Origin of the sequence: Marinagarivorans algicola, from assembly GCF_001292705.1 — a bacterium.
In the GTDB taxonomy this organism is placed as follows: Bacteria; Pseudomonadota; Gammaproteobacteria; order Pseudomonadales; family Cellvibrionaceae; genus Marinagarivorans; species Marinagarivorans algicola.
Genome location: NZ_LGAK01000003.1, coordinates 57672 through 115342 on the forward strand (window position 1 = coordinate 57672; position 57671 = coordinate 115342).

At 45.6% G+C, this 57671-nt stretch carries 51 protein-coding genes and 2 tRNA genes (1 of these 53 only partly in view); 20 read left to right on the plus strand and 33 right to left on the minus strand.

Annotated elements, in window-relative coordinates:
* The 3 genes from AC438_RS01370 to AC438_RS16730 form a co-directional block, all read right to left on the minus strand.
* Positions 1-816 carry the beginning of an ankyrin repeat domain-containing protein gene (locus tag AC438_RS01370; RefSeq protein ID WP_053979488.1) on the minus strand. The gene continues 1203 nt to the left of window position 1, outside the view, so the window shows 816 of its 2019 coding nt (coding positions 1-816); the start codon lies at positions 814-816; its stop codon lies beyond the left edge, outside the window.
* Positions 817-818: 2 nt separating this feature from the next.
* Positions 819-2123 carry an NAD(P)-binding domain-containing protein gene (locus AC438_RS01375; RefSeq protein WP_053979489.1) on the minus strand — a complete coding sequence of 435 codons (1305 nt, stop codon included), beginning with the start codon at positions 2121-2123 and terminating at the stop codon, positions 819-821.
* A 132-nt stretch (positions 2124-2255) separates the two neighbouring features.
* Positions 2256-2408: a hypothetical protein gene (locus tag AC438_RS16730; protein ID WP_156316960.1), complete on the minus strand. Its 153-nt coding sequence runs from the start codon at positions 2406-2408 to the stop codon at positions 2256-2258.
* Between the two features lie 307 nt (positions 2409-2715).
* Between AC438_RS16730 and AC438_RS01380 the strand changes: the two genes are divergently transcribed.
* The 5 genes from AC438_RS01380 to AC438_RS01400 all read left to right on the plus strand — a co-directional run bounded on the left by AC438_RS01380 (position 2716) and on the right by AC438_RS01400 (position 9568).
* Complete coding sequence (locus tag AC438_RS01380; protein ID WP_053979490.1) at positions 2716-3138, plus strand: tetratricopeptide repeat protein; 423 nt, start codon at positions 2716-2718, stop codon at positions 3136-3138.
* A 43-nt stretch (positions 3139-3181) separates the two neighbouring features.
* The gene (locus AC438_RS01385; protein ID WP_053979491.1) at positions 3182-4078 is read left to right on the plus strand and encodes a hypothetical protein; all 897 of its coding nucleotides are present in this window, start codon (positions 3182-3184) and stop codon (positions 4076-4078) included.
* 108 nt (positions 4079-4186) lie between these two features.
* On the plus strand, positions 4187-5809 hold the full coding sequence (locus AC438_RS01390; RefSeq protein ID WP_156316961.1) for a cytochrome c3 family protein: 1623 nt from the start codon (positions 4187-4189) through the stop codon (positions 5807-5809).
* 2 nt (positions 5810-5811) lie between these two features.
* Complete coding sequence (locus AC438_RS01395) at positions 5812-7323, plus strand: cytochrome c3 family protein (RefSeq protein WP_053979493.1); 1512 nt, start codon at positions 5812-5814, stop codon at positions 7321-7323.
* A 154-nt stretch (positions 7324-7477) separates the two neighbouring features.
* On the plus strand, positions 7478-9568 hold the full coding sequence (locus AC438_RS01400; RefSeq protein ID WP_156316962.1) for a hypothetical protein: 2091 nt from the start codon (positions 7478-7480) through the stop codon (positions 9566-9568).
* 192 nt (positions 9569-9760) lie between these two features.
* Here the strand turns inward: AC438_RS01400 and AC438_RS01405 are convergent, their stop codons facing one another.
* Positions 9761-10510 (minus strand): hypothetical protein, encoded by a 750-nt coding sequence (locus AC438_RS01405; RefSeq protein WP_053979495.1) that lies wholly within the window; start codon positions 10508-10510, stop codon positions 9761-9763.
* Positions 10511-10724: 214 nt separating this feature from the next.
* Here AC438_RS01405 and AC438_RS01410 point away from each other — a divergent pair, with 214 nt between their 5' ends.
* The 5 genes from AC438_RS01410 (at position 10725) to AC438_RS01430 (ending at position 16963) form a co-directional block, all read left to right on the plus strand.
* Positions 10725-12083, plus strand: coding sequence for an imelysin family protein (locus AC438_RS01410; protein WP_053979496.1), 1359 nt, complete (start codon positions 10725-10727; stop codon positions 12081-12083).
* A 74-nt stretch (positions 12084-12157) separates the two neighbouring features.
* Positions 12158-13837 carry a di-heme oxidoreductase family protein gene (locus tag AC438_RS17050; RefSeq protein WP_053979497.1) on the plus strand — a complete coding sequence of 560 codons (1680 nt, stop codon included), beginning with the start codon at positions 12158-12160 and terminating at the stop codon, positions 13835-13837.
* Between the two features lie 45 nt (positions 13838-13882).
* Positions 13883-15247, plus strand: a complete 1365-nt coding sequence (locus AC438_RS01420) for a di-heme oxidoredictase family protein (RefSeq protein WP_053979498.1) — start codon at positions 13883-13885, stop codon at positions 15245-15247.
* Between the two features lie 25 nt (positions 15248-15272).
* Positions 15273-16490: an imelysin family protein gene (locus tag AC438_RS01425; protein WP_053979499.1), complete on the plus strand. Its 1218-nt coding sequence runs from the start codon at positions 15273-15275 to the stop codon at positions 16488-16490.
* A 107-nt stretch (positions 16491-16597) separates the two neighbouring features.
* Entirely contained in the window at positions 16598-16963 is a 366-nt protein-coding gene (locus AC438_RS01430; protein WP_053979500.1) for a YajD family HNH nuclease, read from the plus strand.
* A 289-nt stretch (positions 16964-17252) separates the two neighbouring features.
* On the opposite strand, the gene AC438_RS01435 is transcribed toward AC438_RS01430, so the two are convergent.
* The 6 genes from AC438_RS01435 to AC438_RS01460 all read right to left on the minus strand — a co-directional run bounded on the left by AC438_RS01435 (position 17253) and on the right by AC438_RS01460 (position 24093).
* Entirely contained in the window at positions 17253-17666 is a 414-nt protein-coding gene (locus AC438_RS01435; RefSeq protein WP_053979501.1) for a type 2 periplasmic-binding domain-containing protein, read from the minus strand.
* Positions 17667-17678: 12 nt separating this feature from the next.
* A complete protein-coding gene (locus AC438_RS01440) occupies positions 17679-19022 on the minus strand; it encodes a porin family protein (protein WP_053979502.1) in 1344 nt (447 codons plus the stop codon).
* A complete protein-coding gene (locus AC438_RS01445; RefSeq protein WP_238376298.1) occupies positions 19019-20581 on the minus strand; it encodes a methyl-accepting chemotaxis protein in 1563 nt (520 codons plus the stop codon). Before AC438_RS01445 ends, AC438_RS01440 begins: the two co-directional genes overlap by 4 nt.
* A gap of 215 nt (positions 20582-20796) precedes the next feature.
* The gene (locus AC438_RS01450) at positions 20797-22044 is read right to left on the minus strand and encodes a lipoprotein-releasing ABC transporter permease subunit (RefSeq protein WP_053979504.1); all 1248 of its coding nucleotides are present in this window, start codon (positions 22042-22044) and stop codon (positions 20797-20799) included.
* Positions 22045-22061: 17 nt separating this feature from the next.
* Positions 22062-22763 carry a lipoprotein-releasing ABC transporter ATP-binding protein LolD gene (gene lolD / locus AC438_RS01455; protein ID WP_053979505.1) on the minus strand — a complete coding sequence of 234 codons (702 nt, stop codon included), beginning with the start codon at positions 22761-22763 and terminating at the stop codon, positions 22062-22064.
* Between the two features lie 88 nt (positions 22764-22851).
* Positions 22852-24093 carry a lipoprotein-releasing ABC transporter permease subunit gene (locus AC438_RS01460; protein ID WP_053979592.1) on the minus strand — a complete coding sequence of 414 codons (1242 nt, stop codon included), beginning with the start codon at positions 24091-24093 and terminating at the stop codon, positions 22852-22854.
* Between the two features lie 145 nt (positions 24094-24238).
* Here AC438_RS01460 and AC438_RS01465 point away from each other — a divergent pair, with 145 nt between their 5' ends.
* From AC438_RS01465 to AC438_RS01475, 3 genes are all read left to right on the plus strand, one after another.
* Positions 24239-24832 carry a PilZ domain-containing protein gene (locus AC438_RS01465; protein WP_053979506.1) on the plus strand — a complete coding sequence of 198 codons (594 nt, stop codon included), beginning with the start codon at positions 24239-24241 and terminating at the stop codon, positions 24830-24832.
* Positions 24833-24946: 114 nt separating this feature from the next.
* Positions 24947-25246, plus strand: a complete 300-nt coding sequence (locus tag AC438_RS01470) for a hypothetical protein (RefSeq protein ID WP_238376296.1) — start codon at positions 24947-24949, stop codon at positions 25244-25246.
* 258 nt (positions 25247-25504) lie between these two features.
* Positions 25505-26614 (plus strand): mechanosensitive ion channel family protein, encoded by a 1110-nt coding sequence (locus AC438_RS01475; protein WP_053979507.1) that lies wholly within the window; start codon positions 25505-25507, stop codon positions 26612-26614.
* A gap of 78 nt (positions 26615-26692) precedes the next feature.
* On the opposite strand, the gene AC438_RS01480 is transcribed toward AC438_RS01475, so the two are convergent.
* The 10 genes from AC438_RS01480 to AC438_RS01525 form a co-directional block, all read right to left on the minus strand.
* Positions 26693-28495 (minus strand): acyl-CoA dehydrogenase C-terminal domain-containing protein, encoded by a 1803-nt coding sequence (locus AC438_RS01480; protein WP_053979508.1) that lies wholly within the window; start codon positions 28493-28495, stop codon positions 26693-26695.
* A 213-nt stretch (positions 28496-28708) separates the two neighbouring features.
* Positions 28709-29743 carry an AraC family transcriptional regulator gene (locus AC438_RS01485; protein ID WP_053979509.1) on the minus strand — a complete coding sequence of 345 codons (1035 nt, stop codon included), beginning with the start codon at positions 29741-29743 and terminating at the stop codon, positions 28709-28711.
* Position 29744: 1 nt separating this feature from the next.
* A complete protein-coding gene (locus AC438_RS01490; protein WP_053979510.1) occupies positions 29745-29951 on the minus strand; it encodes a hypothetical protein in 207 nt (68 codons plus the stop codon).
* Between the two features lie 100 nt (positions 29952-30051).
* Complete coding sequence (locus AC438_RS01495) at positions 30052-30906, minus strand: HAD family hydrolase (RefSeq protein ID WP_162230676.1); 855 nt, start codon at positions 30904-30906, stop codon at positions 30052-30054.
* Between the two features lie 100 nt (positions 30907-31006).
* Complete coding sequence (locus AC438_RS01500) at positions 31007-31606, minus strand: transglycosylase SLT domain-containing protein (RefSeq protein ID WP_053979512.1); 600 nt, start codon at positions 31604-31606, stop codon at positions 31007-31009.
* A gap of 20 nt (positions 31607-31626) precedes the next feature.
* Positions 31627-33669 carry an NAD-dependent DNA ligase LigA gene (ligA, locus tag AC438_RS01505; protein ID WP_082353866.1) on the minus strand — a complete coding sequence of 681 codons (2043 nt, stop codon included), beginning with the start codon at positions 33667-33669 and terminating at the stop codon, positions 31627-31629.
* 235 nt (positions 33670-33904) lie between these two features.
* Positions 33905-34831 (minus strand): cell division protein ZipA, encoded by a 927-nt coding sequence (gene zipA / locus AC438_RS01510; protein WP_053979513.1) that lies wholly within the window; start codon positions 34829-34831, stop codon positions 33905-33907.
* Between the two features lie 10 nt (positions 34832-34841).
* The gene (gene smc / locus AC438_RS01515; RefSeq protein ID WP_053979514.1) at positions 34842-38360 is read right to left on the minus strand and encodes a chromosome segregation protein SMC; all 3519 of its coding nucleotides are present in this window, start codon (positions 38358-38360) and stop codon (positions 34842-34844) included.
* A gap of 232 nt (positions 38361-38592) precedes the next feature.
* Entirely contained in the window at positions 38593-39870 is a 1278-nt protein-coding gene (ccmI, locus tag AC438_RS01520; RefSeq protein WP_053979515.1) for a c-type cytochrome biogenesis protein CcmI, read from the minus strand.
* Positions 39871-39876: 6 nt separating this feature from the next.
* Positions 39877-40431, minus strand: coding sequence for a cytochrome c-type biogenesis protein (locus tag AC438_RS01525; protein ID WP_082353868.1), 555 nt, complete (start codon positions 40429-40431; stop codon positions 39877-39879).
* 272 nt (positions 40432-40703) lie between these two features.
* Here AC438_RS01525 and AC438_RS01530 point away from each other — a divergent pair.
* Positions 40704-40779, plus strand: a tRNA-Val gene (locus tag AC438_RS01530).
* A gap of 50 nt (positions 40780-40829) precedes the next feature.
* Positions 40830-40906: transfer RNA gene (locus AC438_RS01535), tRNA-Asp, on the plus strand.
* Positions 40907-41142: 236 nt separating this feature from the next.
* Here AC438_RS01535 and AC438_RS01540 read toward each other — a convergent pair.
* The 10 genes from AC438_RS01540 to ccmA all read right to left on the minus strand — a co-directional run bounded on the left by AC438_RS01540 (position 41143) and on the right by ccmA (position 49151).
* Positions 41143-42066 carry a carbon-nitrogen hydrolase gene (locus tag AC438_RS01540; protein WP_053979516.1) on the minus strand — a complete coding sequence of 308 codons (924 nt, stop codon included), beginning with the start codon at positions 42064-42066 and terminating at the stop codon, positions 41143-41145.
* 39 nt (positions 42067-42105) lie between these two features.
* Positions 42106-43122 (minus strand): agmatine deiminase family protein, encoded by a 1017-nt coding sequence (locus AC438_RS01545; protein ID WP_053979517.1) that lies wholly within the window; start codon positions 43120-43122, stop codon positions 42106-42108.
* Between the two features lies 1 nt (position 43123).
* Complete coding sequence (locus AC438_RS01550) at positions 43124-43645, minus strand: hypothetical protein (RefSeq protein ID WP_156316963.1); 522 nt, start codon at positions 43643-43645, stop codon at positions 43124-43126.
* A 19-nt stretch (positions 43646-43664) separates the two neighbouring features.
* A complete protein-coding gene (locus tag AC438_RS01555) occupies positions 43665-44186 on the minus strand; it encodes a DsbE family thiol:disulfide interchange protein (RefSeq protein ID WP_053979519.1) in 522 nt (173 codons plus the stop codon).
* A gap of 9 nt (positions 44187-44195) precedes the next feature.
* Positions 44196-46163 (minus strand): heme lyase CcmF/NrfE family subunit, encoded by a 1968-nt coding sequence (locus AC438_RS01560; protein WP_053979520.1) that lies wholly within the window; start codon positions 46161-46163, stop codon positions 44196-44198.
* The gene (locus AC438_RS01565) at positions 46153-46617 is read right to left on the minus strand and encodes a cytochrome c maturation protein CcmE (protein ID WP_053979521.1); all 465 of its coding nucleotides are present in this window, start codon (positions 46615-46617) and stop codon (positions 46153-46155) included. Before AC438_RS01565 ends, AC438_RS01560 begins: the two co-directional genes overlap by 11 nt.
* Complete coding sequence (gene ccmD / locus AC438_RS01570; RefSeq protein WP_053979522.1) at positions 46614-46823, minus strand: heme exporter protein CcmD; 210 nt, start codon at positions 46821-46823, stop codon at positions 46614-46616. Before ccmD ends, AC438_RS01565 begins: the two co-directional genes overlap by 4 nt.
* Entirely contained in the window at positions 46824-47570 is a 747-nt protein-coding gene (locus AC438_RS01575) for a heme ABC transporter permease (RefSeq protein WP_053979523.1), read from the minus strand. It abuts the gene before it with no gap.
* A 239-nt stretch (positions 47571-47809) separates the two neighbouring features.
* Positions 47810-48517, minus strand: coding sequence for a heme exporter protein CcmB (ccmB, locus tag AC438_RS01580; RefSeq protein ID WP_082353871.1), 708 nt, complete (start codon positions 48515-48517; stop codon positions 47810-47812).
* Positions 48510-49151 (minus strand): cytochrome c biogenesis heme-transporting ATPase CcmA, encoded by a 642-nt coding sequence (gene ccmA, locus AC438_RS01585; protein ID WP_053979524.1) that lies wholly within the window; start codon positions 49149-49151, stop codon positions 48510-48512. The genes ccmB and ccmA overlap by 8 nt, the downstream gene beginning before the upstream one ends.
* A gap of 330 nt (positions 49152-49481) precedes the next feature.
* Between ccmA and AC438_RS01590 the strand changes: the two genes are divergently transcribed.
* Positions 49482-51185, plus strand: a complete 1704-nt coding sequence (locus tag AC438_RS01590; RefSeq protein ID WP_053979525.1) for a hypothetical protein — start codon at positions 49482-49484, stop codon at positions 51183-51185.
* A 90-nt stretch (positions 51186-51275) separates the two neighbouring features.
* Positions 51276-51566: an EscU/YscU/HrcU family type III secretion system export apparatus switch protein gene (locus AC438_RS01595; RefSeq protein WP_053979526.1), complete on the plus strand. Its 291-nt coding sequence runs from the start codon at positions 51276-51278 to the stop codon at positions 51564-51566.
* A 93-nt stretch (positions 51567-51659) separates the two neighbouring features.
* Here the strand turns inward: AC438_RS01595 and AC438_RS01600 are convergent, their stop codons facing one another.
* Complete coding sequence (locus AC438_RS01600) at positions 51660-52064, minus strand: flagellar basal body-associated FliL family protein (RefSeq protein WP_238376297.1); 405 nt, start codon at positions 52062-52064, stop codon at positions 51660-51662.
* 278 nt (positions 52065-52342) lie between these two features.
* On the opposite strand from AC438_RS01600, the gene AC438_RS01605 reads away from it, so the two are divergent.
* From AC438_RS01605 to AC438_RS01615, 3 genes are all read left to right on the plus strand, one after another.
* Positions 52343-52846: a disulfide bond formation protein B gene (locus AC438_RS01605; protein WP_053979528.1), complete on the plus strand. Its 504-nt coding sequence runs from the start codon at positions 52343-52345 to the stop codon at positions 52844-52846.
* 259 nt (positions 52847-53105) lie between these two features.
* Positions 53106-53570 (plus strand): sigma D regulator, encoded by a 465-nt coding sequence (gene rsd / locus AC438_RS01610; RefSeq protein WP_053979529.1) that lies wholly within the window; start codon positions 53106-53108, stop codon positions 53568-53570.
* Between the two features lie 89 nt (positions 53571-53659).
* A complete protein-coding gene (locus tag AC438_RS01615) occupies positions 53660-54658 on the plus strand; it encodes a WD40 repeat domain-containing protein (RefSeq protein ID WP_053979530.1) in 999 nt (332 codons plus the stop codon).
* 66 nt (positions 54659-54724) lie between these two features.
* On the opposite strand, the gene murJ is transcribed toward AC438_RS01615, so the two are convergent.
* Positions 54725-56308, minus strand: a complete 1584-nt coding sequence (murJ, locus tag AC438_RS01620) for a murein biosynthesis integral membrane protein MurJ (RefSeq protein WP_053979596.1) — start codon at positions 56306-56308, stop codon at positions 54725-54727.
* A 141-nt stretch (positions 56309-56449) separates the two neighbouring features.
* On the minus strand, positions 56450-57646 hold the full coding sequence (locus AC438_RS01625) for a serine hydrolase domain-containing protein (protein WP_156316964.1): 1197 nt from the start codon (positions 57644-57646) through the stop codon (positions 56450-56452).
* Positions 57647-57671 lie beyond the last annotated feature (25 nt).

Genomic DNA, 57671 nt, shown 5'->3' on the forward strand with positions numbered 1-57671 from the left:
ATTAGGATCAGCTTTTTGTTTTAAGAGCATCTGCACCAGTGTTGCACTTTGCTGCTGAGCGGCAATATGCAAAGGAGTATTATTCAGTTGATCAACCCCGTTGACCTTGGCACCGGCTTTAAGCAACGACTTGAGCACTGCAGCATTCTTGCGCTTAACGGCAAAAATAAGTGGTGTATCACCAAATGCATTAGGTGTATTCGCTGAGGCACCGCCAGCGAGTAACGTACCAATGGCCGCTTGATTGTTTTTCTCTATCGCAAAAGTCAGTGGTGTATGACCCGATGAATCAACTCCATTAATGACTGAGATACGGTTCAGCGACTGCTGAAGCGCTAACAAATCATCATTGCGAATCATGGCGATGAGATCAGAGGTTGTTTTAGTACCGGTCGATTTTAATTGCTGATTGACCTTAACCAGTTTACGCTCAGCTTTAGCGGCACCGCCATTGAGCGCCACTTGATACCAACGCTGCGCTTGAATTAAATTTTTAGGCGTTCCCTTACCTCGTTCATGCAAAGCCGCCAAATTATACGCCGCATCAATATGACCTTGCTCTGCGGCCTTTGTTAACCAAAAAACGCTCTTTTTATAATCCCGCGCCACACCGTTACCCGCGGTATATAATGACGCCAGCAAATACTGTGCATCTTTATCGCCCGCGCTTGACAATATTGTTAATTGCTCTTGTGCGAGTGAAAATTGCTTCGTCCGAATAGCCAGACGGGCATCATCTAAAGTGGCGCTATATGTCGGCGCGCTTAGGTATAACGCGCATAATAGGCCAAACGTCGCTATCAATTGTCTAGTCATTTTTATACTTCGCCATATTTGGTTTGTATTTCGATGCCGAGCTTTTTCAGAAATGGCGTTGGTAAAATACCACCGGCGCATACAATGACACCATCATTTTTCAGTGTGACTTCTTTACCGCTTTTATCTAATATCGTCACCGCATCGGCGGTCACGTTTTTCACATTCGACTCCAGCATCACATTTAAGCGACCCGCGGCTTCGCAGTCCTCTACTTTTTTGCGGTTTTTGGCTTTAGCGCGTGAAAAGCTCCCACTGCGATAAGAAATAGTCACGGTTGTGCCAGGCTCTTCAGCAATACTCGTTGCGGCCTCTAGGGCACTATCACCGCCGCCAACCACAAGTATGTGATTATCACGATATTGGGCCGGATCAATCAAACGATAAACCACCTTCGTATGCTCTTCACCGGGCACGCCCAGCTTACGCGGTGTACCGCGACGCCCCAAGCACAATAAAATGGTTTTTGCCGTAAATTGACCTTTGGTCGTCATCACGGTAAAGCCGCCATTGGTGCCTTCGGCACCCTCTAAGCGCTCACCAAAATGTACTTTCAGCTTGGCTTCTTGAATAATACTTTCCCAAAATTCTAGTAGCGCTTCTTTCGTGGTTTCTTTGAAAGAGACTTTACCCACTATGGGCAAATTAACAGGCGCTGTCATCACTAATTTTTTACGGGGGAAATGCGATACCGCCCCGCCCAAAGAATCTTGCTCCATAAGTTTGTACTTAAGGTTCTTCTTTTTAGCCGCCAAGCCCGCACCAATGCCAGCAGGGCCTGCACCAACAATTAAAACATCATAATCAAAAGCATGTTTTTTGGCGGCAACTTTAGCAATCGAATCAATGGCTTGCACACCTTGCTCTATTGCGTTGCGAATTAAGCCCATTCCACCGAGCTCACCAGCAATGTACATCCCCTTAACATTGGTCTCAAACGTCGGCTCTAGCACTGGAATATCCATGCCTCGTCGCTCTGTACCAAATACTAGCGTGATCGCCTCAACGGGGCATGCCGCTTTACACGCTCCATGACCAATACAGTTCGTGGGCTCAATCAGTTCAGCTTTGCCGTGAATCAAACCTAAGATATCCCCTTCTGGGCAGGCACGTGAGCAAGCGCCACAACCCAAACAAATGCTCGGGTCAATCACAGGGTGTAAACTTGCCGGCTCAATTAAACCCGCATCAATGGCTTCTTTCTTTTTAGCTAAGGTTTTACGGTGCTTCAGCGATTTTAAAAGCCAATATCCGCCCCAAATTAACAACATTAAGCAGACGTAAACAGCTAAATCTTCAAATGACATAATTTAATTAACCTGCGACTTAGCGCCGCCTTTAGCGTAGGGCTTGCAAAAATACAGAACCCAGTAAATAGAATGAGAATAATAGTCAGATTTTGTCGCAATAGATAAAACTAACCGCTATATAACGACTGTCTAGCAGGCGCTCAAGCTAGTTTCATTATTGCCCAGTAAAAATGTGACGAAGTGCTCAATACGCAATAAATGCGAAAAAATAATGACTATTACGCCAATTTTACACTCAAAATCCACTAATACCTGCATTTTAAACCAAAGTACTAAATTCAAATGCAATAACCCCCCAAAAAAGACTCAATTAACGATAGCAACTGTTATTAGGGCATCTTCGCAAATAAAAAATACATACTTAAACTAAACTCTTTGCTCTATTTTTTAGTAAAAAGTCATTATCAACATTTTTAATCCCGTACATAAAAGGTGGATACCCTAGTCATTTTCAGCGATGATATACACTTTGGGTCAGCATTGATCGCCATTAATCCCAGCGACTCAGACACTGACGATTCATTTGACTGTCACAGCGACTATAAGGGTCGGCCTTTTTTTGCTAACATTCAAAGAGATATAGCCTATTATGACAAATATACCGACAACACAAGCCATTTTATTATCAATTTTGCTTGGCATAACGAGCTTCAGTTTTGCTCAAGCATCCGAGGTCAAATCAACAGGTGTCAATGCCGGCGCCATCGACCAACTTTTAGTCGGTTTACGCAAACGACTAGAGCAAGAGCCTAACGATACAAACGGCTGGGTATTACTGGCAAAATCTTATCATCACTTAGATCGCTGGCATGAAGCTGAAAAAGCCGCCGCTAAAGCACGCGCTTTAGGTTACGAAGGTGACATTTTCCCAGGCGAGCGTAGCATCGCGCCGAGCAGTCATGTGAAAGGGCATACCCAAGCTGGATCAATGGTCTCGTCTTTTTTTGAACAGCAAGATGTCAATGAAAATGAAAAGGAAGCATCAGCGCCGCAGACCACCAGCAATAAATAGCACACACTGTGCATATTCAATTATTTGATTAAAGAATACATTTATGGCCACACGAAATTCAGCATCAAAATACACAGGCGAAGGAGAGTCTACCAAAAAGTCAGGGATTTTCAGCTTGACAACACTGTTTACGCTCGCTGTGATTGCGGCACTGATTATTGGCTGGAATGTGCGCGAAGAGTATCTTTGGACGGCCGAATATGGCCTAGGCTATGCCTTGGGTATTTTAGGTGCTTCGTTGATGGTTGCGCTATTAATTTACCCATTGAGAAAACATTACAGCCGCACCCCTTGGCTCGTTTTCTCGACAAAAACATGGTTTAAAATTCACATGGCCATGGGTGTGCTTGGCCCCTTAAGCATTTTGTATCATTGCAATTTCAGTCTAGGTTCAACCAATAGCAATATTACCTTGGCCGCCATGGGCTTAATGGTGACCAGCGGGCTAATTGGGCGTTTTATTTATAGTAAAATTCACTACAGTTTATTTGGTCGGAAAATAGAAATTAAAGAATTACAGGCCCAGCGCGCCGCGATGCATGAGCAGCTCGATAATGACTCATTGCCCGATGATATTTTACTCAATGATCTTTACGCCTTTGAAGAAAAAGTCATGAGCCGCCGCGACCTCAAAGGTAATTTATTCAATATGTTAGTACTGGGCATCAGCAGCCGCTGGTTGTTATTTCGCTTAGTCAAAAAAGTCAGAGTACTCGTTAATCATAAAGATCACTTGAAAGGTGCCACAGCGCAAGAGCGCAAAGACTATTTTCAAACGACCTGCCAGCATTTAAGCAGCTACATAGGCACCCTGAAAAAAATTGCAGGCTTGGGCTTTTATGAACGTTTATTCTCGCTTTGGCATATGCTGCATTTGCCCATCTTTTTTATGCTTGTCATTACTGCAATCGCACATGTCTATGCTGTGCACTGGTACTAAAATTAACATTCGCCTATGCACCCGAAAGGCAGCTTTTGGGTCTCGACTATTACCGGCCTTGATATCATGGGCCCAACACCTAGCGACGCCCTGAATATGAGGTTTACATTGAACAAGACGTTTTGGCATTCATTCAAGCATCAAACTGTATTGAGTTTGGTCGCACTCACGCTTCTTTTGGCATTGCTCGGTCATAGCGCACAAAGCTTTGGCGCGGACGAACCCATTAGCGAAAATAGCAACGCATTTAATCTTAAGACCTTACTAATGCCTGGCAAAGTGATTGAAGGTCACGCAAAATACGAAAAACAATGTGATCTTTGCCATGGCGATGATCGCCCCGCACTTTGTCGCGATTGTCACGAAGCTATCGATCAAGACATCAAGGAAGATACTGGGATCCACGGGCATCGCGCTGAAGGTAATATTCTTAACTGCATTGAATGCCATACCGACCACATTGGCCGTGATGCCGATATTCTCAATTTTGACCAAGATAACTTCAACCACTCTCACACCGACTTCAATCTCACCGGTCAGCATAGTCAGTTACAGTGCTCATCGTGTCATGAAGCAGGTAAAAACAACTATCGTGACGCTCCTCATGCCTGTTTCGATTGCCACGAAAAAGATGATCACCATAAAGGCGCCTTTGGCGAAGAGTGTAGCGACTGCCACACCACGGATGGCTGGGCCAAAAAAAATACGTTCGATCACTCAGAAACAGAATTTGAACTACTCGGCAAGCACAACGAAGTGCAATGTAGCGCCTGCCACCCTGATCAAAAATACGAAAAAACACCTAAAACCTGTGTGGCGTGCCATGCCGTGAATGACGTCCACAACAGTACTAATGGTAAAGAGTGTGATAAATGCCATAAAGAAGAAGCTTGGGACGAGCTCGTCTTTGATCACGACGTCGATACCGACTTTAAGCTACACGGTGAGCACAAACCTCTTAACTGCAATGCGTGCCACACCAAACCCGGTTATGAAGACAAGCCGAGTATGCGCTGTGTTGACTGTCATGAAAACGATGATAAGCATTTGGGTCGTAATGGCCGTCAATGTGATGACTGCCATAATCCTAATAGCTGGAAGAAGCAAACCTTCGATCACGACATCGATACGAAATTTGCACTCGATGGCCAACACACGGAACTCACCTGTGAAAGCTGTCATAAAACAGCCGATACAACAGACAAAATTGGCAGCCAATGCATTGACTGTCACAAGCAAGATGATGTGCACAAAGGTCAACAGGGCAAAGAGTGTACACAATGCCATAACACCAGTGGCTGGGAAGAAAAGGTTCGCTTTGATCACAATTTAGCGACCTTTCCACTAACCGGCATGCATGCAGTCACCAGCTGTGATGCCTGCCACACAACCCCTGAATACCGCGATGCTAAAAGTGAATGCTACGCCTGTCATAAAGAAGACGACAAACACAACAAAACGCAAGGTACCGACTGCGGTGCTTGCCATAACCCCAATGACTGGAAACTATGGATTTTTGACCACAGCAAACAAACTAACTTCGAACTTGAAGGGGCTCATACCAACCTAAGCTGTGGCTCCTGCCACACCACTCCAACCGAGGGCACTGTCAAACAAAGCGCTAGCTGCATTGCCTGCCACGCTAAAGACGACGAACACAATAAACGCTTTGGCCGTACTTGCGAACGCTGCCACACCACTGAATCCTTTAAAGACATCAGGATGCAATAAGAATGAAGAGTATTTTTACCCAAAGAGTCCTTAGCGCACACCGAACTTTGAAGGCCTTAACTTTAACCGGCTTAATATACAGCGTTATAGCAAGTTCTGGCACGGCCGCTCAAACGAGCTCCGAGCTAGCACAAACAGCTGAATCCAGCTCACAGACTCAACAGGCAGTAGCCACTCAAACGAGTACTCCCCAAAAAGAAACAGATAAAGAAGGCCCTGTGGAAGTCTTCGAATTTGATCATTTTAATACAGGCTTTGCCTTAGAGGGTATACATGCCAGCTTAGAGTGCGAAAGCTGCCATTCGCGCGGGCAATTTGAAGGGACTATCACAACCTGTACTAGTTGCCACAGCGAAGGTAGCGCAGTGAATGCCTCAGCCAAGCCCCAAAACCACATCCAGGTAATTGGCCAATGTGACGACTGCCATACACCACAGGAGTGGAGCTTTGTGAGTCGTGTCGATCACGCCTCAGTATTAGGCTCGTGCGGCAGTTGTCATAATAATTTTTTAGCTGGTGGCAAACCCGCAGACCATATACCCACGGGTAACGACTGCGAAAGCTGCCACAACACAGTAGAGTGGTTTACAGTTAACTTTGATCATGGTGATGTTTCTGATAACTGCGCATCTTGCCACAACGGCTCGACAGCAACGGGGAAACATGCTACTCACATCAATGCCACCAATCGCTGTGAAGCCTGCCACCTGAGCACTAACTTTTGGGCGCCTGTAGCAGCTATGAATGTTGATCACATTGAAGTACTCGGCTCATGTCAAAGCTGCCACAATGGCTCGGTGGCACTAGGCAAGCCTGCTAATCACATCAACACTACCAACAATTGCGATAGCTGCCATCAAACTAATCTGTGGCAAATTGCTAGCCCCAGCCTGGTTGACCACGCTGAAGTCATCGGTACTTGCATCAGCTGCCATAACGGCTCTGTTGCCATGGGTAAGTCGAGCGGCCATATTACAACGAGCAACCAATGCGATGCATGCCATTCCGATAATATGCCTTGGGCCCCAGTTCGCCTAGTCGATCACAATGAAGTTGAAGGCACGTGTGCCAGCTGTCACCAAAGCGATAAAGATCCGCACCCAATCAACCCTGTCAGTAATAATTGTGACGCGTGCCACTCTTCATCGATGTGGGTGCCTACCGTGCGTGTTGATCACGATGAAATCACAATTGCAGCATGTGTCGTTTGTCATAGTGGTGGCTTTAGTATTCCTAGCGGCAATGTTATTGGCAAAACAAACGCATCCGCGTGGCACATGGGCGTGTCGAATAACTGCGAAGCCTGCCATAACACATTCGCTTTTAGCGCTGTACCTAAAAACGGTGTCGATCACTCAGAAATACCTGCCGCACAAGCAGGAACATGCGCTGTTTGCCATGATGGTGTCAGTGTCATCGGGCAGCACGCCGGCCATATTCCAACAGCTGGGGCTGAATGTATTAATTGCCATCAGCCGAATATGGATTGGCAATTTGACACTAGCGGACTCTAATAGATCAAATTGATATTTCAGGAGCCTATGACCAAAACCACCATATGGCTCACTGTAACTCTAATTACAGAAAAAAATTATGCTTACTCAAAATAAAAGAACAATAAAATGCCATTCTCTTTGGCGGCGACTGAGCTTATACACTCTGGTGTTTGTGGCTACCTGTCTATGCCAAAGTCTTTGGGCGGCAAACGAAGCGCTGAATAATGTCAATGTGGCCGATACCGTCGTAGGCTATGATGTTGAAATCCGCCACCAAAGCCCCATGCAGTATTTAAGTCATAGTCCAGAAGCTGCCGGTAATCGCGTTAAAATTCAATTGCGCCAAAATGCCAGTGGGCAAGCCAAGCAAAGTAGTAATACCGCCAATTTTAATTGGGCTGCTGCATTTGGTGTACCACTGGAAGAGGTCACCATGGAAGACCTGCAAAGTGATAACCCCGTGCTTGAGCTTAATTTCAGCAAGGATGTTAAGTTTACGGTAAGCAATTCGCCCGATAACCGCATGACGATTATCAGTATCACCACACCGCGCCCATTATTCACAGGCCCGGCGCCAGAGCGCGACACAACTCCACGAAATTTAATCACATCCCTTAAAGGGGTTGACCCTGATATGTCTGAGCTGCTCGATCGCGCCAACAAGGCCATGTTAGATAAAGAATACGGCCGTGCCGTGCAAATTTTTATGCGTATACGCGAGCAAGGTAACGACGATATTCAACCCTCTATACAAGAACTGATTGGCTTAACGCGCGAAAGTCTAGGTCAAATGGCGCACGCTAAAGCCGAATATAATAAATACCTGACCAACTTCCCCAATGGCGATGCCGTTGCACGTGTACGCCAGCGCTTGAATGCACTCAATACAGCCGCGCAGCAAGTCACTGAAAGCAACAAAGTGGCAGCACGCCAATCAAAAGGCGACGAATGGCGCAAACATATTTACGGAGGATTTACGCAAACCTATTATTACGACCAGCTCGATACCGCCAACGGTGAAAAACTGACTTTACGTTCAGCCCTTAACAACCACCTTAACGTGACCGCCCGTGCTAGCAACTCACATTATGATCTTAAAGCAAGCTTTTCTGGACTGTACCAAAAGGATTTTGAATTTGATGGCGAAGAAGATGTGGTTAACCCCCATCAAATTACGATAGAGGGGCGCCAAAAAGACTGGGGATTATTTGCCCGCGCAGGCCGCCAAAGCCGTAGCTCAGGTGGCGTACTAGGCCGTTTTGATGGCGTGCATGCTGCCTACGAAATTAACTCAACGTTTACCGTTAATGGTGTTTTTGGCTATCCTGTCGACAGCCAAAACAAAGAATATGTGAATACTGACCAGCAATTTTATGGTGCAAGTATTGATGCCGGCACACTCTGGGGAGGCTGGGAATTTAGCGGCTTTTATATTATGCAAGAATATCTTGATTTTACCGATCGTGAAGCAATTGGCGGTGAAGTCCGCTTTGTTGATGCCAATAAATCTCTATTCACGTTGGTAGACTACGATATTTTTTATCAAGAACTTAACATTTTTATGGTTAATGGACGCTGGGCATTTAATGAGGCTACCTCTGTTAATGCATCATTCGACCACCGAAGAAACCCCATTTTATTTAGCTACGGTGCGGTACAAGGCCAAGGGATTCAGTATGTAGAGCAATTATTTCCCCGATTTACCCTAGGGCAGCTATACACCTTTGCTGAAAACCGTAACGCCACCACCAATACCGGTACAGCAGGCGTAACCCATCAAATCAATAGCCAGTGGCAACTAAGCGGTGATATCACCGTTTCAAAATACAGCGGGAATGACAGCACCCCCACTAACTTTTTAGGAATGCCCATTGAAGGTATTGAGGGAAGTTCGGCAGATATTTACTACAACACTCGCCTCACAACTAACAACTTAATCATGGATAATGACAGCATGATATTTGGCCTACGCTACAGCGATACCGAGCGTGCCAAAACGACCACCTTAGACTTTAACTGGCGCGCCAATATTACGCCCAACTTGCGTATCAATCCGCGCTTTAGGCTCGATTATCGTCAAAGCGCGACCAACGATGATAGCCGCTGGCAAACACGCCCCAAGGTACGCCTAGATTACAAGCTTCGTCGACGTATTCGCTTAGAAATGGATATTGGCTACGATTGGCTACAAGATAGCCGTACTGATTACACCTACGAGAGTGCAGGCTATTACTTTTCGGCAGGCTACCGGTTACAGTTTTAATAACACGTCTAGGACAACGACCACAGACTATGGCTCACAAAAGTGCATAATGGATAACACTTTACGAGCCCTTCACGTACATCGCGCTTCATATCGGCATGTAAAACTCTACAGCGCATCACATTGTGGCGACTCAAACCAAACTGTCACTCATTTATTAATGGCGCTTTCACCACTGCTGAATAATCGCCTTTAAGCTTCAAAAATACGACTAATTACAATTTTATATCCCGAAACTGGTTTTTTATACCAAGGCCAATATTGCCGTACAAGTCCGGTCAATAGTGAGCGTGATTCAATATTAGGCATTTCCTTAATGCCATCAATACCGGTCATATTTTCTTGCAGTGCGCTAAGGCTCACCGTTTTACAGCCCACCAATAATGTGACTTGAGGTGTTTCATCGGTGAGCTTACTTTGAATGCTCAGCAGCAATGTATGTAGTGCCTTAACGCCTAGCAGTGGTTTATCGTCTCCGACAATAATGAGCTTGGGCTGCGCCTGACGCCAGTGTATGGTCTTGGTAAAGTCCTCCAGCGGTTTTGTACACGCAACATGCATATGGTTATCTAACTCAGGAAAGATAAACCCAATACAGTCATCGACACTGGGCGTATTGACAGCACGCCAACTAAAGCGCGGCCAGTCCAGCTGCTCAGATAAACGGTGAAAGCGCGTACTCAACCCCCCCGCCACCTCGATGCCCACACCTTCTGGGTACTGCTCAAAAAAACACAACGCTTCTTGATCAAACCATTGATAACGGCGCAACGCCAGCCGATGTTGGCTTTTGGAGACATTGACCTCTTCTTTACAGTCAAGCAGTGTCAGTACATAACCGGCTGCACGGTCAATAAAACCTGCCGTACTCGCATCACCCCTCGCCTGTGCACGACACACCACTGGTGCTAACAACTGTAAAAATTGCGTTTGTGAAAGCATGTGCTTGACTCCAACGTTATTAGTTTTTAAATGATAATAATTATCATTTAAAAACTCAATATAAATTTCTTTAAATATGCCTTTGAGTATTGCGGCGAATATTTCTTTGCGGGTTATTTTAGCCCTTATACAAAATTTTTATAATAATAGTGTTGATAATCATTTTCATTTAGATTAAATTGACCGTACTTACTGCTTATATCGAGACCGATTCATGAATTTTACTCAAAAAGCGCTGCCCGTAGCCCTCTGTCTTTTACTGGGCGCTTGTGGCTCAGATAATAATGCCGCAAAGACCGATACCACAGCCTCTAGCGCCCCTTCAAACCCAGCCAGCGTAACAATTAATGCCGTTGTCGAGCATAATGCACAGCTCGCCTTTGCTTTATACAGTGACGCATTAACTACCGCCGAGCAGCTGCATAGCGCTATCGAAGCGTTAGTTTCATCCCCTTCTGCAGCCACGCACCAAAGCGCAAAAGACGCTTGGCTTGCCGCTCGCGAACCCTATGGCCAAAGTGAAATATACCGTTTTCGTGCAGGCCCGATTGATGATTTAAACGATGAGGGTAACTTAGTTGATGGCGAAGGTCCTGAAGGTCGCTTAAACGCATGGCCACTGGGTGAAGCGGTTATCGATTACGTGGCCAATGCCGTTGATGGTGTAGCGGGACCCGAAAACGCTGATAGCCTTGGTACGCTTGATGGCAACATTATTAACGACACTCAAAACTTCCCAACAATTACCGCCGCTGTACTCAAAGATGACTCGCTAAGCTTAGGCAGTGATGAGCGCAACGTCATTGCTGGCTACCATGCCATAGAATTTTTATTGTGGGGCCAAGATTTAAACCTAGATGGTAGTGGTAATGGTGAGCGCGATAGTACCGCCGGCCAACGCCCTTGGAGCGATTACGCAACAGGCGCAGATTGCACCAATGGTCACTGCGATCGCCGCGGCGATTATTTAAAAGCGGCTAGTGAACTACTCATTAATGACCTGACATTATTAGTCAATGCGTGGAACCCCACAGCGGGCAACAACTATTACACCCGCTATATTGCCGCAGGCGAATCCAGCCTTAAAGGTATGCTCGAAAGTATGGGCAGAATGGGCTATGGCGAACTCGCCGCCGAACGCATTAATGCCGCGTTAATTGAAGAAGCACAAGAAGATGAGCACTCTTGCTTTAGTGATAATACACATCGCGATATTTACTTAAATTTTGATGGTATTCGTATTACCTATAGCGGTGACTACACCCGTGTAGACGGCACCGAACTCACAGGCGCAGGTATTGACGATTTACTGGTCGCCATGGAGCAAAGCGCATTAAATACCCAAATGCAAAATGCTTTTGATAAAACCGCGAGCTTTATTCAACAAATTGATGACAAAGCCAACATGGGTATTCCTTTTGACATACAAATTGAAGTCACTGAGCATCAAACCGCCATTAAAGAAACGGTGAATGCACTAGCCGAGCAAAAAGATGTTATTGAAGATATTGCTAAAGCTTTAAATATTACACTCGGTGATCTAACCCAAGATACCGAACAAGATTTACTGTAAGTTACCCCAAGGTTTTACCCGCGCTATGCGCGGGTTTTTTTATTGATAGCCACTCAAAAACACACGAGTTCATCATGTCGGTAGCACGCCTATTTCAATGCCGTTTAACGCTATGGCTTTTAGTCAGTACCTTGGTGAACGGTTGCGGATTAAACACTTCAAGCCAAAAGACAGCACACATTACAAGTAGCAATACCGCACACAGCACCAGCGATCACTCCCAATCCAGTAGCGCGCAGGCGATTGTAGACAATGAATTTTTAAGTGCCGGCGCAGCAACTTATATCGCCAATAATGACACTTACGGTAAAGACGCCTACAGTCATGCCATTGCTGCTATTAGCCATGACGCTGGGTTAGAAGCTATATTTAAACAAGGCGATCACACCTTTAGAAATCAGCGCAAAAATACTGGCCCATTAATTAATGATACCAATTGCCAAGGCTGCCATATTGCCGATGGCCGCGCTAGCTTACCGGCCAACAATCAAATAGTCAGTCGTGGCTTATTATTTAAACTCAGCCTAGGCCAGAATAGCGCTGGACAAGATATTCCCGAGCCGACTTACGGCTTTCAATTACAAACATTAGGCATCAATGCCGATGGCGTATTTGTGCCAGCAGGTGCCGTTGATGAACCCCATACCGGCGAAGCTTTTGTCAGCATTGAATATGTCTTAGAAAATGGTAGCTACCCTGATGGCCAGGCTTATCAGTTACGTAAACCGGTCTATCACTTTAAAGATTTTAGTTTTGGCGAAATAGATCCTCAAACCCTCACCTCACCACGCTTAGCACCGCCGATGTTTGGTGTTGGATTACTCGAGTCAATCGCAGCATCAGACATTATTGGGCAAGAAGATACTCATGACAGCAATAACGATGGTATTTCGGGTAAGGCGAAATGGGTTTATGATAATACGCAAAACACCATGGTACTAGGGCGCTTTGGCTGGAAAGCTTCGGCAGGCAGCGTTCTGCAACAAAGTGCTGGCGCATTTGCTAACGATATGGGTGTCAGCAACCGCTTTAATTTAGAAGAGCCCTGCAGCCCACTTCAAATCACATGTCTAGAAGCCGCAGCGCGTGAAAGTAAAACCCAAAACACCCCAGATATTAATGATATTTTATTAGCTGCGGTTGAATTTTATAGCCGTACTTTAGCCGTACCCGCAAGACGTGGATACAATAGAGATACCCAGCAATGGAATGAAGTGATTCAGCAAGGGAAGCGCTTATTTACAGAAGCGGCTTGCAGCCAATGCCATACCCCGCAGTATACCACCGGTATTGCACATGAAAGTGCTATGGGTACGCTGATCAACCTCACACAATTAAGCCTGTTAAATCAACCCATCGAAGCGCTGAGCCAGCAAGTTATTTACCCCTATACCGATTTACTACTCCATGATATGGGTGGCCAATGCGAGCCTCTTTCTCTCGAAAATGCCGCAGGTGGGCAATGTTTAAACAGCAGTGATCAGTGTCATTGGGTGCAACGCTGTGAAGGCCTCGCCGATGGTCGCCCAGAGGGTGCCGCCACAGGGCGTGAATGGCGTACGAGCGCCTTATGGGGTATTGGTCTGGCACAAACGGTTAATCCTAGCGCCACATTTTTACATGACGGGCGCGCGCGCACGCTCGAAGAAGCCGTTTTATGGCATGCCGGTGAAGCCATGTCATCACTTAACACCTTTAAAAACTATAGCCAGCAAGAACGTGAAGCGCTTTTAGCTTTTTTATATTCGCTGTAATTAAAGGCCTCTTACTAAGAGCGAGTCAACCGCATTATTTTTAACATGAAAAAAAATCGTTTTATCTTAACGCTAATTATTTTAATGATCAGCGTGTTCATTCACACTGCCACGCAGGCCAGTAATGCATTATGGGTAACTCCTAGCAATGCTTTAAAGCATCAGGACACACTTAATTTTTGGACGGGGTATTCATTTTTCAAAGCGCCCTGGGTTTTTGCTCCATCATCGACTGTAGCACGTGACGGCTTGGGGCCGCTATTTAATGCTAGAGCTTGCGAAAGCTGCCACATTCACGGCAGCGCGGGTATTATGCCGCCCCCCCAAACAAGCGACGCTACACCATCACACACAACCGCTAACGACTTTGTTGTTCGTATCGCTAATCAGGCCGACGAAAACCGTAATACCTTTATCGATTATGGCAGTCAATTGCAAACTTTATCGCAATACAGCTTGGGGAATAACAAGGCACCATTACCCGAGGCCGATATCGCGATTAAGTGGCTTAAGCACCAAAGAAATCAGCCTCTTAATCAAAAACTACCGTATCAAGATCTAAAAAAGCCGACATTAATCATCAGCCAAGATCATTACAAAAAACTGCCCCAGTCGTTAAGCTATTCGATTCGCTTAGCGCCTGCACTTTATGGTGTAGGGCTTGTTGATTTACTTGAGCCTGCAGCGCTGCTTGCTCATGCTGACCCTAATGATTTAAATAATGATGGTATTTCAGGCAGAGCCAATGCTGTTTGGGATATTAAAAAATCCGCACTCGCGCTCGGTAAATTTGGTCTAAAAGCTGAGCAACCCACATTAGAGCAACAAAATGCCAGCGCTTTTATTGAAGACATCGGCATTACTTCCCGTTATTTTCCACAACAAAACTGCACCCGCACACAAGCGGCTTGCCAAAAAATGCCTAATGGTAATTCACTGAAACATAAGGTTGAATTAATCGATTCCAAACTAGCACTTGTCACACAGTTTACTCAATACCTTAAAGCACCCAACAGTCAATATCAGCCTGTAAAAGTCGAACCCTTATTTATTGAGGTTGACTGTCATCTATGCCACCTTCCTCGCTTACCCTTACCCGCTAGCAATATTTTTAAGCAGCATACGCTTCATGCTTATTCAGATTTTTTATTACATGACTTAGGCGATGGCTTGAGCGATGGCAGAACATGGGCCAATACTCAGCCTAATGAGTGGCGCACTACGCCTTTATGGGGCTTATCGCGCAAATTAAAAAATATTCCCGTCAGCTTATTACACGACGGCAGAGCCCGAACAATAAGAGAGGCTATTGTTTGGCATGGCGGCGAAGCGCGTAATTCTCGCGACTTATTTTTAGCGCTATCGCCTGAAAATCAAAACATTATTATCCATTTTTTAAGTCAGTTATAAAACGGCGATTGAAACGAGAGATCTCATGAAAATTATATTAAAAAAAAATACGTTAATCGTATTATTTTCTGCAACATGCGTACTCGGTGGCTGTAAAAGTTCCTCTGAAGCGAGCATGCAAAAAACAAGTTCTTCAGTCAATGAGGCCACAAACACTCACGATACTACAAACGCTAATACCACCGCCAGCTCCAAAGCTAGCTCGAGCCAAAGCAATGACGGGGCCCATAACAATTTTAATCAACACCAATTTAAACAAAGTACGATCAAAAAATTAAATAAGCATTATCATCAATTTTATCAAAGTAATCAGGTGCTGCACCGTGAAGCCACTGAATTTTGCTCACAGGTACAAACACCCAAAGACAGCACCTTATTGAAAGCGGCATGGTTTAACAGTAATAAGATCTGGCAGTACCTTCAAGCGATTACATTTGGTCCTATTGCTGAGAACAGTCGCCGCTATGACATTGCCTACTACCCTATTACAAAAAGCACACTAGAAACAAAAATACACGAGTTGGTTGAAATAGATGAGAAGCCCCTGACAGTGCAATATATTGCAGAGCAACCTGCCAGCCGACAAGGCATAACGGCGCTCGAGTATTTGCTGTTTCGCGATGATGCCGTGAGATTTTTTAGTGAAGATGCTATTGGTCAGCGCTACTGTGATTATGTTCAAGCCATTAGTCAGCGTTTAATCGATCTAAGCTACCCGGTTGACCTTGAGTGGCAACAAGGTGGGCTCTATTACACAACCGTAATGAGTGAACTCAGTACAAACGCCTTTAATGAAGCTATTTTTGGCGCCATTAATGAACGTTTAAGCATCATTAGTAACGATAAAATCACTAAAGTACAAGCAGGCAATACCAGCGAAATCGAAAGCGCTTATGCACAGATTTCGCTCAGCAATATTAAAGAAAATATTGCTTTTATCCGTGACATTTACGAAACACCCTTTGAGCAAAGCGCTGCCACACCATCGCAAGGCATTTTAGCTTGGCTCTCTAGTGAAGGGCATCAAGACGTTGCCTTAGAAATGCATCAGCGATTAAGTGCTTTAGAGGCCGTACTTGATACACTAGGGCAAAGCCTCATCCAGACACTTGAAGACAGTCATGCCGATGAGAATATCACCGCGCTATTAAACGCACTTCATAATGTACACGAATATCATGCAAGATCTGTTGCACAAAGCTTAAATATCTTTATTGGGTTTAGTGGCGCTGATGGTGACTAGTTAAGTCACCTCTGTTTTGCCGCTCGCAGATATGCTGAATTTACACAACTCATGCTACAGGGTAAGATTCATACAATATCCAATATCTATTGTGCATGAGAGTATCTATGACTACCCCAAAAACCCCCAGTAAGTTAGATCGCGTATTAGCCGAGCAACGCGATTACATTGCCAAACGTGAAACCGGTTATCGGGAGCGAGCATTAAAACTCTACCCCCATGTTTGCGGTCGCTGTACACGCGAATTTGCGGGTAAGAACCTACGCGAACTGACCGTGCATCACCGCGACCACAATCATGATAATAACCCCTCTGATGGTAGCAATTGGGAGCTACTGTGCGTGTATTGTCATGATGAAGAGCATACGAAATTTGAAAGCCTTATACGCTATGGCAGCGTCAAAAGCAAAGAGATTGCACCAGCTACCTACAATCCTTTTGCCGATTTAAAAGCCAAACTAGAAAACAAATAAACGCCTATAGAGCACACTCTATGAGTAATACACAACAGTGCTTTATTCATAGAATGTGCGATTTAAAACATAATATTTAATCTTTGATACCTAAGGCGTAGCACGGCGATCTTTGTATCATAGCTGACAGAGATTGATAAAATCGAAGCGCAAAAGAGTAAGCAAAAAAGAGACTACCGCTGAGATAGAAGAACACCGAAAGCACTTAGGCTATGCCATCGGTAGTTCAAACACGCTAAAATATAATAAAAGTACCAGCCTTATGCCCTGATATTTTTATCTCATACCCTTAATAAGTCGCAACGACCTTCACACTATCATTCACAGATGCTGCATCAATGTAAGCAATCGCCGAAGGGTCTGTAGATATTTTTTCAATAACATCATTTACGCTACCCAATGCGTTAGGTGGTGTACCTTTTCCGGTAAAAATTAACTTAGACCAATAGGCTTTTAACTGACTAGAAGATTTACCTAATGCCTTTTTGTTAAACTCATCCCTAGCAGCATGACCTTGTGCTAGATAAATAGGAATGGCTTTTGAACCATCTGAGAATTTAGATTTCTTTCCTAAAAATAAACGCCCAATGTCGTCATCAGATATATTCGCGGTATTCGCAGGGTTTACAATCACAACGACCTCTGCAAAAACAGGTGCCGCCAAACTTAAGCTTAACATTGATGCCATTAATATATTTTTCATAAATATCCCCAATTAAAAAACTAAGTCTATAGCAGTACGCAACACGCCGCCTTTAAAACCAGAGACTTTATTCTCTGTGTTTTCATAAGACACCTTAAATGCAGCTGAGGGATGGAAGTCCCATCTCATACCTAATTGTAAATTAACAATATCTTTATTGTTTGAAGCTAAAGTATCACTTAAGCCTTTACCCTGTTGGGCAAGACCAATAGCCATTTGCTGTAGCGTTGCGCCGCCAAATGCCGCGACAGGATCGCTGGGCAGCGCTGTCTCAGTAGCAATAGCATCGGCCACCGATGTTAAGTCACCCGGTGCAATCGCTATAGTCACAGGCGCATCAGCTTCTTCTCGGCTGTAAGTACCATACACAACCGTTGGGCCCACTCGCCAGCCAACGGTTATATAGTAAGCTGTGGTCTCTTCAATTAGACTTTCTTCAACATCGTATTGTATGAACTCACTATCAATAATGAGTGAACCTTTATCGATCGAAAAACCCACCGCCACATAAGAGCCGTCATCTTCGAAAGCCAGTATTTTATCGTTGGTTGCAAAATACGAGTTTCCCACTTCAGCGTAACTAGCTGCATAACCTGCTGCACGCTGACCAACAGCTGAAGCGCCGGCTGCTGCCGCAAATTGACCAAAGCCTTGTGCAACACCTAGCATGCCCGCACCTAAACTTTCATAACCTGAAACTAATGATGCAATATTTTGTGACTCTAGCGTAACGCCTGCTTTTAAGTAACTGAGCCGGCCAGTAATAAACTCCCAAGTCCCGACCCAGCTAGCACCATAAAAATCCTCAAAAATTACACCAGCTGTATCTTCTGAATCAGATTCACTATCTAAAACCCCGCCTACAAACTGAAAAGTAGAATCAACCGCTCCAATGCTATTACTGTAGAGTATCGAAACGCCATCAAAACTGGGATAATCAAAGTTGTAGACGCGGTCTGGCCCTGTAATCCAATTATAGGTATAACGGACATCTAGAAAATCAGAGTAACGATAAAAAGGGGCTTGCGTGCGGCCTGCACTCACTTGTATAGAGTCCGTCGCCTGATAAGAAAGATAGGCCCATCGCACTTGAGGCTCGTAATCATTTTTACCACGACTCACAAGTTGCAAAGTTGCGGTCAAGCCATCTTCTAAATCAGCATTCATTTGGAATGCCATTAGCGAATCCTGCTTAAAATCCCATGTATCGCCGTAACCTAATACCGTCTCATCAGGCTCAACACTCATCGCTTGACCACCGACAATAGAGCCAAAACCTCTAAAATTTATCTCGGCATTTGATAAAGGCGATAGCCCAATGGACACCAGCATAATTGCGCAACTTAATTTTTTCATATTATATTCCCACTATTCCCAATATCATTTACTGTAAACACCCCCACTTCCGTAGAAACGCGTTGAGTCACAGCGACCAAATTACGACTAATACTAAATAACTCTTCCGACTCTTTAGAGGCTTGATAAGTATGCTGGGCCATCACCTCTACCACTCTTGCCAGTTGATCCACAGCAACGCCTTGCTCCTTTGTGACTAGAGCTATATTCTTATTCATTCCATTAATTTTTTTAATTTCTTCTGTCATTAAAGAAATTTCAATACCCGCTGACCTCGTCATGTCGCCTTTTTCTTTAGCGAGTACAACGCTTTTTCGCATAACCTCAACTGATTTATTTGCAGCATCTTGCAAAGAGGAAATTGTCAATTCAATTTCGTGGGTAGACTGCTGTGTTTTAATTGCTAGGTTTCTTACTTCATCCGCCACTACGGCAAACCCTCTGCCTTGCTCTCCTGCACGCGCCGCTTCAATGGCTGCATTCAGCGCCAATAAATTTGTTTGCTCAGCAATACTGTTAATAACGCCTAATACATTACCCACTTGCTGTACATCTTCGGCCAATGCAGATATCACTGTTTGAGCCTCTTCAATTTCTTGCTCTAAATATGCAACGCCTTGCGCCGCTAGTGTTAATTTTTGACTACTATCAATCGCTACATTCGCTGAGCTTTCAGCAACTGCCGCTGCATTACTTGAATAATCTTCAATATCTGTAACACGTTTATTTATAGCATCTACTGCAGATTTTGCAGATTTCGCATCATTTTTTTGTTGATCAATAGCCGCCCCCATACGATGGGCAATATCATCAATATGGCTAATTAATACCTCTAGGGGTTTGAATTCAACAATTAGGCGCGACACAACACAATCCAGTCTTGCGACAAATTGATTAAACCAATGGACTAATGCACCGATTTCATCATTACTATTTTTCGTCAATCGCAGGGTTAAGTCGCCATTATCATCTGTCGCTATTTTTTTGAGGGATGAGACCACGGTGCGAAGATGTCGGTTAATGGCCAAGACTATCGGCAAGGCGATGAGCATTAAAAATATAGCCATCAAACTACCCGATAAAAGCCCTGTCATTGTTTGCTTTTTGGCTGAAGAGGCGATTAATGTAAATGCATCATCAAATTTTTTATTACGACGAGCAATAAATGCCGATAAAATACTATCAATACTGTGGTATACCGTGGCTTTTTGCTCTGATTTTTTTGGCAACAAGGAGAAATCTGCTGAGCCATCAATGAGACTCTGACTTAATGGGATGGCCACTGCATAATAAGCCTCAAAACCCGACTCGATAATATCGACTGCTTCTGCTGGTGCGGGTAAATGACGTAGCATTAAGAGTGAGTTAGCAATAGCCGCCTTGCGCAACAATACGGCATCTAGCTCATCTTGCTCGCCTGACATCGCTGCTTGCGTTAACCCATCGTCAATGCGCTCCATTTCAAACATGAGCTCTTTTGCAATGATTAACGCCTTAAAATCAATATGATAAATAGACTCTAGACGCTGTAAATTTTTATGAGCGACTTGATAAGTCATCACAAGATAAACACCAAAAAATATAATCGCAATAATAGGTATCGCAAATATTTTTCGGCTAATAGTCAACAGCGACAATTTCATAAACGGGAATTAACAATGCATTCCCAATGAGTATAGACAAGATATTTTTAATGCAATAAACGCAGTACTATTAAAGGCAAAAAAAACCAACACATTCATGTGTTGGTTTTTAAAAGCTATTCTCTACGCAGTTATTCGTAACGCAGTGCGCTAGCCGGATTCACCTGGCTCGCTTTCCAGGCAGGATACAGTGTTGCCAGCAAACATAAGCCAATAGCAGTCATCACAACCTGTGCAATATCTTGCCATAATATATTGATAGGTAAATAAGTTAAGGGGTAAACATCGGAGGTTAAGAACTGCGTATTAAAAACCCACTCAATAAGTGTTAATACATCGCCCACTATCAGAGATAAACACACTCCCAATACAACGCCAAGTAGTGCGCCAACAATACCAATCACAGCACCTTGCACAATAAAAACGGTCATAATTTCACCCGTTGTTGCACCCAGTGTCCGTAAAATAGCAATAGCGCCTTGCTTTTCGACAACAACCATAATTAAGGTACTCACCACATTAAATGCCGCAATACCCACAATTAAAGACATCAACAAGGCTACCAGACGCTTAGACATATGAATAGCATGATAAAGGTTACCATGTGTGCTTAGCCAGCTGGTACCGTAATAACCACGCCCTAGATCAGTGACCACATGCCACAATATATTTTGTGCTTGAAATAAGTCATCCAGCTTTAGCCGTAAGCCGGTGACTCTACCGCTCGAGGTGAGCTGCTGAGCTTGCTGCAAGGGCATGAGTGCTAATTTTGCATCCACCTCGGTGTGCGTGAGCAATATTGCAATCACCTGAGCATAGACCACACTCGGTGGCGCCTTCGCGTTTAAGCTATTAGGTACCACCACCATGACACTATCGCCGGTAGTTGCGCCAATTGTTTGCGCAATACTGGCTCCTAAAATGATACTAGGTTCAGCCGGAGCTCCCGCGGAGACACTCGACAAATGATTTAACGCATCGGCGGTTAAATACTGCCCAATATCAGATACCTGCTGCTCAGCTGTAGGCTCAACACCGTAAATTGCAACGGGCTCTGCACGATTGCCTACACCAACTAACGCCCGCAACTCAACAAACGGCGAAGCGGCCAGCACCTGAGGGTTTCTTTCAACTTGAACTTTCAAACTTTGCCAATCATCGATACCTTCGCGATGGTAAATTGAGGCTTGTGGTAATAAGCTGAGTATTTTTTCACGCAGTTCTTTATCAAAGCCATTCATGATCGACAGGACAACAATCAGCATACCCACACCGACAATGAGACCCATCATTGATACACGCGATAAAAAAGCCACTAACAAATTACGTTGACGCGCACCCACATAACGCAAACCAATAAAAATCGAAAATTTAGGCATAAAAGTTCAATCGCTCGCTATAGTGACGCAGGTATCTCGGCGCTAAGAATGTGTAAAGCGCCATCTTTTAACTCTAATACACGGTCCAAATCGCGTGCAATGGTCATATCATGTGTCACCACGACAAAAGCCGTCGCCAGTTGCTGGCTGAGCTCGCGCATCAATTCACGTACTGCGTTAGCATTGTGACTGTCCAAGTTACCGGTAGGCTCATCCATCAGTACACACGCCGGCTCACACACCAAGGCCCGAGCAACAGCGACACGTTGGCGCTCCCCCCCCGAAAGTTCGCTAGGTTTATGGCCCCTACGTGATTGCAGGCCCACTTTTGCCAACAAAGCTTCAGCTCGTGCATAGGCCGCTTTTTTACTGTGCTTTGCGATCAATAATGGCATTGCAGTGTTTTCTAAAGCCGTAAACTCACCGAGTAAGTGGTGAAACTGATACACAAAGCCCAAATGTTGATTGCGAATGCGTCCGCGTTCATTTTCACTCAAGCGCGAAAACGCCTGACCTTGCAAAGTCACCGTACCGGCTGAGGGCTTATCGAGCCCCCCTAATATATTGAGTAACGTTGATTTTCCCGCTCCTGAAGCACCGACAATAGCCGTTTGAGTCGAAGGCATTAATTGCACATCTAAGCCCTTGAGCACATCAACTTTTAATGCGCCTTCACCATAACTTTTTACCACACCTTGGCACTCTAAAACTGCTGTCATGAATCAACCTAAATTTAATGAATTCGCAAACAAACTAAACATCACAACCGTGGTGACAGTCAAAAAGTCGCACCACGTCTATACTGCGTTAAATGTTGTACCTCAATGCTTCGGCTGGTGCTATTTGGCTGGCCCGGTAAGCTGGGTAAATGCTGGCGAGAATGCTCACCAACAATGCACCGGTACACACCATAGCGCTATCATAAGGTCGCCATTGAGAGGGAAGCTCGGTCACAAAGTACACACTAGGATCAAAGACACGCAAGCCAAAAAGTTGCTCTAACCATGCCACCACGTCAGGAATATACAGCGCGCCCAGTATCCCAAAACTTGCGCCCATTACTATCCCCACAACTCCTAAGGTGAGCCCTTGCGTCATAAAAATAGCTACCACATTGCTCGAGCTAAGCCCCATGGTACGCAAAACGGCGATATCACTGCGCTTCTCGGCAATCATCATGACCAAGCTGGTCACAATATTAAATGCGGCCACGGCAATAATAATACCCAACAAAAAACCAACGACTGTTTTTTCCATTTTAACCGCTTGAAACAAGTGTCCTTGGGTAGTGCTCCAGTCCGTCACTTTAGCGTGTGCAACCTGTTGAGCCAATTGATTCAACACATGAGGTGCGCTATAGATGTCGTCAGTTTTGACTTTGAGACCGTGGCTTTTATTGCCCAAGCGCAGTAGCTTTTGACTGTCGGCCAAGTGCATAAGCACTAGTGTTTGATCACCTTGGGCACCAGTATCAAAAATGCCAGCAATCGTAAAGGCACGGCTTCGCGGGAAAACACCGGCTGGTGTAATCATGACCTCGGGTAAAGTCATCGTCACCGTATCACCGACCCCAGCACCCAAAAAGCGCGCCAATAAGCCACCCATTAAAATATTGTACTCGCCCGCTTTCAAATCGCTCATATTTCCCTGGCGCATAAAGTTATGCACACCCGATACTGCCGGCTCATACAGTGGATCAACACCGAGTATTTCGACACCTCTAGCATTGCCAGCAAACGTTAATAACCCATTCGTTTTGACAAACGGTGCCAGACCTTGCACTCCCACGCTACCGTGTAATTGACCCATTAATGCTTCGGGATCACTTAACCCTCCTACTGGCTCAATAAAGCCATGTGGGACTGTGCGTAATATGCGCTCTTTGAGTTCACGGTCAAAACCATTCATCACCGATAACACAACAATCAGCGCAAACACGCCAAGCGCCATGCCCAAAAAGGCAAAGAGACTCACAAAGGAAATAAACGCATTACTGCGCTTGGCCCGCAAATAGCGAAGACCGATCATGACAGGAAGATAATTTTGCATGGGCGCATTAGACCCAATAATCCACGCAACCACAAGTGGCGATCGCGCTAGTCTATGCTTTTATTAATACAAATTCATATGTTTGCGCACTAAAATGTGCCATGCCTATCAACACAACTGGCTTAAATGCTGAGGCAGCACGGTTATGACTATAAAAGATCCTTCCTCTCATGTTAACTCACTGGCCAAACCCACAGTGCCTTCAGCAAAAGAGCGTCGAGAGTTTTTCCGTATTGATAATGATGTTATTTTTGATGTGCAACCCGTCGATAAGCAGACTATCGATACTATGCCAGCGATCGACGTTGTCAGCGATGGACCTAGCTGGCAAGTACTCGAGGCATTGTCTGCATTGGATCAAAAAACTCAGCACTGTGCCAGTGCACTAAATACCAAACAACCAGCACTAGGGCAGTACTTAGGCTTGATCAACGATAAAATTGATCTCATTGCGCGTCATAGTATTTTTAGCCATTATCAACACCTTCCCAAAACACGCATCAGCTTAAGCGAAGAGGGCTTGGCCTTTAAAAACTCACGTATGCTCTACAAAAATAGCTTTGTTGTTGTACGCATCATTTTTTTGCCGCACTTTGCACCGGTAGTGAGTTTTGCGCAGGTAATACGCTGCGAAAGCCGTGACAATAGCTACAATGTCGCAGCTAAATTTTATCAGCTAGCCCCAGCACAACAACAAGTCATTGCAAATACATTGATTAAAGCCCAACAACGCGCATAATAATGGCGTATAGCTGAGTCAATAGCCCTTTCACAACGTCATGATCGTACTCGCTCAACCATACGACACACCGACCACTGCATATTGATAGCAAACCAGCCTCCAGGAGTTAACATGAAACACACACAGAGTCTTATGATCAATCTTGGTCTTACTTGCGCGCTAAGCTTTTCCAGTATAACGGCAGCTAATGCCGAAACACTCGCGATCCCGCTAGGCCAACAAGGCAATCATTGGGAAGTCGCACGCCCCGCCACTGGCATGAGCAAAGCGCAAGTTAGCGCAGAGTATGGCGAGCCACTCGAGCGCAGTGGACCGGTCGGCGACCCTGGTATTTACATTTGGACGTATGATAAATTTAAAGTGTATTTTGAAGGGGAACGCGTGATTCATAGCGTTGTTATTGCCCAGTAACATCGTCTATTTCACAATAATATTGGTAACTATTCAGAGGTAGCGAAATTGGGTCAGAGGTACCGAAATTGGGCCGTTCAAGCCATCGATGGGCGCTATATAAGCCCTCTCGGCGCTTAAATACCCAGAAAACAATCCATCAGTACCCTATCAGGTGAATTTTTCAGCTTGGCTGAATAGTTACTAATATTTACCATTTATTTTGACTCCGTGCGACCTGCAGAACCTGTGAGTCGCCCATAATATGCAGGCTCCCGTGTGCTCGATGAAATAACGAACGGCAACAATACGCTAGTCCCTAATTTACAAACAATTAGCCAAATTTTTACGGTGTTAGAAGGTGTATTTTTACTAGCCTGCTTGATCTGTATGCTGCTGGCCAAATATATCATCGAATACTTTAGCGATAAAATACCCGCCCCAAAACGGGCACTGCGCGTTGCCGGTGTACGCGGCATCTGCCTAGCCGCCATTTCAATATTAATGTATATCGAGGTCCCTAGTGAGCTCAGCCAACAATATGGGCTAGTGACTGCTTTAGCCATTTTGGCCAGTGTGTACTTATGCTATTTGGGCAACTTTATTAGCGCCTATTTCATCTTTAAGCGCTTTGGTAAAAGCCGTACTATTGGCCAAAACACCATCACCATACCCACCTACCAAACACGTGCACTGTCTTTATTGAGCAGTTTATTCTTCTTAATACTGGCCATTGTGGCTATTGTTCAGCAATTAGGTTTTAGTAATTTGCTAGAGGCCGGCGGCGTCATTGGCGTCATTGGCGTGATGCTCGCATTAACTCAAGGCTCATGGGCACCCGACATTATCAGTGGGCTCATACTGCTCAATAGTGACATGATCGAGGAAGGGGATATTTTAGAGCTACCCAATGGCACGATTGCCGAGGTATTTAAAACAAAAATGTTCCACACGGAACTTTTTGATATTGCACACAACAACCGTATTATGGTGCGCAATACGACGCTACGCGATCGAACGTTGAGTAATCTATCGCGTTTTGCCAGCCACAAAGGGTTACGTATTTGCCTACCCTTTAATATTGACTACCAAACGCCCGCCGAGGCCGTAGAGGCACTCTTTGAACAAGTTGGTGTGCACGCTAGCGAACAAGACATAGCCTTTGAGAGCACGCACGGCATTAAAACCGTCTTGATGGAAGCCGGCGATCATGCCTTGCAATGGGGTTTTATTTTTCACACTAAAGCCCCCGAGCAGCTTATTGATTCAAAGCGAAGCTTTAGGTTACTCATGCAGCAAGAAGCACATGCACGCAATATTAGCTTGGCCACCCCGCTCACCCATATCGTCAATTTAGAAGCCCCACCCAAAGCGCAACAAGCGCTGTAATATTACAAACACCATAAAAAAACCCTGCTCAAAGATACTTGAGCAGGGTTTTGAGTTATGCAGACTTAACCTGAGTATTTAGAACTGGAAATGGTCCGCTTCTAAATCTAATAAGTTGGTAGCGCCTGATTTCATAGTAGCCATTAAACTTTGTGTACGCGGTAAGATGCGCGCAAAGTAAAAGTTTGCAGTCTTGATTTTTGCCTTATAAAAATCAGCTTCTTCACCAGCTTGCTTTTCATTGGCTAATAAAGCGGCGCGAGCCCAAAAGTATGCCAAAACAATGTAGCCTGAATACATTAAGTAATCGACACTTGCCGCACCCACTTCTTCAGGGTTTTCCATCGCAGCTAAGCCAATATGCATAGTGACATCGCCCCACTCTTTATTGAGGGCTGATAAAGGCTCAATGTATGCTGCCATGGCGGCGTTATCTTTGTTGGCTTCACAAAACTTATGTACAATTTTGGTAAAGCGACGCAAGGTAGCACCTTGTGTTTGTAACACCTTACGGCCTAACAAATCTAACGCTTGGATACCTGTTGTGCCTTCATACAACATGGAGATTCGACTATCGCGTACGTTTTGCTCAACACCCCACTCAGCAATATAGCCATGACCACCAAAACACTGCATGGCTAAGTTGGCTGACTCAAAACCCGTTTCTGTCATAAACGCTTTAGCAATAGGCGTTAGCAAGGCCAATAACTCGCTAGCTTCTGCTTTTTTGTCATCACTGCCGTGAGCATCATTATCAACTAGCTGAGCAATGTAGTAGGCCAACATACGGCCGCCTTCAGCAAAAGCTTTTTGCGTTAACAACATGCGACGTACATCAGGATGTACAATAATAGGATCAGCAGGGCCGTCGGGATTTTTAGCGCCACTTAACGCTCGCATTTGCAAACGATCAGTCGCATACGCTAATGACTTTTGGAAACCTAATTCGGCATGTGCTAAACCCTGCAACGCCGTGCCTAAGCGTGCGCTGTTCATAAAGGTAAACATGCAGTTAAGACCGCGATTTGGCTCGCCAATGAGGTATCCTTTAGCACCATCAAAATTGAGTACGCAGGTTGCATTACCGTGGATACCCATTTTATGCTCTAATGAACCGCATGCTACGCCATTGCGCTCGCCAATTTTAATCCCGCCAGCACCATCATCGGCTGGTACAAACTTAGGTACGATAAAGAGCGAAATACCTCGTGTGCCTGCCGGTGCATCTGGTAGGCGTGCCAACACAATATGGACAATGTTTTCGGCAAGATCGTGCTCACCCGCCGAAATGAAGATTTTGGTACCTGTTAATGCATAACTACCGTCTTCTGCGGGTACAGCTTTGGTTTTCAGCATTCCTAAGTCGGTACCGCAATGAGGCTCAGTCAAGCACATTGTGCCCGTCCAAGTACCCTCAACAAGCTTAGTGAGGTACGTCTGCTTTTGCTCTTCGGTACCGTGAGCAACTAAGGTTCTCATGGCGCCATGAGACAGCCCAGGGTACATTCCCCACGACCAGTTAGCAGTGCCTACCATTTCGCTAATGATAGGCTCTAACGAGTCAGGTAAACCTTGGCCACCGTATTTCTCATCATGGCTCATACTCGGCCAGCCAGCATCAACATATTGCTGATACGCTTCTTTAAAGCCGTCTGGTGTTTTGACTTCACCATTATTAAAGGTACAACCTTGTATATCTCCAATGCGGTTTAAAGGGGCAATAACGTTTTCACAAAACTTACCAGCCTCCTCGACAACAGCATCAATAACATCACGTGTTGCATTTTCACCACCAGGTAAAGTTGCACAATGTCCTTCGTAATCTAAGAGTTCATGTAAAACAAACTGCATATCACGGACGGGGACTTTATAATCGTTCATAACTCGCCTCTTGTATTTTTGATTTCGCGTTTATTGTAGTGCTAAAACCAGCGATTATTATGTGGCCAATTGATGCATGTTTGATCACCTTAACGGTTATTAATAACGTAAAAAATGACAACAGCACCAAACATTAGCAAGTTAAACAGATGCATAAGTTTAGGCTATAAACGCAAAATTGTTAGTTCTTTTTGCGCCAATTTAATAGCCAAACTAAACACCGAGAAACTTTTTACGGTATTGCCCCGGTGTTGTACCAGTCCATTTTTTAAAAGCGCGAAAAAAAGCACTCGGCTCATCAAAACCTAAACGCTCGGCGACCATCACATTGGTCAAATCGCGACAAGTTAACAGCTGTATCGCAGCCTCTAAGCGACATTCGTCCTTCAACGTTTGATAGGCCGAATTTTCTTCTGCTAAATGCCTTCGCAATGTGGTGACAGACATATTTAAAGACTCAGCAACCGCTTCAGCGGATGGCATATTACGACCGACATCTTTGTTGAGTAACGAGCGTACTTTTTCGGCGGTAGTAATTTGACTGGAGTCTTGCGTCACCAATTGGTAAGGCGCTGTACGCAAAAAATCAGGGAGCGAGTGCGGGCTCTGAATAATAGGACGCTCAAGCACATTTAAAGGATACAGTAAGGCGTTAACAGGCTGGTTGTATTGCACATCTTGCTCACACAAAGCCCGCACGCTTTGCAACGTATCACCAGAGGCAAAGCTTAAGCGCAAACCCTCTAGGGGCAGGCTCGTACCTGCAAGCCAGCATGCCAATTGATGCGCGGCTACAAGTGTGGTGAAGATTTTCTCGGGGTGTGTATTCGCTTGGATCCCTGTAAACTCTTGTTCCGAACTGTGGCGCACAGGCGCCAGATAGACACGCGCTAGGCCTTGATATTCATCAACACTGTAGCGAACTTTAAACCCTTGGCAAATTTCAGCAAATTCACCCGCCAGCTCGAGCGCCTGCCTGATACTGCCCGCAGTCAATAAGGTTAAACACATTAACCTAAACGCGCCAACAGGCACTTTACCGCCCGAAAACATGCCAAACCACTCATCACTGGTTAAAAAGATTAACCGGCGATAAAGCTGCCCATATTTAAACGCTGATAGATTTTCCAGCTCATCTTCTTGTGGCAGCCCTAGCTCACCCAATAATGCTGTGCAATCCACACCTTCTTGTTTTGCCTCGCTCAGCAGGTGGCGAACCAGTGCTACGGGTGTTTTTGGTGTAAACATTTTATTTTTTGTCCCAATGTTGATCGTCGAGGCTTAGCGGGTTACCACGTATTAAACGCAGTACAAAACCCAAGACCGCCGCTAAAAGTATGATGCATAATAAAAAGCCTACTAACAATATCAAATAAGCAGCAGCCTCACTAACGGGTAGCTCCCATCCCCAAATAAACAGTCCAATAAAACACGCAGAAGCCAATAAATGACCCATAAAACGTGCCTTTTTACTAATTCTTAATCTGAATTTTGCCATATTCTATCTCGTTCTTGGCGATTAGATTCGCGCAATAGTGCCGTGTGTAGCAAAAAGGCTATGTCACTAAGGCCTCTAACGCCACAGCCACGCCGTCCTCCCACACTGGGGTTGTGACAACATCGGCTATCGCTTTGACCTGCGCTGTTGCATTGCCCATTGCCACACCAATACCGGCCATGCTTAAAAAAGCCATATCCGATTGCGCATCTCCAAAGCTAATCACATGACTCGCCGACACTTGGTGATAGTCCAGTAAATAGTCAAATGCCGCCGCCTTGCTGGCATTTTTATCAATAATGCTCGCAAAAAGCCACTCAGGGTAAGCCGGTAGCGATGCGTAAGCAAATATACACTCAGGAAAAGCCGCCTCTAACTGCTGCAATATACGCCCATCTTTATGCATATTCGCACCAATTAGCAGCTTTACTGCCGGTTCACTCACTGCATCAAAATGACAATGGCTCGGCTCACAACGCAAGTGCTGCGCATGAACGGCTAATATTTCGGGCGCATTATTACGCTCTACAAAAAAACCCGTATGGGTATATAGCTCGTAATAAATGTCCGCTTCACGCAATGCTTGAATTAAACGCTGCTTTACCGCCTGAGGCAAATAATGCACACGATGCTCGCGCTGCGCTTGAGGCTCATAAATTTGAGCCCCCGTACAAAACACCCCAGCATCACTCAGGCCTAACTCTTGCCATAAAAAGCGCGTAGCAAAATAAGGCCTGCCACTCGCTATCGCGGTTTTAACCCCCATCGCTTTAATGCATGCAATGCTGCGCTTAAGCGCTGCCGAGTAATGGCCATCTAGGCTTAGCAATGTCCCATCGATATCAAAAAAAGCCGCCTTAATGGCGGGTCGCAATGGGTTATTTTTGAGATATTCATCGAGCGAAATAGACATAAGCGCCATACACCTTTCTATAAAGTCACCACCATTTGGCCTTTATAGCGACCCGCATATTATAGCGGCCATCTTGCTATAATCGACTAATCGTGGTTGATTAAAAAAACCAAAAACGACTCTTTTCAAGCTGCTTTTTACAGCCTTTAATTTGTTGTTGGTACATTTTTGCGCGCAACGATACCTTTTTAGCCACTTTTTTTAGCCAAGGCTTTTTATTATATGTTCGTCGCTTATAGCCACCATGCCCCTCATGGTAAGCCAAGTACTGTCGATAAGGGTCACCTAAATCCACACCCAACGCGCGTTGGGTCTGTTTGTTATACCATCCAATAAACATCACCACATCGCCAAAATCATCGCGATCGGCCCCACGCTTAGCATTCTTCTGTTGGTACCAACGCCATGTGCCATCTTTCACTTGCGCATAACCGTAAGCATCGCTCGCTCGCGGACCCGGGATAACCCACAGTATCTTTTTACGCGGAGGCCTAGCTTTGGCTTTAAAGCGTGACTCTTGATGAATAAAGGCTAATTGAGTGGCTACTGGGGTACCCCATTGATTAGCGGCTTTCACCGCATCTTTGTACCAGCTGCGGTTACCCTCTAAAATCACACAGGCATCATCCATATTGGTAGGGCGATAGCTTGAACAGCCGGCCAAGCCGCACGACAATACGATAGCGACCAACCATTTCATTGGCTGCCCCGTAAAAGGTATTATGAATCGAATTGCGTTAACCACTGAATAAATCCTTCTTCATCTAACACCTCCACACCCAAGTCTTGCGCTTTTGTTAACTTACTGCCTGCCTTAGTTCCTGCCACCACCAAATGTGTTTTAGCCGATACGCTGCCAGCCACTTTTGCACCCAATAATGTTAAGCGCTCTTTGGCTTCGCTGCGCCCCATTTGCTCTAAAGTCCCTGTCAATACAATCGTTTTACCCGCCAACGGTTGCTCGCCGAGCACTTGCGGAGCTGGCCAATGAATGCCTATTTGCTGTAACTGCTCAATCAGTGCAACATTGCCCGGCTGCTGGAAAAACACATGTATATGCTGCGCCACAACAGGACCGACATCGGGAATTTCTTGTAGTTGTTCTTCGGTGGCAGCTGCAACCGCCTCTAAAGAACCCATATGAAAAGCAATATTACTGGCTGTCGTCTGTCCAACTTCACGAATACCTAAAGCATACAAAAAGCGTGGTAATGTCGTTTTTTTGCAGTGCTCTAGAGCATTGAGTAAATTGCGTGCTGATTTTTCGGCCATGCGCTCGAGCGCCACTAAAGCCTCCAGCGGCACGGTAAATAAATCAGCTATTGTGTGAATCAGCCCCTCATCGACGAGTTGCTCAACCAGCTTATCGCCAAGACCATCAATATCCATTGCCTTACGGCTCGCAAAATGCTTAATCGCCTCTTTACTTTGTGCTGGGCAGCTCAAGCCGCCAGAGCATCGTACAGCGGCTTCACCATCAACCTGTTCAGCCGCAGCATCACACACCGGACAATGTAAAGGAAACTCAATCGACTGCGCATCAGCCGGTCGCCGCTCTAATACAACACCTGCCACCTGAGGGATGACATCGCCTGCACGACGAATGATCACCGTATCACCGACCATGACCGCGAGGCGTTTAATTTCATCCCGATTATGTAACGTCGCATTCGATACTGTCACGCCGCCAACAAATACAGGCTCTAAGCGCGCTACAGGAGTTATTGCACCCGTGCGCCCTACTTGAAATTCAACCGCCTTAAGCACAGTCATCTCTTCTTGTGCAGGAAACTTTTGCGCAATGGCAAATCTTGGCGCCCGCGCCACAAAACCTAGGCGACGCTGCAAAGTAAAGGCATCCACCTTAAACACTAGACCATCAATATCAAAGGGTAGGCTGGCACGTTTCGCCTCCATGCGCGTATAGTAATCTAAACAGCCTCCAACACCCACTACGCGCTCTGCCAAATCACTCACCACAAAACCTTTAGCCCGCAAAAACTCGAGTGTCGCAAAATGCGTATCAGGTAACTCACCCTCCACCAAGCCAACACCATAAGCATTAAAAACCAGTGGTCGCTGTGCCGTTATTGATGAATCTAACTGTCGTAAACTACCGGCCGCGGCATTGCGCGGGTTCACAAATGTTTTTTGGCCCGCTTTACGTTGCGCTTCGTTTAAGCGCTCAAAGCCCGCATGCGGCATATATATTTCGCCGCGCACCTCCAATACAGCGGGCGAGTCCTCCATCAATACCAACGGTACATTTTTGAGTGTCCTGACATTTTGACTAATGTCTTCTCCGGTTGTGCCGTCACCGCGCGTCGCAGCGCGCTCAAAAACACCATTGCGATACAGCAAACTGACGGCAGCGCCATCAAATTTTGGCTCGCAGACATAGACAATATCATCTGTTGTTTTTAAGCGATCTTTAATACGCTGATCAAAATCTTGCATATCTTGCGCACTAAAAGCATTGCCTAATGACAGCATGGGCTGCAAATGTGTCACGCTAGTAAAGCGGCTCAAAGGCGCAGCGCCTACGCGCTGAGAAGGCGAGTCAGCCGATACCCATTGTGGCTGCTCAGCCTCGATGGCTAACAATCTCTGCATCAAACGATCGTAGTGTGCATCAGGCACAGTGGGCGCATCATCAACATAATAAGCAATATTATGCTGATGAAGCTCTAACTGAATTTGCCGATATTCTTCAATCGTCACTGGTTCAGAGGAAGATACAGGTAAGGTGTCACAATCAAGCATTTTTACAGCCTATAATATATTCAGAAATTCATAGCAGCGTAAGGTTCACAGCTCTCGACATTGGAGCATTTAAATGCCCAAAAAATCATCGGTTCGCCTACTGGGCAGGGCTTGCCAACTTCACTGAATCGTGGCACTGCATTTAATCTATTGAAAATAATAAGCCGCCATAGTGGCGGCTTATTGCGTTCGACTTTTAAAGGCTACTACCCGTTAAAAGTACTTTAGATTCCCATTACCGGTTTAAACGCCGCTTGCGCTCAAACTCGATAACACGCTGACGACAATGCTCAAAAGTTTGCTGTGTCATAACACTGCGGTGCTCATCTTTTAATTCGCCGTCTAGTGATTCGGCGATTATTTTCGCCGTGCGAGCCATTAAGCCAAATGCCGCTACACTATCGCCTTTTAAAGGCAACATCATAAACATACTAATGCCTGGCGTCGTAAAGTCATCCATTGCATTTAAATCAAAAGTGCCAGGCTTAACTATATTCGCGACACTAAACAATGACTCTCCCGAACCGTCTTCATTGTGATGGCGATGAAAGATATCCATAAAACCAAAGCGCATGTTCTGCGATGTTAAAACCTCAAGTAATCGATTACCTTCAAAGTACTCACCTTGATGCGCCATCACATTAATCACAATAACCTCTTGTGGTGCTGGTTGCTCGGCTGCTGAGTTTTTCACCTCTTGTTTGTGCTCTTGCGAAGCCGCTGGCGCACTGCTGGATGCAGACCTTAACACGCTGCGTGAAGGTGCCGATTCAGTAGTCGCCGCTTTTGTCTGCACTACTGGGCGAGCCGGTACTGCCACCGCCACATCATCATCGATATCCATGCCAGTAAAATCACCCATACTCGGCTCATTATCTTCAGCTGAGTCCATCAATACCGGAGCAGATTCAACATTCGCCTTATGCTGAGTCGCCGTATTTTTAACATGCCCATGCGAACCGGTACTTTCGTCAGGGTGGCGATAGCCGACAATCCGAGCGCCGCCGAGAGGAAACTCACTCGTATCAGAGTCAGTCGCCGCATGCGGTAAGTGATTCGCCATATGTATTCGCTCACGCCTCGCCGCGCGCACCCGCCGAATACCATCAAGTACAATACCAATAATTAATAATACGATAATGACCGTTAACCATTCACGCATAAGTGCTCTCCTATAGTGCTGCCATTTCGGCAGCCTCTTCGACATTTACAGTAACCATACGCGAGCAGCCAGGCTCGTGCATAGTGACACCCATTAACTGACTTGCCATTTCCATAGCAATTTTATTATGGGTAATATAAATAAACTGAACCTGTGATGACATTTCTTCAACCATTCGGGCATAGCGTTCAACATTCGCATCATCGAGTGGAGCATCCACTTCATCGAGCATACAAAAAGGTGCTGGATTAAGACGAAAAATTGAAAACACAAGCGCGATCGCCGTTAGTGCTTTTTCACCACCAGAGAGTAGATGAATCGTACTGTTACGCTTACCCGGTGGTCGAGCCATAATCGTAATACCCGTATCGAGCAAGTCTTCACCGGTCAACTCCAAATAAGCATGCCCGCCACCAAAGACTTTGGGAAACAACTCTTGTAAGCCGCTATTGACTTGATCAAATGTTTCCTTAAAACGTGCCCGTGTTTCTTTATCAATTTTACGAATCGCATTTTCTAGGGTTTCTAATGCCTCCATCAAATCATCATTTTGCTCATCGAGATAATGTTTTCGCTCGGCTTCTGTTTTGTACTCATCAATAGCGGCTAAATTAATCGCACCTAAGCGTGCAATCCGAGCGGCAATTTTTTCGAGCGACTGCTCTAACTCTGCCTCATTTTCACTAGGCATAGTTTGGCTTAGTACCTCAATATTATGGCCATCAGCTTCTAGCTGGTCGCGCAAGTTTTGCGCCTGTACATCGTAAGTTTGCGTTTCTAAGCGTTCTTTTTCGAGTTTAGCGCGTACTAATTGCACTTGTTGCTCCACTAACAATCGCTCTTTTTCGGCAGTGCGTAAAATACCCTCGACGCTTTCAACCTCACGCTTAGCCTCAAGAAGCTGCTCTTCTACACTGACTCGCTTTTGTAAGTGCGCCTCTAATTCTTCTTTGTGTAATTCAACCGGTTCACAGCCTTCCTCAATACTTGCCAGTAAATTATCGCGGCGCTCTTGCAATTTAGCACTGTGCTCACCTAAACGAGCCAACCCCTGCTTCACTGCATGCAACTGAGTATTGAGTGTTTGAATACGCATTGCCAATTGATGAGCGGCATCTTTATCTGTGCGGGATTTTTGACGACAAGCTTCTAATTGCTCTTTGTAGCTGTCACGTTCGGCTAATAGTGTTTCTCGTGTTTGAGTGTCCATCGCCATTGCTTCGACAGCCTCTTCTAATTGCATTCTAGCATCAGCTAGATTTTCTGCATCGATACCTAACTGCTCTTTTGCCTCTGAGATTTCCGCTTGTACGCGTTCTTTACGCGCTAGAACTTGCTCAACTTTCACTGTATGTGCCGTCAACTGGCTTTGGTTTTGCGTGAGATGACGCTGGCATTGATCCAGTGATTGGCGTGCATCATCACGTTGCCGCTCAGCATCTAATAAGGCCTGTTTGTTTTGTTCTAGTGCCGCAGTTAATCTCTGTATTTTTTCATCTTGGGCATCACACGTCTGCTGTAACACTTCGATTTCTTTTTGGCGAGCAATAATACCGGCACCGGCATCATCAGCTTTCACCAAATGCAGCCAGTTAGCCCCCATCCAAGTGCCATCAAGCGTGATCACCGACTCGTGAGCCTTAAGTGTTTTGCGCTTGGCCTTGGCATCATCTAACGAGTGTGCAGTGTAAACGACACCCAACATACCTATCAGTGGTGAAGCACTACGAATATGACTCGCGAGCAATTCTCCTCGGTCATCACTCGCCGTCGCCGATAACACATCATCAATCGGTGTTTCATCAATAAATAAGCACTCACCTGCGGTTAAAGTTTCATGGACATCGAGCAAAGCATTAACGTTATTAACTCCAATTAATGCTTGAATGCGGGCACCGAGTACGACTTCGACAGCATGCTCCCAGCCACCGGTCACCGTCAGTGTCTCGGCTAAGCGAGGCAAATGAGCGACACCTTGTTGCTCAAGCCACTGTTGCAGTTGACCGCCACTACCCAAAGCTGATTGCTGCAATGTCTCTAAAGACGACAACCGGCCGCGCGCCTGCTGGTGGGCGCCTTGCATTTGTGTAAGCTCTGAGCGAACATCTTGCTCTTTTTGGCGCAGCTCAACAATGCGCTCGCCTTGCTCTTCAATCTGTAAGCGATGCTGCTCGAGCTCTTCTTCGGCTATTGCTACAGTGTCGCGCAACGCAATAATATCTTCTTCAACATCGCCCACCACAAGCTCTTTGCGCTCGTTATCGAGTTTTTCTATGCGGACAAGCAAGCGCTGCTGCACTGTTTCTAAATGTTGAATTCTCGATTGTTGCACTTCGACTTTTTGCCTAGGAATCTGGGCTTGTTGATTAAAGGCATCCCATTTTTGCTGCCACTGCTGCATTAAATCATCCGCGTGCAATAGCGTTTCTGACGATTCCTCTGCCGAGGCTTCAACCAACTCCAGCTCAGGCTCCATCGCCAAAAGTTCAGCCTGCCAATGTTCAGCTTTATCGGCATCTTGCTGGTAGTGCTCAAGCGCCTCACGGCAATCTTTTTGCGTTTGCTCTAAGTCAATTTTTAATTGGCGCTCGCGCTGCGCCGCATGCGTAATGGTTTGCTCAATACGGGCGATGTCCGAGCCAATCGCATAAAAGCGCTCTTGAATGTGATGGTATTTGTCGCCAACTTCAGTAAAGCGTACACGCTGAGTTTCGATCGTTGTATCGATATTGACCTGCTTTGTCACACCTGCCTCAACTTGAAGCTCAAGATCGGTAATGACCGCCTGTTTGTTTTGCCCCTTATCGCGCAGAACAAAGTAACGTCTAGCCTGTAAAAAGGCCTTAAGTGAACGCTCTTCTTTTTTATATTCAGAATATTTTTCGGCGGCTTGAGCCTGTCGCTCTAAGCGCGAAAGTTGGCGCTCTAACTCTTCACGAATATCAGTCAAACGCTCGAGGTTTTCATGGGTTCGTCGCATGCGATTTTCGGTATCGCGACGGCGCTCTTTGTATTTTGATATGCCTGCCGCTTCCTCAATAAAAACACGCAGCTCTTCTGGGCGGGCCTCAATCAGCTTAGAAATCATGCCTTGCTCAATAATCGCATAGCTACGAGGCCCAAGGCCTGTACCTAAAAAGATATCGGTAATATCACGACGACGGCATTTCGTTCCGTTAAGGTAATAGATATTTTGAGCGTCGCGAGTGACTTTTCGCTTAATCGATATTTCGTTATAAGCGGCATACTCGCCTTTTAAAGTTTTATCGGTATTATCAAAAACAAGCTCAATAGAGGCCTGGCCTACAGGCTTACGTCCATTTGAACCGTTAAAAATGACATCGGTCATCGATTCGCCGCGCAAATTTTTGGCGGACGACTCCCCCATCACCCAGCGAACAGCATCGATGATATTAGATTTTCCACAACCATTGGGACCTACAACCGCACATAGATTGCTTGGAAAGTAAACTGTTGTCGGGTCAACAAAAGATTTGAAACCCGCTAATTTAATGCATTTTAACCGCATAGAATATTGCTTAACTCTGAGGCTGTTACACCGAAGGCAATTACGCCGCCGTGACAATTAAACGGCGGATTCTACACGGTTAGAAGGGACTACGCCTTAATATCCGTATCAAACAGACAAATAACTGGCGCATTTTTAAGACTTTAGTCAGGCATGCACCAAAAAAACTCATTACAAAGCGCCAGCGGAACCAGATGTGTCTGCCGCCTTTATCAGAGGGCAGACACAGTATTTATGGGATTTTATCCGTGATAACAATGGACTTAGCTTCGATCCCTTGCCCCAAAACAACAGGCCCTAAAGCACCTTGCCAATCCCCAGACTGAGGTACGGGAGTACCCGACTTAGAAATACGCGCAATCAACTCAAGCTCGGTAGCCGTACTCATATCCATACCTGGCGCCATAGCCATCGTGGTATCTAAGCGTACAACTTTCGGTAAATCAGCAACGGTCATACGCGCAATAGCCAAAGGCATTTTTGCGCCTTTCCAAGCCCTAGCATAAACAAAAACCGTATCATTAGGCGAAGCCTGTAAACCCTCAGCCAACTTCACATCAAGATCAAATCCACGATCGACGTTGGGAGACTCTTGACTATCGGCTGTGGCCGCCACACTATCACCATCCGACATCGCTTGCTCCGATGCCACACCCGCACGCGCAGCTTTCATAATAGCGCCATCTAAAGCCTGCGCTGAGCGACTATTAGGGTCGAGCTGAGCTTTAGCACGCTGCCAAAAAGTGACTGCATTTTTATAATCTTGATTGTGAAAGGCAACTAAGCCACTCATTTCTAAAGCCTGATACATAAAAGGAGCACCATTGACCGCTACATTAGTATGGTGCGCCACCTCTGGCGTCACTTTACTGCCGCCACGCACGAAAAGTGCCTGCGCTAATTTAATAGACATTGTTGGCGAGCCTGGTTCGACTTCGAGTAATTTTTTATACGCTGCAATGGCCTCATCATAATCCTTGAGAGCCATAGAACGCTCAGCTAGAAGATAGCGCATTTGATGATTATCGGGCTTTTGCTTTAAGCGCGAGCGCACAGCCATAAGAAGCTCTTTAGTTGAAGCTTCAAACGCTTCTTGCGTTGTTGCAGGGTTATCGCGCTCCGCCTGCATGATTTGATGAATATCCCAATCGCCTTTAGCGCCCCACTGCAAATACAAAAAGACCGCCAATAACGGAGCCGTGATCGCCACGCCAACCAATAGCAATTTGCCGCCGCTTTTCACCTCGACTTCTTTTAGACCCGCGCTATCGCTCACCAGCGTACGCTGCAATTCTATTTTCAGCGCTTCATACTGGTCTTGCTCGATATCCCCATTAGCCAAATTTTTATTAAGGTCCGCTAAATGCTCTTGATAAAGATCTGCCTGTGTAATATCTCGACGAATGGTTTTAGCCGCCAAACCACGGGAAATAGGTAACCTAAAAATAGGCCACAATACAAACACTGCGCCCAAAGCGCCTAAAATTAATACACCTTGCCAAAAAGCCATATGCGATTACTTCTTTTTAGATTTTTTTGAATGATTTTTTGTTGATGTTGATTCCTGCTGAACACCACCGTCTTGCGCATTTTTTTCGTCTGTAGACTTTAAAAAAGATTCAAACTGCGCCTGCTCTTCACCTGTTAGGCTATCACCGGTACTAGGCTTTCTACTGCGTTTAAATATAATCAGCCCCAAAACCAACAGCGCGCCCAGCAGCATGGCAATAGGGCCGTACCATAAAATATAGGTGTTTTTTTGTAGCGGTGGACGATACAAAACAAAATCACCGTAGCGATCAACCATAAAAGTGATAATGCCATCATCGGTTTCGCCTTCGAGAATGAGGCGATGCAACTCTCTACGTAAATCTTTAGCAATAGGTGCATTAGAGCCGACTAAATTTTGATTTTTACATTTAGGACATCGCAACTCCTCAATAAACTGATTGTATCGCGCGCGATCGTCCAGATCATCAAACTCATAGGTATCAATACCCGCATGAGCAAACCTAGCTCCCGCTAATGCCACTAGCGAATAAACCAAAAACACACTCAACCGTTTTAACATTATCACCTCCTTCAATGAGGAATGTTGACACCGCGGTAATACAGTATCGCAAACCAAAATTTAACCGACTAAATTAGGGGCCGGAGTATACCTTGTGCTATTACGGCAAACCATAGCTCATCTGCAAACTACCTGCTTGAATAAGAAGACTGTGAACACCTTAGAAGTTCAATAGAAGTTCCATTCAGGATCGCTGATGAGATAACCCATCAAAAATATTAAAAAAAAGATTGACGCCATATCAAAAATCCTTACAATGCGCGTCTCTCTTGGGGTGGTTAGCTCAGTTGGTAGAGCGGCGCCCTTACAAGGCGTAGGTCACAGGTTCGACCCCTGTACCACCCACCAATATCTCAATAATAGATATTGCTACGATAGAGAAGCTTTTTAAGTTCTGCGGACTGGTAGTTCAGTTGGTTAGAATACCGGCCTGTCACGCCGGGGGTCGCGGGTTCGAGTCCCGTCCAGTCCGCCACTTAAAAAAGCAAATTCCTGCCTCCTAGATCTTTAAGGTCAACGCCCAGATAATCAATCGTTATATTAATTTAGCAAACCAAGAGTTTACCGATCTTAGCGCCTTAAGCATAAAAAATTGCGGATAAACGCGTTAGCATTACGCAACATCGGCTCATTCCTATATTTTCACAGCCCAATGCCTGTTGTGCTCGCTCGCATCCATGCAATCGGCATCACGTGAAGATATAACATCAATTAGGGCTCTTGATCTGCCAGCCAGCGTCGCGTTATTCCTTGATAAGCATCTACCCTGCGGTCGCGCAGATAAGGCCATATTCGCCTAACACTTTCAGCGCGCCTCACGTCAATATCAGCACACACAAAACCCCGCTCATCACAGCTTGCCTTAGTGAGAAGCTCGCCCTGCGGCCCTGCAATAAAGCTATTCCCCCAAAACTGGATACCCAGGTCGGGATTTTCAGGGTCAGCTTCAAAACCCGTACGGTTAGCCACTAAAACCGGCACCCCGTTAGCTACTGCATGGGAGCGCTGAATGGTGACCCAAGCATCTAGCTGACGCTGTTGCTCAGCCTCATCATCGCGCAAGTCCCAACCAATTGCTGTAGGGTAAATCAAAAAATCAGCGCCAGCTAAAGCCATTAAACGCGCAGCTTCGGGATACCATTGATCCCAGCAGATCAAAACACCCAACTTGCCCAGCTTAGTGGGTATAGGCTTAAAGCCATTGAGCTCGCCATCGGCATCGCCCGGTGTAAAGTAAAATTTCTCATAAAACCCTGGGTCATCAGGGATATGCATCTTCCTGAAAATACCGGCACGCCCTTTCGCTCCATCAATGACTTGCGCAGTATTGTGGTACAAACCTGCTGCCCGGCGCTCAAACTGCGAAATAACTAATACCACATCTAATTCAGCGGCAAGTTTTTCATAGGCGCAAAAAGTTTCACCATTCAACGGCTCCGCCAAATCAAAAAAATCTACGCGCTCTTGCTGGCAAAAATAAGAAGCGGCATGCAACTCTTGCAGCACAATCAATTCGCAGCCTTGCTCAACAGCGCGACGAATAACCTTTTCACTCGCCAAAAAATTATTTAATTTATCATTCGATGGCACAGCCAACTGCAAAACAGCTGCCCGAATAGTATGTACAGTTGCCACAAAAACCTCATTACATCAATAAAAAAACGGATAGGAAAATTAAAGCGCTAATGTACTAACCTGCATTGTTGCGCAGTGCAAGCTACCGTGCTGCTCAAGCAGTGGAGCGCAATAGACTGGCACGATTTCAAAGGTAGGAAAAGCGCTCTTCAACACCGCTAATGCCGCATCATCTTCGGGTAAATGATACACAGGTGCAAAAACACAATCATTGCAAATTAAAAAATTGGCGTAAGTTGCAGGTAGTAATCGACCATCAACTTTGCTAAGCGCAATAGGTGTGGGCAGCTCAAACACCTCCCACCCCCATCGCGCCGCCAAGACTGTTATCTGCTGATGCAAACTCTGCAAGACAGAGGCATCATGATGAAGTGTATTGCGGCCACTATAAATCACAGCACAACCCGTTTTACCGGCAGGCGCAAAGCGTGCAATCGTATCAATATGACCATCAGTATCATCACCGGTTAAACAAATACCCTGCAACCATGCGAACTCTTTAACACCCAAATATTCACGCAAGATATTTTGAACATCTTCTTTGTGCAATTTAGGGTTGCGCTTAGTATCAATAACGCACTCTTCATTCGCCAGTAAAACCTGCTCGGCATTCACCTCAAGCCCACCACCCTCACACACGAAATCGACACTGCGAGGCTGAAACAAGAGCCAGTCAGACAGATTTAAGGCAACTTGGTTGTCCGCTTTAGCGCAGTACTTGCCCCCCCAGCCATCAAAAGTGAAGCTCATCAGCTTTTTCGAACAGCTAATAGGGCCGTAATCCCTAATCCAGGTATCATCGTAATGAATGTCATTACGTACTTTCACAACCCCCTCTATCACCCGAGCCTCAAGCTCAGCCTTGAATCCCGAAAAATCTAATGAGGGGTGAACCAAAACCCAGACCGGCGCAGCGCGAGCAATGGCCGCTAAAATCCCCCAATAGCTTTCGACAACCTCAGTATAATTACTGGCCCAGTCGCCACCGGGGTAAGGCCATGCCAGCAAAACGGCACGGCAAGGGGCCCATTCGGGCAACATGACAGAATGTGACATATTAATGCCTAATAAAGGGATTTTTAATATCCAAGTGGGTCAGACGCTCGCCTTTCTCAGGCTGACCACTATAATCGCGCCCAAAATAAAGCTTACCTGATTGAATTGAAACAATATTTAAAGAAGGTATAGATAAAATAGCTGGCAAAGCACTCTCGGGCATCACATTAAGAGCAAATATTTTTTTGCCTTTATCGTAGCCAAGTTGCGCTCTACCTTTAGCGGTATCGGTATAAAAATAACTGCCTGTAAAAGCATACTTGAGCAGCGCTCGATATTGCGTACGCTCACGCTTGCAATTGCTATCGCTGTAAATTTTAGTGGTTAACTTTAATGCCGTAAAATTAACCACTAAAAAATCGCGCCGATACACGCGCGTATCGCCATCGGTACTCAAGTAGCAGTGGCGCATCCATTGCCCCTGCATCGTTTGCCATACGCCTAGCTCGGGCCCCGGCATCGCAACCGCCAACAACCTTAATGGCACCAACGACAAAAGCGCCCCCAAAAAAACAAAACGCATAACAAACATCTATAAAACCCTAGCCACCAAAAAAGATAGGCGCTATATCTTTAGCCCATATCTCTTCGGTCACAACACCTACAACCTTAAATCGAATAATGCCACTGGCATCAACTACAAATGTCTCTGGTGCACCATAAACACCCAAATCTAAACCTAAACGGCCGTCAGCATCCACAATATTATCGACATAAGGATCCTCCATGGCTTTTAGTAGGCTTCGAGCCTCATCCGACTCATCTTTGTAGTTAAGCCCGACAATCGTAATACCCATGTTCGCCAATTCTAATAAGTATGGATGCTCCACTTTACAGCTTGGGCACCACGTTGCCCACACATTAAGCAGGTAAGGTTTTCCCTTAAAGGTATCCTGAGTAATGATCCTTGACTCATCATTCAATGAAGGAAGAGCAAAATCAGGTACCGGCTTACCCAATAAAACTGACTTCAGTTCATTGGGATCATTTTTTAAACCGTTAAACAAAAGTGCAGCCAATACCACAAAGGCAATTAAAGGCATAAATAATTTCAAGCGCTCCATAACGCCCCCTTAGGCTGCAACTGTATTGGCTACAACGGTATTTTTGGCTTTAACCCGTCGATAACGCTTGTCAAATACAGCTAGTGCACCACCAAAACCCATCAATAGGGCACCTAACCAAATCCAGCGCACAAATGGCTTATAATGCACGCGCACAGACCAAGCACGGGCATCAAGCTCGTCGCCCAAAGCTACATATAAGTCACGCATAAAGCCAGCATCGATCGCAGCTTCGGTCATCATATTACCGCCCGACACATAGTTGCGATTTTCAGGATGTAATACCGCTTGCAGCTTGCCATCTTTAAACACTTTAAATTCGCCACGCTTAGCTTGGTAGTTAGGGCCGGTTACGCCAACAACCTCTGTCAATTCAAATTCGTGGCCGCCCACACTAACGGGTTTACCATACTCTAAACGCAAATCACGCTGATCACTGTAAATGGTATTTAAAGATGCCCCCATCAAGCAAAACATAAAACCAATATGCGCGGTAAGCATACCGTAGTAGCTTAACTGAAAGCCAAATAAGGCTGCCACTCGGTTTTTGCTATTGCGTGTTTTACGCAAGACATCGCTAACTGTCATTAATACAATCCAGGCACCTAGCGTAACCGTGATGGCAGCACTCCACCGATAACCGTCACCTAAAGCTGGTGTAATAAGCCCTAAAATGATCGCCCCCACTAAAGGTGCCAATAGCCAAGGTACCAAGCGACTCATGTTGGTTTTTTTCCAATTCATCAACATTCCAACACCCATCAGTGCAGCCACAAAAGCCATTAAGGGTACAAAAAAGATATCAAAAAACGGAGGTCCTACGGAGAGTTTTTCATCCCATATAAACTCGACGAGTAAAGGATATAAAGTACCAAATAACACCATAGCCGTCGAAACGACAAATAATACATTGTTAAACAGCAAAAAGGCTTCGCGAGACATCCAAGTAAAACCTGGCACACTGCGAATCACTGGAACACGCAACGCGTATAGCAATAATGAGCCGCCCACAACAAAGCCCAAAAAGATCAAAATAAACAGCCCCCGCGTTGGGTCTGTTGCAAAAGCATGAACAGACGTTAAAACACCCGAGCGCACAATAAAGGTGCCTAGCAAACTCAATGAGAAAGCAAAGATAGCTAACAAAATCGTCCAGCTTTTAAAGACGCCGCGCTTTTCTGTCACAGCCAGTGAATGTATTAACGCCGTACCGACTAACCAAGGCATAAATGAAGCATTCTCGACGGGATCCCAAAACCACCAGCCGCCCCAGCCAAGCTCGTAATAAGCCCACCAACTACCCAAAGCAATACCAACGGTTAAAAAAGCCCATGCCATGTTGGTCCAAGGGCGAGACCAACGCGCCCAAGCGCTATCAAGGCGACCACCAATCAAAGCAGCAATGGCGAAAGCAAAAGCCACAGAAAACCCTACATAGCCCATGTAAAGCATAGGCGGGTGAATAATCAAGCCAAAGTCTTGCAATAAGGGGTTAAGATCGCTCCCCTCTTGAGGGATACCGGGTAGATTTCGATCAAAGGGGTTGGACGTCATAATCATGAACAGGTAAAAACCGACAGCAATCATCCCCAATACAGATAAAACACGGGCCAGTAGATCAACCGGTAAATCACGAGAAAAAATCGAAACCGCTAGCGTCCAAGTACACAAAGTCAATACCCACAATAACAGCGAGCCCTCATGCCCACCCCAAACAGCACTAATCTTATAGCGGTCAGGCAACAAAGTGTTGGAATGGTTAGCGACGTACTTAACAGAAAAATCATCTTGTAAAAAAGAGTACGCTAAAATCACAAACGCAATAGCGGTAAATACAAACATACCAGCAGCGAGAGACCGAGCGGCATTCATCCACATAATACGGCCCGTAAATGTTCCCGCCATAGGGACAACAGCAAGAAACATTGCCATCACTAGCGCCAATATCAGCGCAAAGTTACCAAACTCAGGAATCATATGTCATGCCCTCACAGGCTTTTGAGTGGTTATTAGGGTTTTGTACGCTGTCTTCGACTTCTTTTGGCGTATAGGTTTCATCATGCTTGGCTAGCACTTTGGTCGCCACGAGTACATTGTTATCATCGAGCTTGCCGGTGACAACTGCCGCTTCACCTTCACCAAACAAATCAGGCAGAATACCGTCAAAGGTCACTGTCATATTTTCAACACCATCGGTAATTTCGAAGGTTGTCTCGAGCTTATCGGTAGCATTTTTAATCGAACCAGGAATAACACAGCCGCCAGCGCGAATGGAGCGTTCACGAGGCGCCTCACCTTTCACCACTTGTGAGACTGAGTAAAAATAATCACCCATATTACCTACGGCATAACCAACTAATGCAGCAACAGCAGAGCTCGCCACCACAATAATCATCACCACAATTAAGCGCTGCTTTCTAACTGGATTCATCTCTCCACCTCTAATGAAGCCTCACGCGAGGCTTGTTGACGCGCTACCAATGCACGCTGTTGCTTAATAAATTTTGCCCTGCGTATTTTTGGCGCAAGTGCCAAACCCATAAAAATACTCATAGTGACTACATAGCACACCCAAACATAAGGCCCGTGCCCTTCCATATGCCAAAAAGCGGCTGCGCTTTCAAAATAAAAAGTCATCTATTTGACTCCCATAACAATATCTTTAACCCACTGTGTTTTGACTTCACGATGCAATATTTCAACACGCACTTTAGTCAGTAACAACCAAGCAAAAAACATATAGACCGCAAAAATCATCAAAATGAGTGGGTAGGCCATCTCTGGTGCAATACTCGACTTCTCGGTAAGCTTAAGTGTTGCGGGCTGATGAAGCGTAAACCACCAGTCGACGGATTTATAAATAATAGGGATATTCACCATACCCACTAACGACAAAATAGCGCAGGTTTTGTCAGCAGCCTCTTGGTTTTGATAAGCCTCTTGCAGCGCCATCACACCTAGGTACAAAAAAAACAAAATGAGCATTGATGTAATACGTGCATCCCACACCCAATAATCACCCCATGTAGGCTTACCCCATACCGCACCGGTAAACAGTGCAGCAAAGGTTAAGGCCGCACCAATAGGCGCTGCACACTTCATTACCATATATGACAGCTTCATGCGCCAAATCAAACCCACAGCCCCACTAAAGGCCATAACATAATAACCGGCCATGGCTACGGCGGCAGCTGGCACATGTATATAAATAATACGGTAGCTATTACCTTGTTTAAGCTCTGCGGGGGCAAAGCCTAAACCCCATATGATTCCTACACTTAACATCGCTAACGCCAACCAACCAATGACCTGCGTCCAGCGCGTTGTTTTCTCATAAAACCATTTAGGTGACCCTAAACGATGAAACCACTGCCATGATGCCACGATGTTCTACCTTATTTTATTATATAGAAATTGTTAAGTGCGATTAGGGGTGGTCGAGTCAAGCTGTAAAAATAGCCAAAGCGCGCACTATTAACACTTCGCTGTATTCAGTGATGATTCAGACTCGACATCAGCTAATTAATTCGCAGAGAACTTAATTTTATGTGACAAAAGCCCATTTAAACAGCCCTTGCATCAATTATTCAACCATAAAGCGTATCTGTACGTCGACTGTTGCTTCACGTATTAACGCTAATACGCAGTGCACCTGCAACGGCAAATGGTGCCAGCACAAGCGCACTCACAAACATTGCACTCAAAATTGCAATCTGCCCGGTGTAAGCAAAACCCTGTACGGCTTCATTGACCGCACTTGCCCCAAAAATTAATACGGGAACATATAAAGGCATAACAACCAACGATAAAATCAGCCCCCCTTTACGCAAGCCGACCGTTAATGCAGCGCCGATAGAGCCAATGAGACTCATACTGCCAGTACCAATGAGGAGTGATATCATTAAGGGTAAATACCCCTCAGCAGGCAAGTACAGCATGGTACCGAGCAAAGGTGTTAATAGCATGAGTGGAATACCAGTCATCAGCCAGTGCGCAAGGATTTTCGTCAAGACCAACCAAGGGAGTGGCTGTGGGCTCAACAACATCTGCTCTAGCGAACCATCGTCAAAATCACTCCTAAACAAGCCATCTAACGACAAAAGTGTAGCCAACAAAGCAATCACCCAAATCATGCCTGGTGCCAATGCCATCAGCACCGTTTTTTCAGGACTAATCCCCAAAGGAATAAATACCACAACCATCAAAAAGAAAATCAGCGGGTTAGCCAGCTCACCCTTATGGCGAAAAGCAACAATCATTTCGCGCCTAAAGCAGGTTGTTAGTGCAGTAGTTAAACTAGAATGCTGATTATTAGCTGGTAAGCTATGCATGACGCACCTCATGAAAGGCTTCGGTATACTTGACCAACTCAATCGTACGGTAATGGCTGAGCGATAGCGCTTGGTGTGTTGTTAAAATCACAGTGCCACCCATTGCTGCGTGCTCTTGAATTTTAGCCTCCAAACGCTCAACACCCTGCTTATCAATGGCCGTAAAGGGCTCATCTAGCACCCACAAGGGTGACGCATCAAAATGCAAACGAGCCAAGCCCACTCGGCGATGCTGCCCAGCAGACATCTGATGACAAGGAATATCCGCATAACCCGCTAAGCCTACTTTAGCTAAAGCAGACTCAACATCTAAAGAGCCAGTTTCACCATTAACACCGGCAAACCATGCTAGATTTTCACGCGCGGTTAAGGATTTTTTGACTCCTGGATGATGCCCTAGATAAAGTAGCTGCATCAAAAAATCATGCTTGGCGCCCACAATAGGCTTACCCCGCCACAAAATCTCACCTTCACAACTATCAAACAAACCGCATAACGAACGCAGCAATGTTGTCTTTCCTGCTCCATTAGGGCCTGCTATTTGCACTACATCGCCGGCATTAATGACGGTATCTAAAGGTACAAATAACGGTTCTCCATCACGAACACAGGTAAACCCGTTTAATTGCAACAAGGCTTTGCCTCCATTTGTTGTCTACTCAAAGACTTAGCGCCGGATAAAAGCGGAAAATCTAAAGGCGCACAGTGTAGTCGTTTAACAAGGCATTGGCGAGCTTACAACAGGTATTGATTCACACAAACCTTACTACACGCATCGGCACAAGGCACAGCAACAACCTTCCTGTGCACAATATTGCTCCGTTACGCTCAAGCGCTATACTCAAAGCAGTCAGGTCATAGCCTGCACATGCACTGGCGCAAATCGCTTATTTCATTAGAATTATTTTGTCGTAAATATGCTATATGCCATCGCACATGCCCTATTCAAACCAAAGGTTAGACAATGAGCCTGCCCCCGTTACCACCACAGTCAAACCTCATCAACATCAAGGCACCACTTAGCGTCATACCACCTGCTGGGACAGTCGGGCAGGAGACGCCTTCAAATAAAACCATCAAAGTGCCGATTGAATCACTACAAACACTCATACACCAACTCAAGATAACTACGCCAACTCTCCTCACTGCAAAAGTCGAGGCATCAGGTAAAGTTCCCCAAGACCTACTGTCAAAACTCCCCACATACAATACACAGGTAACAATCGACCGCCCAACTCAACTACACAGTGCAACCTCTCAGGTCACTACCCAGAACACTCTTTGGAGCAAAATACGTGTTGCTAGCACGCTCAACCTACTCATTACCTACCCAAGCCCAGCGCACCATAAAAACACACCCAGTAACAACCCACTGCTCAACACCGGCAGCACACTCTCCATATTGGTATCACCCAATAGCACAATAAAAATAGTACCCGATCAAGCTCAGCCGACCAGCACCGCACTAACCAATGCCGCATACACACGCACCTCAAACACCCAAGCAGCCACGCGCAATATTTTATCGGCTTTGAGTCAGCTAACTGACACACTACAGTCACAACAAAAAGTTACAACAAGCGAGCCGGTGAGTCATTTACTCAACAAACTACAAACACTGAGCAACAACCTGACCTCGTTATCGCCGGCTATTGGCCAGCAGTTAGTGCCTCGCAAGCTGCTCAATACACTGATGCAACCCGCTCACACAAACCCGTTACGGCTTACTCCATTAGCACCACAAGCACCTAGTCCACCTAACAACGACCTTAACAACACTTTTAACAACGCTCCCAGTAACACTCACCATGCAAATATTCACACCAGCAAAGCCAGTACAGTATTTAGCCCACAACCCACAGCGAGCTTTGCCTCCTCTGCCACACCGCTGTCGCCGGCCCCAACGCCTGCATTCATCGAGCAGTTAACAGCACACATTAGCCAACACAGCACCGCACACCAAGGCAAAACGATTCAGTGGCTTCAACAAGGTCTTGCGCTGAGCCAGCAACTACTGATACCCGAACGCGGCACACCACTGGCCGTAAGCCATACTGATTTATTGACAACCTTACTGGGCAGCCTACCCTCAGCTAAGCGCTCCGCTATGCATGACATGAAAGAAAGCCGTCACACCCTAGCGCGCTGGCTCACCCAAGAGCTAACCCAGCACATCACTCGGACCGCAAGTGGTCATATACACAATCATGCACACAATTTAGAGCGCTCAAATGAGTGGCAACAACACATAGATATTCCTCTTCGCTGGGGCGATGAGTTTGGTAACGCACAGGTGCGCATAGAACAAAAAGAAGGACAGCACAACAAAAACACACACAAGGCAACCGCAGAGCCAACCAATACCCAATGGGAAATAGCCATTGATTTTGAACTACCGCAAGACACACTAAAACCGCAAACACTGAGCGCACACTTAAAACTACAGTGCTTAAAATTACCACAATCAGAGCAACAGCAAACCGACTTAAGTGTGGCCTTCTGGAGTCAAGCCCCCGCACTCAACCGCACAATAGAAGCTCGCCTGAGTCAATTTAAGCAGCAGCTGAGCGATATAGGGCTCAATATTACTCAGCTGAGCTGCCACACAGGTGCGCCTCCGCTCAAGTCGAGTAAACTACAACACAGCATTATTGATATAAAAACATAAAAATAGTCAATCGGTGACACCTTATGTCGACACCTTTGAATAAAGATCAGCAGCCTACCCCATAGGCCATTTACACCTTGCGAGCATGCCATGAGCACACACAATTCAACACCATTCCCCACCGCGCAAGAACTCAGCAAAGCTGTTGCACTCTTTTATGATGGCGAACAAGCACCCACTGTCTTGGCCAAAGGAGAAGATGATTTGGCTGCGCAGATCTTAGCCTTAGCCAACGAGCACAGTATTCCTATTTGCAATAATCCAGCGCTGGTCGATTTACTGAATTTACTCGAGGTCGGCGATCATATCCCTAAAGAGCTATACACTGCTATTGCTCACATTATCGCCTTTGCCTATAACCTAAAAACATCCGACTTTTAGCCTAAAACATCTGACTCTTTAGCACTGGTTAGCACTTGCGCCTTAAAAGCCTCAAGTCTGGCTCTCAGCAAAACTCAGTAGCCGCTAGCGTGGCTATTTTTGAACAATTAAAGCGTTAAATAACACATCTTTGACGCCCTCAACGCCATCTTCCTCCATAATGATTTTTTGAATTTCTTTCAACACCTCTTGGCGCAATAGCTCTTTACCCTCTTGCGACTCCAGTGTTTCATCAGTTTGGCTTGAAAACAAACGTACCACGTTATTACGTACATAGGGTAAATGATGGCGTACTGATGCTGCTGCCTCGGAAGTTTCAAGGCGTACCGTCAGGTCAGCTTTAATATACTTTAAGCGCCCCTCACCCCCATAATTGACTACAAAAGAAGGCTTAATCGGCAAGTAAATAGCTTTAGGGGCTAGCGCCTCGGGCTCTTCATCTTCAGCGCGCGTCATTTCAGCGTACGCCATTAAAGGCAAGCCACATAACAAAGCCACTGCGATTATCCTAACCTTACCCACAAACATATAACACACCTCACTTCAATGACTGAGCCAATACTTCACATTGAGTGTAGCTCACGTATTTCGTGTGTAGGCCTTGTATTTAGAGGGAACTTTCCTTAGATTAACAGGCTCTTAACGCGCTGATCAATGAATACATCCAGTCAATAGTGCATACAATTTATTTATCGCACGGCTCAAAAGAGCGACAAAAAAATCAACCAACATATCAATCAATATTATTGACCCATATTATTTTAGGAGCTTCTTAGATGCCTACCCTGTCCTCCCGCCAAACGTTTGCCCTTATTGCTGCAGGCTGTTTAGGGTTAATTTTAGCTGGCTTATATATGCAATACGCCATGAAGTTAATCCCTTGCGCGCTCTGCATTACCCAGCGTATTTTTATTATTAGCGTAGGTCTTGTGGCGCTGTTTGGCTTTATTCATGCACCAACAGGCTATGGTCAAAAAATATATGCCGGCCTAGGGATTGTACTGGCCGCAATAGGCGCGAGCTTTTCAGCCCGCCAAATTCACTTGCAAGGTCTACCGGCAGATCAGGTGCCAGCTTGCGGTCCCGATATCGCCTATATGTTTGACAACTTCCCCTTAATGGATGCTCTATCGTTACTGTTGCGTGGCGATGGCAACTGTGCCGAAGTCGCCTTAACCTTTTTGGGCTTAACCATTCCAGGCTGGACATTAGTCGCCTTTGCAGGTTTAGTGACTTTTAATTTGTGGCAGTTTTTCCGCTCACCCCAAGTGCCGCAATAACTTCCAAGCATAAAAACACCACTCGTTACAAGGGCTTTTTATCAATAAAAGCCCCTTGCCCTCTCGCCAACAATCGCCTATCTTGAGACACAGCAGCACGAATAAACGCTTGGGTTAATTTTGTGTATTCACCACCTTTGTGAGCTATTAAAATACGGCACCGATTCAGTGGCTAGTCTCAACGACCTAAGCCGCATAAAGCCGAACAAAGCTTGCCCTGCAAGCACCTAAAACAACCACGGTTCAGGAAGTGAAAATTATGTTAGAAGATTGCAAATCTGCTCAAGAACGCTGGGGCGGCGTTAGCGAAATCATCGATCGCTGGCTCAACGAGCGCCAAAAATTGCTAGTGGAGTATTGCGACCTCAGTAACACCATTGCCGATAAAAACGCCACCGAGTACGGCCCTAAACTGCGTGAAATTTGTCAACTTATGGTTGACTATGTTTCAGCAGGCCACTTTGAAGTCTATGAGCAATTGATGCAAGAAGCCAAGGATTTTGACGATACCGAAGGCCTGCGCACCGCCAGTGTTTATTACAAAACCATTGACGGCACTACCGAAGATATCCTCGACTTTAACGATAAATATCAAGAAATCGACGACTTAGAAACTCTTAGTACTGACCTCTCCAAGGTCGGCGAGTGGCTGGCAACACGCTTTGAGGCTGAAGATAAAATGATCGAAGTACTGCATGTCGCCCATAAAGATCTCGTTGCCTAATCACGACGATTTTTCAGCAATCGTACAATCTAAAAAGCGCTTTTATGTAACTGAGCTAAACTGAAAATACTCATTCAGGACACTCAAACATGAAGCGCTTTTTTTTCACCTCAACCTTATGGCGTATTGGCCTGTTGGCAGCTGCATGTAGCGCAAGCGCTTGCACTAAAACACTCAAGCCGGTAGGCCATATCGATATCAGTCAAAACACCATCAGCGTAGGCTTAATCACACCCGACATACTACTACTGGGCAGCCTTACCCAAGGCACCACAGCGCACACACACAACCTCGAACAACCCAGTTACCTTTGGCGCACAGCTACCCCAAGCAGCCCCATTACCGCGCTCGCTTACACCCCCGCCAAGCACCAAGCACTCACCGCCAGTGGCAATAACCTTATTATTTGGGATACCCGAACCGGTCAGTCCCTGCATTATCTGAGCGCACCAGCAACGATCAACGCCATAGCGATTAACCCAGCGGGTACGCGCGCATTATTAGGGCTAGACAATCATCAAGCACAAGTACTGAACTTAGAGGTAGGCGGCATTGTACAAACCCTTACGCACAGTAGTCCCGTCCTATCGGTGGCCTTTAACAAGCAATTTATGCTCACCGGCGAAGAAGCCAATAAAGCACACCTCTGGCAATTAGACCATAAAGTGCCTATCGCCACACACATACACAATGACGGTGTCACTAAAGTGGGGTTTTCACCCGATGGGCGCTACGCGATTACGGCAAGCCGCTATGATGAAACTCAACTCCTCGCCCTCAAAAACCCCAAAAAAATCACCCTTGTACACAGTATCCCCCTAAGAGCGATGGCCTTAAAAGCGGGCAAGCGGCTCGTTGACTTTTACTTTATTAACCACGCCCAAGTACTCTGGGCTTATAGTGACCACACCGTTGAGCAATATGACATTCAACAATACCGTACTTTAGCAACATGGAGCACCGCAAAAAAACAGAGCTTAGGCAAAGACAATTCTGCGGTGGTTGCTTTGGGACAATTCCAAAAAAAGTGGTGGGTCTTGCATTCAAACGGCACACTGTTTGAGCTGGGCAAACCGCAGCTTCACTGAGCACCCTGCAAAAGTAACTCTGCAATTGCCATTAGCCAGCATACACAGATGGTAAAATAGCCACCCTTAAACAACAGTTAAATGCTTGCGTCTAATACCCGTCAACAACAAGACCGCACCGTAAATCACGAATCCCGCAAGGCATAACCCTCCCGTATTGAGCAATCGCTCTTGCCAAGGTAAATCGGCAAAGCTTGGCAGCCATTGCACACCAAACCATAGCCCCGCACCCATCGCCACACTCGCCAATAGCAACGCAGTAAGAAAGTGACGCCACCCACCATTTAAAGTAAACGCGCCGCTCTTACGCAACCCCTGAAATAAGAGCCCTGCATTTAAAAATGCCGAAGCACCAGTGGCCAAGGCCAAGCCAGCATGCCCTAACTGCCAACCAAAATGTAAAGGCACCACCAAAACAAAATTAAATAACATGTTAGCCACCATAGCAATAATACCAATACGCACAGGCGTTTTTGTGTCTTGCTGGGCAAAGTAACCACTGGCCAATACTTTAATCAACATGAAAGCGGCCAGACCCAATGAATACGCCATAAGACTCACACTGGCCATATTGACATCGCGTTCACTCATCGCACCATATTGAAACAACGTAAATAGTATCGGTTTAGCTAAAATAATAAGGGCCACTGTTGCAGGCAAAGCAATAATTAATACACAACGTAAAGCCCAATTTAACGTCGCGCTAAACTGATCAGAGCTTGCCGTATGTTGCCGCGAAAGCGCGGGTAAAATCACCGTCGCAATACCCACCCCAAAGACACCTAAAGGCAACTCAGTTAAGCGGTCAGAGTAATACAACCAGCTCACGCTACCACTTGGTAAAAATGAAGCTAACACCGTATCTAACAATAAATTAATTTGGCTTACCGAGACACCAAATATAGCCGGTGCCATCAATAATAAAACTTTTTTGACGTGCGGGTCTTGCCATACCGGCCTAGGTTTAGGCAGCAGGCCTAGCCGTGCCACAAAGGGCAACTGAAAACTAAACTGCAACACCCCTGCCACCAATACACCAAAGGCCAAAGCCATCGCAGGCTCATCCATACGTGGCGCAATAAAAATAGCTGTCACAATAAGCACTATATTGAGTAAAACTGGCGTAACGGCAGGCACTGCAAAGCGATCAAAGCTATTTAAAATAGCCCCCAAAAACCCCGTCAACGATATGCAAAAAAGATACGGAAAAGTAATGCGAATAAGATCCCCCGTTAAAGTGCTTTTTACAGGGTTATCCCAATAAAAGCCTGGGGCAAATATTATCGCCAATACAGGCGCTGCAATAATACCTAAAGCCGTGACAGTTAACAAAGAAACACCTAAGCAGCCCGCCACATGATCGACAAATAACTTCAGCGCATTGCCGCCATTTTTTTGCCTTAACTCTGACAACACAGGTACAAAGGCCTGTGCAAACGCTCCTTCAGCAAATAAGCGGCGTAAAAAATTAGGGATTTTAAAGGCAACAAAAAAAGCATCTGCGCCACTATCAGCACCCAAAAAACGCGCAAACACCACATCGCGTACCAGCCCGAGCACCCGCGATAACATCGTCATAACCCCCACAACAGCGCCAGAGCGTAATAAAGAGGGCGCCGCCTTAACAGGTCTTGAAGTATCAGATGACATAATATCACTCAAAAAGCAGGCATTACGCCACAAACTCACTCATCTCGCAACTTTGCCCACCCTGACTGCACATTGCGATCAACAGTTAAACTAAGGCGCTCCTTGTCAAATACTTATAGTGGTGATTAAGTCACGCGCGGCTCACAACTTTGTATTTAAATAATGAGTAATAAAATTAGGAACAATATCGCTGGCGATAGCGGGCTCGGAATTCGTTAAAAATACCATGCCCATGTTTAAGCCACGGTTAAATACAATTTCTGCACGCGCCCCTTCAACCCAACCACCATGATGCACAAAACCATTAACATGCTTAAAATCAAACGTTCGCCAGCCTAACGCATACTGTGGATTAGTAACGCCATCCCAAGATTTACGCATGTAATGTGCTTTTTTACGTGAAGTTTTAATATTGGGTGTTTGTATTTCGTTCAGCTGCTTTACGCTTAAAACATTAGCGGCCAGACCTAACTGCGCCTTAAGCCAGATGGTCATATCATTAAGGCTCGCATTAACACCAGCAGCAGGCGCTAACTGGTAGTAATTTTCTTTTGGTTTTATCGGTTGCCATAATCGTAGCCGTTTATTCCACTTATGCGGCATTGCAATATTTGTATTGTGTAAAAATGCCTGTAGCCCTAGTGAGCTATCTTCCATACCCAGTCGCACGAATAAATTCTTACTTACCACATGAGAATAGGAAAGCCCAGTCACTTGCTCAACAATATCGCCAGCAAGATTGTAAATCACATTTTGGTAGCTATAACAACCTCCCGGCTTACACACAAAGGGCACCCTATCTAACATTTTAACAACATCGCGATAAGCTACCCCATCTTGTATTAAATTGGTGTACGCATGCGGCATTAATCCGGTTGAATGTGACAATAAGTGCCGAACTGTTAGCTCCGACAGATAGGCCGTTTTTTGCAATTTAAGCGTCGGGAGGTAAGCACTCACCAATGACTCAAAATCAACAGCCGGCCGCGTTAAAGTACTGATCACCGCCGGTGTAAAGGTTTTAGAAACAGACGCAATACGAAAGGCTGTATGAAAATCAATAAGGGAGTCCGCTCCAAGGCGACGCACACCTGACACCTTAGAAAAAACAACATCCCCACCAATAATAACCGCTAAAGCATACCCCGGAAGCCTCGGCGTAAACTCTTCTTCAAGATATTTTTCAAACACGGTATTAAAGCGCGTAATATGTGTGTTTTTATTTTCAATACCTGATGGAATTTTAGAATCTGAATCCACATGCGCACTGCTATTATTGACAACGCATATACAACCTAGCAGCATAATTAATACAGAGCATAATCTAGCAGTTAACATAAAACTATTTTTAACAACCTTTTTT

Bases quoted from the DNA above. Each gene is read 5' to 3' on its own strand.
- ccmB (WP_082353871.1), bottom strand. From the start codon at position 48,517: ATGCATAGCTTACCAGCTAATAATCAGCATTCTAGTTTAACTACTGCA.
- AC438_RS01410 (WP_053979496.1), top strand. From the start codon at position 10,725: ATGAATTTTACTCAAAAAGCGCTGCCCGTAGCCCTCTGTCTTTTACTG.
- smc (WP_053979514.1), bottom strand. From the start codon at position 38,360: ATGCGGTTAAAATGCATTAAATTAGCGGGTTTCAAATCTTTTGTTGAC.
- AC438_RS01395 (WP_053979493.1), top strand. From the start codon at position 5,812: ATGAAGAGTATTTTTACCCAAAGAGTCCTTAGCGCACACCGAACTTTG.
- AC438_RS01615 (WP_053979530.1), top strand. From the start codon at position 53,660: ATGAAGCGCTTTTTTTTCACCTCAACCTTATGGCGTATTGGCCTGTTG.
- AC438_RS01420 (WP_053979498.1), top strand. From the start codon at position 13,883: ATGAAAAAAAATCGTTTTATCTTAACGCTAATTATTTTAATGATCAGC.
- AC438_RS01435 (WP_053979501.1), bottom strand. From the start codon at position 17,666: ATGAAAAATATATTAATGGCATCAATGTTAAGCTTAAGTTTGGCGGCA.
- ligA (WP_082353866.1), bottom strand. From the start codon at position 33,669: ATGCTTGATTGTGACACCTTACCTGTATCTTCCTCTGAACCAGTGACG.
- AC438_RS01555 (WP_053979519.1), bottom strand. From the start codon at position 44,186: ATGGAGCGCTTGAAATTATTTATGCCTTTAATTGCCTTTGTGGTATTG.
- AC438_RS01430 (WP_053979500.1), top strand. From the start codon at position 16,598: ATGACTACCCCAAAAACCCCCAGTAAGTTAGATCGCGTATTAGCCGAG.
- AC438_RS01375 (WP_053979489.1), bottom strand. From the start codon at position 2,123: ATGTCATTTGAAGATTTAGCTGTTTACGTCTGCTTAATGTTGTTAATT.
- AC438_RS01380 (WP_053979490.1), top strand. From the start codon at position 2,716: ATGACAAATATACCGACAACACAAGCCATTTTATTATCAATTTTGCTT.
- AC438_RS01590 (WP_053979525.1), top strand. From the start codon at position 49,482: ATGAGCCTGCCCCCGTTACCACCACAGTCAAACCTCATCAACATCAAG.
- AC438_RS01465 (WP_053979506.1), top strand. From the start codon at position 24,239: ATGACTATAAAAGATCCTTCCTCTCATGTTAACTCACTGGCCAAACCC.
- AC438_RS01460 (WP_053979592.1), bottom strand. From the start codon at position 24,093: ATGCAAAATTATCTTCCTGTCATGATCGGTCTTCGCTATTTGCGGGCC.
- AC438_RS01565 (WP_053979521.1), bottom strand. From the start codon at position 46,617: ATGAATCCAGTTAGAAAGCAGCGCTTAATTGTGGTGATGATTATTGTG.
- AC438_RS01440 (WP_053979502.1), bottom strand. From the start codon at position 19,022: ATGAAAAAATTAAGTTGCGCAATTATGCTGGTGTCCATTGGGCTATCG.
- rsd (WP_053979529.1), top strand. From the start codon at position 53,106: ATGTTAGAAGATTGCAAATCTGCTCAAGAACGCTGGGGCGGCGTTAGC.
- AC438_RS01550 (WP_156316963.1), bottom strand. From the start codon at position 43,645: ATGCGTTTTGTTTTTTTGGGGGCGCTTTTGTCGTTGGTGCCATTAAGG.
- AC438_RS01605 (WP_053979528.1), top strand. From the start codon at position 52,343: ATGCCTACCCTGTCCTCCCGCCAAACGTTTGCCCTTATTGCTGCAGGC.
- AC438_RS01445 (WP_238376298.1), bottom strand. From the start codon at position 20,581: ATGACTTATCAAGTCGCTCATAAAAATTTACAGCGTCTAGAGTCTATT.
- AC438_RS01450 (WP_053979504.1), bottom strand. From the start codon at position 22,044: ATGCCTAAATTTTCGATTTTTATTGGTTTGCGTTATGTGGGTGCGCGT.
- AC438_RS01545 (WP_053979517.1), bottom strand. From the start codon at position 43,122: ATGTCACATTCTGTCATGTTGCCCGAATGGGCCCCTTGCCGTGCCGTT.
- AC438_RS01405 (WP_053979495.1), bottom strand. From the start codon at position 10,510: ATGCTTTCACAAACGCAATTTTTACAGTTGTTAGCACCAGTGGTGTGT.
- AC438_RS01500 (WP_053979512.1), bottom strand. From the start codon at position 31,606: ATGAAATGGTTGGTCGCTATCGTATTGTCGTGCGGCTTGGCCGGCTGT.
- AC438_RS17050 (WP_053979497.1), top strand. From the start codon at position 12,158: ATGTCGGTAGCACGCCTATTTCAATGCCGTTTAACGCTATGGCTTTTA.
- ccmD (WP_053979522.1), bottom strand. From the start codon at position 46,823: ATGACTTTTTATTTTGAAAGCGCAGCCGCTTTTTGGCATATGGAAGGG.
- AC438_RS01560 (WP_053979520.1), bottom strand. From the start codon at position 46,163: ATGATTCCTGAGTTTGGTAACTTTGCGCTGATATTGGCGCTAGTGATG.
- AC438_RS01425 (WP_053979499.1), top strand. From the start codon at position 15,273: ATGAAAATTATATTAAAAAAAAATACGTTAATCGTATTATTTTCTGCA.
- murJ (WP_053979596.1), bottom strand. From the start codon at position 56,308: ATGTCATCTGATACTTCAAGACCTGTTAAGGCGGCGCCCTCTTTATTA.
- AC438_RS01485 (WP_053979509.1), bottom strand. From the start codon at position 29,743: ATGTTTACACCAAAAACACCCGTAGCACTGGTTCGCCACCTGCTGAGC.
- AC438_RS01525 (WP_082353868.1), bottom strand. From the start codon at position 40,431: ATGTTAAAACGGTTGAGTGTGTTTTTGGTTTATTCGCTAGTGGCATTA.
- AC438_RS01480 (WP_053979508.1), bottom strand. From the start codon at position 28,495: ATGAACGATTATAAAGTCCCCGTCCGTGATATGCAGTTTGTTTTACAT.
- AC438_RS01495 (WP_162230676.1), bottom strand. From the start codon at position 30,906: ATGTCTATTTCGCTCGATGAATATCTCAAAAATAACCCATTGCGACCC.
- ccmI (WP_053979515.1), bottom strand. From the start codon at position 39,870: ATGGCTTTTTGGCAAGGTGTATTAATTTTAGGCGCTTTGGGCGCAGTG.
- zipA (WP_053979513.1), bottom strand. From the start codon at position 34,831: ATGCGTGAATGGTTAACGGTCATTATCGTATTATTAATTATTGGTATT.
- AC438_RS01470 (WP_238376296.1), top strand. From the start codon at position 24,947: ATGAAACACACACAGAGTCTTATGATCAATCTTGGTCTTACTTGCGCG.
- AC438_RS01595 (WP_053979526.1), top strand. From the start codon at position 51,276: ATGAGCACACACAATTCAACACCATTCCCCACCGCGCAAGAACTCAGC.
- AC438_RS01385 (WP_053979491.1), top strand. From the start codon at position 3,182: ATGGCCACACGAAATTCAGCATCAAAATACACAGGCGAAGGAGAGTCT.
- AC438_RS01490 (WP_053979510.1), bottom strand. From the start codon at position 29,951: ATGGGTCATTTATTGGCTTCTGCGTGTTTTATTGGACTGTTTATTTGG.
- AC438_RS01625 (WP_156316964.1), bottom strand. From the start codon at position 57,646: ATGTTAACTGCTAGATTATGCTCTGTATTAATTATGCTGCTAGGTTGT.
- lolD (WP_053979505.1), bottom strand. From the start codon at position 22,763: ATGACAGCAGTTTTAGAGTGCCAAGGTGTGGTAAAAAGTTATGGTGAA.